This is a genomic window from Bradyrhizobium sp. 190 (genome assembly GCF_023073415.1).
Lineage (GTDB): Bacteria > Pseudomonadota > Alphaproteobacteria > Rhizobiales > Xanthobacteraceae > Bradyrhizobium.
This window is the reverse complement of record NZ_JADPJL010000048.1, coordinates 57,672-113,249: the sequence shown is the minus strand read 5'-3', so window position 1 is coordinate 113,249 and position 55,578 is coordinate 57,672. Positions and strand designations below refer to the sequence as shown.

Here is a 55,578-nt window from a genome sequence, read left to right as displayed (position 1 = left end):
GGCCAATAGCACCTACTTTGCTGAAAACGATGAAGCGTTCGCCGCGCCGCCCAACGGCTTCAACGCGGTGCTCAGCCGCAAGCGCTGGAAAGATGTCATCGACTTTGCCCACGCCGCCAGCGCAGAGATCATGACCTCGATGGCAACAGGCCCCGGTGTCCGGGACGTAGCAGGTCTGTGGCAGAGCGATCAGGCGCGTCGCCTCTTTGCCTACACCAGATCCGTCGGCGGCAGAATTGCCGCTGCCGAGTTCATGAACGAGCCGAATCTGGCCGCCATGGGCGGTGCACCAAAAGGCTACGACGCGGCAGCCTACGGGCGGGACTTCAAGGCCTTTGTTGCGTTCATCAGGGCGAGCGAACCGGATGCGATCGTTCTGGGGCCCGGTTCGATCGGCGAGACGGCCGAGTCGCAATCCAGCGCTGAATTCATCTCTACGCGGGATTTGCTTGTCGCATCCGGGCCCGGCATCGACGCGTTTTCCTATCATCACTACGGCGCCCTCTCGCAACGATGCTCCGGAATTCCGGGTCAAACCACACCAGAGGCCGCGCTTTCGGAAGCGTGGTTGGCGAGCACGGGCCAGACGCTCGCGTTTTACCGATCGCTCCGGGATGAGTTTGCGCCTGATAAGCCGATGTGGCTTACCGAAACCGCCGAGGCCGCTTGCGGCGGCAATCCCTGGGCTTCCACTTTCCTCGATACGTTCCGATATCTCGATCAACTCGGCCGACTTGCCAGGGCCGGCGTCCAGATGGTCGCGCACAACACGCTGGCTGCGAGCGATTACGGGCTGCTTGATGAGAAGACGTTGCGGCCGCGGCCAAGCTATTGGGCGGCGCTGCTTTGGCGCAGGCTGATGGGCACCATTGTTCTCGACGCCGGCGTGCACGATGGAATGCACCTCTACGCGCATTGCCGGCGAGACGTGCGTGGGGCCGTCACACTGCTGGCCATCAATACGGACAGGACGACCGCCGCAACCTTGCGATTGCCCGCGACCAGCGAGCGTTACACGCTGTCGGCGGATGATCTGCAAAGTGCCGAGGTAAAGCTGAATGGAACGGCTTTGGAGCTCGGTCCCAATGACGATCTTCCGCCGTTTGCCGCAGTGACGTCGCCACCAGGTCCGATTGAGATCGGACCGGCCACGATTACCTTCCTTAACGTCGGGGATGCCAAAAATCCGGCATGTCATTGAATCTTTTCCGGACGCCGGTCGTACGCGCATCGCTGCGCCTCTCCCGCGGCGCATTGACCAGGCTCACCAGCGTGTAGCTGATGATCAGCAGCAGGAACCAGGAGCCGAGCTTGCCGAACGAAACCATCGACCACCCCAGCCGCTGCGACGGATAGAGCCAGATTTTGGTGAAGGTGCCGATGTTTTCCGAGAACCAGATGAAGACCGACACCAGCGCGAGCCCGAGCAACAGCGGCATCGAGCGGCTGATATGCCAGACCCTGAAATAGACGCGGGTGCGAAAGAACAGCCAGCCGGCCCAAGCGAACAGAAACCAGCGCAGGTCGAACATATAGTGATGGCTGAAGAAGTTGAGATAGATCGCGACGCTGAGCGCGGCCAGGCCGAGGCGGCGCGGATGATCGGAGAACTCCAGATCGAACAGCCGCCACGCACGGCAGAGATAGCTGCCGATGCAGGCATACATGAAGCCGGAGAACAGCGGCACGCCGCCGATCCGGAAGAAATTCGGCTCCGGGTAGATCCAGGAGCCGACCTGCGTCTTGAAGATCTCCATCACCGTTCCGACGAAATGATAGATCAGGATCACCTTCGCCTCGTCCGATGTCTCCAGCCTGCCCGCGAGCAGCGCGATCTGAACCGTGATCATGCAGAGAAACAGGAAGTCGTAGCGCGGAAGCCATGCGGTCGCCGGATAGAACCACCAGGTGGCGATCATCAGGAAGACAGCGATCCCACCGAACAGGCAGGCCCATGCCTGCTTGACGCCGAAGCGGAGGAATTCGTAAAGCGCTGATGTCCAGCCGCGCCGGGCCATGAGGCGGCCGAGCCGATATTCGCCGGCGATGAAAGGCCGTAGCGGCGGCCAGATGCCGGCGGCGCTAGGGCCGGGAGGCGGAGAAATTGCAGGCTGGTTCGGGGCGTGATGCACGCCGCGGAACGTGGCGGGGCATCGCGGTCGAAGCTGGGCGGAGATTTGCAGATTTCGCTGAGTTTTGATGCGCGTGTCAGCAAGACAGGCGTCGCGCGGAACGGCAGGTCAAGCAGTCGCTATTCACGCCGCTGCCGATCAAGAGCATCAGCCGGCTCATACAATCCCGATAGCCACGACTGTCGTAATCACAGGCTCTCGGCTTGAACTATTCAAACCGCACGCCAACGCGGTAATCTCTTCGCCATACAACGCTGCAAAGAAGCTTCAATCGCTCGTCCGGCAGGATCAGCGTGAATTGATCGGGAATGAGAATTCGATCGGAGAACTCCAGCGCGGCGCCGGTGCTGGATATGTCGCGAACCACGCAGGGATACTTGTCGCCGCCATAATCGATTTTGGCGACCTTCATAACGCGAACCCGTGGAGCAATCCGAGTTTCGACCACCGCAGTATTCCTAATCGCGAAATACGTTCCAGGATAGCGACCGCGGGTTAAAGGTTACTAAGCGCGCGAAACTTTTGTTCGTAAGCTACGGGGGTCGGCAGCGCGGGATTAACCTGTTGTTAGTGCATTGAGGTTGTTGACCGGCGATGCTTGTCGTGGATTCACACCAGTGCATTCAACTACAAATTGCTCGGCGGAGCTGGGGTGCAGCGACAGTGGCCGTGCGCTCAATCGTCACTTCAAATTGACCGCAAGACACCGGTCATGCGCGTCCGAGTGGTGCAGCGGAGGGGTTTGGTTGACAGTGGCGCCCTGATCGACCACAAGCCGCCCATGGCGAAGAAACCTGGAACCAATCCCAAAGGCGAGTTCGCCTTTTTCAATGTCGTCTACGAAGACGATTCCCAGCGCTCCAATCGGCGCGTGCCGTCCGAGCTACTCGGCGGGCTCGACGGCGACGAGCCGGCACGCGGATACATCATGGAACAGGACCGCGAGATCGCCGAAAAATCCGGCCGCACGCCGCTGGCGATCAAGAGCATCAGCCGGGTTGGGGCGAAGAAGAAGTGAGGCGCTAGGCTCGCGCGCGGTCGCGTTGACTGAGACAAAGTAAAACGGCGGGCTGTTGCCCGCCGTTTGTTTTTTGGATGGATTGCCGGGTCAAGCCTGGCAATGACAGTAATCAATTATCCAGGAACGACCGCAGCTTCCGCGACCGCGACGGATGCTTCAGCTTGCGCAGCGCCTTCGCCTCGATCTGACGAATACGCTCGCGCGTCACTGAGAACTGCTGGCCGACTTCTTCCAGCGTATGATCCGTGTTCATGCCGATGCCGAAGCGCATGCGGAGCACGCGTTCTTCGCGCGGCGTCAGCGAGGCCAGCACCCGCGTGGTGGTTTCGCGCAGGTTGGACTGGATCGCCGCGTCAATGGGGAGGATCGCGTTCTTGTCCTCGATGAAATCGCCGAGGTGTGAATCTTCTTCATCACCGACGGGCGTTTCGAGCGACAGCGGTTCTTTCGCGATCTTGAGGACTTTTCGGACCTTCTCCAGCGGCATGCCGAGCTTTTCGGCGAGCTCTTCGGGCGTCGGCTCGCGGCCGATCTCGTTGAGCATCTGGCGGCTCGTGCGCACGATCTTGTTGATCGTTTCGATCATGTGCACGGGGATACGGATGGTGCGGGCCTGGTCGGCGATCGAGCGCGTGATCGCCTGCCGGATCCACCACGTGGCGTAGGTCGAGAACTTGTAGCCGCGGCGATACTCGAATTTATCAACCGCCTTCATCAGGCCGATGTTGCCTTCCTGGATCAGGTCGAGGAACTGCAGGCCGCGGTTGGTGTATTTCTTGGCGATCGAAATCACGAGACGCAGGTTGGCCTCGACCATTTCCTTCTTGGCCTGGCGCGCCTCGCGCTCGCCCTTCTGCACGCCGTGCACGATCTTGCGGAATTCGCCGATCTCGAGCCCGGTCAGCGCGGCCAGCGACTGGATCTCGTGACGCAGCTCCTTGATGCGGTCCTTCTCGTGATGGACGAAATTCTTCCAGCCTTTGGCGGAAAGTTTCGAGACACGGTTGAGCCAGCGCGGATCGAGCTCCGAGCCCTGGTAGTTGCGCAAAAAGTCTTCGCGCGCGACGCCGTGGCTGTCACCCAGACGAAGCAGGCGGCCTTCAAACGAGACCAGCTTCTTGTTGATGTCGTAGAGCTGCTCGACGAGCGAATCGATGCGCGCTTGATTGAGGCGCAGCGACTTCACCTCGACGATGATTTCGTCCTTCAGCTTCTTGTACTTGCGCTCCTGCGAGGGCGACAGCGACTCGCTCTGCAGCTGGTTCGCAATGTCCTGTTCCTGCAGGCGGCGCAGCTTCTTGTATTCGGAGGCGATCTTGTCGAACGTCTCGACCACCTTCGGCTTCAGCTCGGCCTCGATGGCGGCGAGCGACATCTGGTTTTCGAACTCGTCGTCGTCCATGTCGCCTTCGGCGGCGGCTTCGGCCGGATCCTTCTCCTCGGTCTCCGCACCGCCTGCGGGCGCGGCACGGAACGGCGTCGGAGACGGCGGAGCGGCGGGCGGGGCGACGTGCGCCGGCGCTGCCGCGCCATTGGCGTCGGCGGCGGGAGCTCCGTCAGCAACGGCACCAGTGATCAACGCCGGGTTCATGTTGTTCTTGGCGTCGGGGCCAGCGTAAGTGGCTTCGAGATCGATGATGTCGCGAAGGAAGATCTTTCCTTCGTTGAGTTCATCGCGCCAGATGATGATGGCCTGGAAGGTCAGCGGGCTTTCGCACAGACCCGCGATCATCGCCTCACGGCCGGCCTCGATGCGCTTGGCGATCGCGATTTCGCCTTCGCGCGACAGCAATTCCACCGTGCCCATCTCGCGCAGATACATGCGGACGGGATCGTCGGTGCGCTCGCCGGGCTCGGACTTCTTGACTTCGGTGACGGCCTTCTGCGTGACCTCGACAAGCTCGTTGTCGGTGTCGTCGTCGGCCTCTTCCTTTTCCTCGTCGGCGTCGGCCTCTTCGGCTTCCGAGACGTTGATGCCCATGTCAGAGAGCATCGACATGATGTCTTCGATCTGTTCGGGCGAGGTGGTGTCGGAAGGCAGCACTTCGTTGAGCTGATCGAAGGTCACGAAGCCGCGCTTCTTGGCCTGCTTGATCATCTTCTTGACCGCGGCATCGGAGAGGTCGAGCAACGGCGACGGCGCGTCGGCAGAATCCTTCTCAGGGGCGTCCGCTGCCTTGTCGTCTTTTTCCTTGTCTTTAACCTGCAGCGTCTTTGCCTTGGTGGCCATTCATCAAGCTCCCGAAACGCGCTCGTGCGGGATGGCGCGCAACGCCACCCGCCTCTGAATTACTGAAGTCGTCGGCAGGATGTCTTTTGTTTGAAAAGCCAACCCGCTAGATCCTTGCTCTTAGCGCGTGATCGTTTCGGAAAACCGGATATCCATCTTTCCGGATCACGCTCGTGCCCCTGAGTATTCCGCATGCTCACGACGCGCAAAGGGCGGCGCAGACTGTCGCCACCCCGTTAACCCGCCATCGCCGGTGTTATGCCAATAGCCCTTCAGCGCCGTTAAAGTAACCCTCGGACCATTAAGCTTCGCTTAACCCTGTTTTTGCCGCCAAACCATGGATTTGGCGAGTCTTTTTGCGGGCACGGCCGCCGCCGTCCGCATCATTTTTTTATCACACGCTCTTTCGGAACCGGCCCGAAAGCTCGCCAAAACCCTCGATCAAGGCCTCCGTGCCGTCCAGCGACTCCAGCCGGACGCTCACGTCCTTCAGCCATGCCAGATTGGACTCACTGGGCTCATCGCCCAACGCCAGTTCGGCATCTTTCTTCTCCCTAAGTAGGGCGTGCGTTTTCTGATGCAAGACAACGAGTTGCTGCCAGGTCGCCAAAACATCCTCCCGCGCCGCGCCGGGCTTGGTGCCCCACACCGCCGAGGTCGTGATCGCTCGTTCAACCCTTTGAAGAACCTCGTTTAATCCGCGCGCGTCGAGATCGGCCCGCATCTTCTCGGCCTGCTCCTCGACGTCAGGGGAATGGTGATGGTCGTTGGCGAAGGCTGCAATGATGCCGGCGCGGAGCTTGTTGGCCTCGGGATGGGCCAGTTCCAGGGCGGCCACTTCTTCCAGATGGTCGTGCAGGAGCCACGGGTGGTTAATCAAAGATTCCAGGATCAGCGCCTCGCGGCGGGACATGGCGCTGCGCTGGCCGCGCATGATCGGGCTGGTCGCGAGCTGGGGGCTGGCCGCCTGGTAGGGACCGGGCGAGATCACGGGGCTTGCGCCCGCCCCCGGTCCGCGCCCGCCGCGGGGCGCGAATCGGCTGGCCGGGCCCTGGCTGAAGCCGCTGCGGGGGGCAAAACGGCGGCCTGATTCGCCGCCCCCGGCCCCGCGAAAATTGCCCCTGCCGTAGCCGCCACGGCCGCCTTCCGGCGCAAAGGTGCGCTGCAGGCGCTCGGCGAGATCCTGGCGATAGTAACGCCGCACGACCTCGTCGCGAATGCCGTTACTGAGTTCGCCAATCCGCGCTTCCAGCGCCGCACGCCGCTCGGGCGTCGCAAAACTGCCGCCCTCGATCTCGCGCGACCAGAGCATGTCAGATAGCGAACGCGCGGCTGATATCACTTCCTCGATCGCGCCGCGCCCGCCGGAGCGCGCGAGATCGTCAGGGTCTTGCCCCTCGGGCAGCAGCGCAAAGCGCAGGCTCTTGCCGGGAAGGAGAGCAGGCAGCGCAAGGTCGGCGGCGCGATACGCCGCCTTCTGACCGGCGCGGTCGCCGTCGAAACAGAGGATCGGCTCATCCGCCATCTTCCAGAGCAGCGCGAGCTGGTTTTCGGTCAGCGCCGTGCCGAGCGGCGCCACCGCACCGCCAAAGCCCGCGGTGACCATGGCGATGACGTCGACATAGCCTTCGACCACGATCAACGGCGAGCCGTTATGCGTCGCCTGCCGCGCGGTCGAGAGGTTGTAGAGATTGTCGCCCTTGTGAAACAGCGGGGTTTCCGGCGAGTTCAGGTATTTTGCCGGAACGTCCTTTTCCAGCGCACGGCCGCCGAAGGCGATGACGCGACCTCTTGCATCCGTGATCGGAAACATCACGCGGTCACGGAAGCGGTCGTAAGGAACGGGGATGTCGTCGCCGCCGATCAGAAGCCCGGCTTCCACCATGTCCTCGGTCGAAATGCCCTGCGCGCCGAGATGCTCCTTCAACGCGAAACGATCCGGCGGCGCATAGCCCAAGCGAAACTGCAGCTGCGTCGCCAGCGAAATGCCGCGGTCGCCGAGATAGCCGCGTGCCTTGGCGCCGTTGCGTGAGGTCAGCGTGTCGGCAAAGAATTTTGCGGCGAGTTCCATCACGTCGTGGAGCGTCTTGCGGCGCTGCTCGTGCCGCGCGGCATCGGGGGTCGCCGCCGGCAGCGCCATGCCGGCCATGGAAGCCAGCCGCTCGACGGCTTCCGTGAAGCCGACGCCCTCGGTCTCCATCAGGAACGAGATGATGTCGCCGTGCTTGCCGGAGGAGAAGTCGTGGTAAAAGCCCTTCTGGTCGTTGACCGTGAACGAGGGCGACTTTTCCTGCTGGAACGGCGACAGCCCCTTAAACTCCCTCCCCGCCTTCTTCAACTTGACGCGCCGGCCCACGACTTCCGAGACCGGAAGCCGGGCGCGCAGTTCGTCGAGGAATTGGGGCGTGAAGCGCATGGGTTAGGTTTTTTGCCGAATCATAGGGCCGTGCCAACCGATCATGGATATAGGGACGGGCCGATAAAAGGCGAAAGCTGGCGGGTTTCTCGCCGCTATTCACAGGGCAGAAAGCGGCCGCAATCTCTCCCCTCGTCATGGCCGGGCTTGTCCCGGCCATCCACGTCTTTGGCTCCGCCAGCAAGAAAGACGTGGATGCCCGGGACAAGCCCGGGCATGACGGCGTACGCGGCGCCGACTACGCTTGAATCGCCCGCAGTTCCGCGCTTCCATACCCCCATGTTCACGGTTTTCCGGGGCGGCCATAGCGGAGCATGGCGGGTGACGCGGTTCGCGCCGGTCAGGGGCGCGTCGCTTTCGCCCACGCCGGCCCTATCGGTCGTGCATTCGCTGTCGATCGCGCTGCCGATGCTGCCCTCGGCAACCTCGTGGCGGCTGGCCGGCGTCGCCAGCCATCTGCGCTATACCGAACGCGACGAAAAGAAGCGGCTTGATGCCGATCGATCCGAGATCGGCCGCGTGGAGGCAACCTATGCCGCGCTGATCCCGATCAAGAAATCGGCGACGTGGTGGGAGCTGACACAGGAAGAGCGGCGGCAGATCTTTGAGGACAGATCGCACCACATTGCGGCGAGCCTGAAATATCTGCCGGTGGTCGCCCGGCAGCTCTATCACTGCCGCGATCTCGGCGAGCCCTTCGACTTCCTGACCTGGTTCGAATACGCGCCCGCCGATGCCGATACGTTCGAGGAACTGGTCCGCACGCTGCGCGCCACCGAGGAATGGCGCTATGTCGAGCGCGAGGTGGATATCCGCATGGAGCGTGAGCGGCTGGACGCGGGCTAACCAGAGCGCGGGCTCATCAGAGCGGAGCCAGAGCCCGCAACAAATCAATTTGATCCCATATTTCTACCGTGCCCACGATCTTGTCGAACGGTTGCATTTCGGCGACGTTGGCTCATTCAAGAAAAACTTCTGCCTGAGCAGCATTTCCCAGAGTACTGCCGCTCTGTCGTTGAGCATCGTCCCGCCTCACTTGGTCGCAGGGCGCGCAAGTACGACCGTGGCAAAATGTTGAACTGGAACCACACGGAATCGAGAATGCAGCACGATACGCCTCTCATCGCCACCATCGTCGCCGGCCTGGGACTGGCTTTCGTGTTCGGCGCAGTTGCGCAGCGCCTTCGAATTCCACCACTTGTTGGCTACCTCCTGGCAGGCGTCGCGGTCGGACCCTTTACGCCGGGCTACGTCGCAGATCAGGGACTGGCGACCGAGTTGGCCGAGATAGGCGTCATTCTATTGATGTTTGGCGTTGGACTTCACTTTTCGCTCAACGACCTTCTGTCTGTGCGCGCGATAGCGCTGCCCGGTGCCGTTGTCCAAATCGTTGTCGCCAGCCTGATGGGACTAGGTCTCGCGCTGTTCATGGGATGGACGATTGGCGCCGGTCTCGTCTTTGGACTTGCCTTGTCGGTCGCAAGCACCGTGGTGTTGCTCCGGGCCATGCAAGAGCGCCGGCTGATGGAGACGGAGCGGGGCCGCATCGCCGTCGGCTGGTTGATCGTGGAAGACCTCGCAATGGTGCTCACGCTCGTTTTGCTTCCGGCTTTGGCTGGCATGCTGGGCGCGAACAGCGGTGCGCTTGCTGCGGACCCGCTTGCATCCTGGCTCGGGATGGGGCTCGGCGGTGTGCTGTTGCTCACCGTTGCAAAGGTCGCGGTCTTTGTTGGCATCATGCTGGTTGTAGGACGGCGTGTTATTCCCTGGATACTTCACTACATCGCACACACCGGCTCGCGGGAGTTGTTCCGCCTCGCCGTTCTGGCAATCGCCCTCACGGTAGCGTTCGGATCGGCGAAGCTGTTCGGCGTTTCCCTTGCACTCGGCGCGTTTTTCGCGGGAATGATCCTCAGTGAAAGTGCACTAAGTCAACGAGCGGCCCAGGAAACATTGCCGTTGCGCGATGCCTTTGCCGTGTTGTTTTTTGTCTCCGTAGGCATGCTGTTCGATCCGGCGAGCGTGCTACGCGAGCCGTGGCCGTTGCTCGCCACGCTCTTCATCATCATCGTCGGCAAATCGATGGCCGCCTTCCTGATTGTGCTCGCTTTTCGTCATCCGGTCGGAACGGCATTAACAATCTCGGCCAGTCTCGCCCAGATAGGAGAGTTCTCGTTCATTCTGGCTGAACTTGGTGTAAAGCTGAACCTGTTGCCGACGGCAGGACGCGACCTCATTCTGGCGGGTGCAATCCTCTCCATCCTGCTCAATCCCCTGATCTTCGCCGCGGTCGATTGGTTGTCCCGACGCCTTGCGCTTTCGCCCAGCCGCGGCGGTGTTGATGTTTTCGGCTCCGGCGCAAAGACAGGACAGGTCGCCGCGCCCGCGAAATCATCTGCGGCACCCGAGGCTACGCGTTTGACAGGTCATACAATCCTTGTCGGCCATGGCCGCGTTGGCAGCATTGTTGCCGATGCCTTGAAGAAGAGCCCCCAGCCGTTCCTCATTATCGAGGATGCAGACAATGTCATTGCGAAGCTGCGCGAGAGCAACATCGAGACCATCGTTGGAAATGCTGCACGTTCCGACGTCCTGAAATCCGCCAATCTCGGCGGTGCGCGATATTTGCTGGTTGCGATACCGGAAGCATTCGAAGCAGGGCAGATCGTGCAACAAGCTCGCGCCGCCAATCCAGGCATCCAGATCATCGCACGCGCTCATTCAGACGCCGAAGTCGAGCATCTGAGGTCGCTGGGTGCCGATCTCATCATCATGGGAGAGCGGGAGATTGCACTCGGAATAATTCAAAACCTGTTTGAGTGGCAAGCGCGTAGTCCAGCGCCGCATTGTTAGTCGTTCCCAGCGTTCGTGATACTGCCTGTCGTGCGTCGAAATATCGCGAGGCTTGCTGCGGGTGGCGATACTCAAGCGAAATGCGCAGTGCTAAATTGGCGATGGGGGTCGGGGCGATAGATTGGGCGAGGAGGATGTCCAATGTTGCCGGCGAGAGCGCGTCAAACACCTCGCATTATCCAGACCTTTGACCTCATTACGCCTGACGGGCAAATTCACCAGTTTCCCAAACCAACGTGGTTACAGCGCGTTGGCATGTGGCTTCACTCTTTTGCCGAACCAGCGATACAGATGGCTGTTGTGCTGGGCCTTATTTACGCGGCAGGAGTGGTAGGGAGAGACTTTGGACACCTTGCGTCCGATCCCTGTCAGATTCGTTTCCTGCTGTGGGCTCGGCAGTTCGTCGCCTGAGGGCTGGCGTCAGCGCAACACTCTCGTGATGCTTCCAATCCCTCCGTCAGCGCGATGGCCGCGCCATCCATCCTTTGGAAGCAAGATGGATACGCGGGTCAAGCCCGCGCATGACGACCGAGAATGCCGAGGGAATACCGAGACGACGCTGGTAAACGCGCTAATTCTCCAGAAACTTGCCTGAGGCGATCTGCGGCAGGCCGGTGACCGGCCAGTTGTAGACATAGGTCCACGCCTCGCCGGCCGCGCCGTCCGCGTGCGTCACGGACAGCATGCGGCGGAGGTATTCGGTCGGTTCCGGAAAGCCGGCGCCGCAGGCTTCATACATGTCGAACTCGCCGAGCAGCGCATCACGGTCGCGCAGGCGATATAATTCGCCGTGCACGATGTCGGCGGGATCTTCGGAAAGCACCAGCCCCGGGTAATGCTTGATGAGGTAGAGCCGGCCGCGGCAGGTGGCTGCGCCCAGAAAATCCGCGCTGCGCGACAGAAGCAGCGCCATCGGATGGTCGAAGCCACGCATCAGCGTGCCGTAGACGAAGAGACGATCTGAAATCATGCGCGCAGTTATCCCGGCAATGCGCCCGGGATCAAGCCGGCACGACCTCGTCGCTGATGACCAAGAACTTCACCAGATCCATCCGCCCGAAGCTCGTGGTCAGCGCGACGTCGGCGGCGTCGCGGCCGGTGCCCATCAGGATGCGGCCGGCCCTGGGGACGTTGTGGCGTGCGTCGAAGGTATGCCACTGGCCGGAGAGATAGGCCTGGAACCAGCCCGAAAAGTCCATCGGCGCGGGATCGCGGGGCACGCCGATGTCGCCGAGATAGCCGGTGCAGTAGCGCGCCGGGATGTTCATGCAGCGGCAGAAGGTCAGCGCCAGATGCGCAAAGTCGCGGCAGACGCCGGCGCCCTGCTCGTAGACGTCGTGCGCCGATTTCATGTGGTGGGCGTGCTGGTAGCCGAAAGTGACGTGGTTGTGTACGAAGTCGACGATGGCCTGCACCCGCGCCCACCCGAGCGGCGAGCTTCCGAACAGCGACCATGCGACATCGGTGAGCTTGTCGGTCTCGCAATAGCGGCTCGGCATCAAATATTGCAGCAACTCGTCCGGCAATTGATCGATCGGCAATTGCTGCGCGGTCGGCACCACCGCATCAGGCAGGCCGGAATCGCGCACCAGCGCATCGCCCCGCAGCGTGACGCCGCCGGCGGGCGCCACCAGCCGTCCGCAGACATTGCCAAAGCTGTCGCGGTAGAAGCCGATCGGCACGTCAGGCCCGGCTGTGATCCGCTCGGTCCCGACGATGTCGGCAAAGCGCGACGGATGGATCGAGAGCATGATCACCATCGGCGTCGGCTGCACCGCCGCATACGAAATCTCGAAGCCGACCTTGATCTCCATGCTCAGACCTTTTCCGCCTGCGGCGCTGCGCGCGGCTCGTCGCCGACCGAAACGACCCTGATGTGGACCTCCATCCCCGCAAAGGCGTCGGGCGAACCCAGATAGGCGCCGTGCAGCGGGATCGCCTGGCGTGGATCGCGCGCCACCGCCACCCGAATGAGATCACGGGTGCCGATGATGCCGTTGGTCGGATCGAACTCGATCCAGCCGGCGCTTGGCAGATAGACCTGCACCCAGGCATGGGTCGAGCCGCCGCCGACATAGCCATGCGCACGGTCGCCGGGAATGAAGAGATAGCCGGAGACGAAACGCGCGGCGATGCCGAGCCGGCGCAGCGCCTCGATCATGAACAGCGCATAGTCGCGGCAGGTGCCGGAGCCGGTCTGCAGCGTGTCGAGCGGATGCTGGGTGCCCTGCTCGTGGCGCTTGCGATAGCGGAACGCCTCGCGGATGCCATGGGTCATGCCGCTCAGGATGTTGAAGGTCGGCGTCGGCCCGTCGGTGTCGAGAAATTGCCGCGCCCAGCCCGACAGTTCGCCATTGGGATCGCCATATTGCGGTGTGATGAATTGCTGGAGGTCGGGAAACTCCTCGTCGTCGTAGAGAAACGGATAGAAATAGGCGGGATCGTCCGCGGTCAGCGCGAACTCGTCCTCCGGATTGTGCTCCACCGTGACCGTCGAGGTGAACGACAAGGTGTCGGCGCGCTCGTCGAAGGTTGCGATCGCAACGCTGTTGCCGAACACATCGTGAATCCAGCGCAGCCGCATCGGCTCCGGCTCGATATCGAGGCTGCTGGACAGCACCCGCAGATCATGGCCGTCGCGCGGGCGCAGCATGATGCGGTGTTCGCCGAACGCGACCGGACGGCTGTAGTGATAAACGGTCTTGTGGTTGATGGTCAGGAGCGGCATCGTCAGACAATCATCGATTCTGGTACGTCTAATCTAGGCCGAATCCTGCTCAATTGTAGATCGGGGTGCCGCTTCGATAGGCACCGCTTTAAGGAAAACGCTTTGGACGCCGCCGCCAACACAACCCTACTCCTCAGCTCCGAAGATGTTCCTCCGGTCCGCGAATTCAACGCCGGCGGACGCTCGCCGTTCCTGTTGACCTGCGACCATTATGGTAGGCTGATCCCGCACATTCTCGGCGATCTCGGCCTGCCCGAGAGCGAACTGACGCGCCACATCGCCTGGGACATCGGCATTGCCGGCGTCGCGGAGGCACTCTCAAAACATCTCGACGCCCATCTGATCGTGCAGCGCTACTCGCGGCTCGTCATCGACTGCAACCGCCCGCCCCATGTCGCAAGCTCGATCCCGCGCATCAGCGAAGCCACGACGATCCCGGCCAATGAAGGCATTTCGCGCGAGGCCGCCGAGATGCGGCGCGCGCAGGTCTTCGATCCCTACCACCGGCGCATCGACGAGATCATCGACCAGCGCGGCAGCGCCGATATGCCGACGGTGCTGGTGTCGCTGCACAGTTTTACACCCGTCTATGCTGGAATCGCGCGGCCCTGGCACATCGGCACGCTCTATCACCGCGACACGCATTTGCCGCCGCTGCTACTGAAACTGCTGCGCGCCGAGGGCGATCTCGTGGTCGGCGACAACGAGCCCTATGCGGTCAGCGACGAGACCGACTATACGATTCCCGTGCATGCCGAAGCGCGCGGATTGATGAATACGGGAATCGAGATCCGCCAGGATTTGATCGGCGATCAGGCGGGTGAGCAGGCGTGGGCCGACCGGCTAGCGCGGGTTCTTGGCGAGATTGAAGTGACGTTGCGTGAGCGGCAGTTGATTTAGCTGCTATTGCTTTTGATTGTTTGTGCAGCGGCAGCAGTCCGTAGGGTGGGCAAAGCGAAGCGTGCCCACCATCATGAGCGGAATACTTGATGGTGGGCACGGCGCTAACGCGCCTTTGCCCACCCTACGAAGCTGACTGCCTCGCGCTCGTACATGGTCTGGAAAGTCGGTGATCTGATTGCGGATTTACTTCGCCCGCGTCAGCGCCAGCCAGATGCCGCCGCCGATCATGAAGCCGCCGGAGATGCGTGACACCAGCCGCGTCCGCTCCTTGGAGAAGAACAGCCGCGCGCGGCCGGCCAGCAGCGCGTAGACGGCGTCGGTCGAGGCGGCGATCACCATGAAGGTAGCGCCGAGCAGCGCCACCTGCGGGAAGTGATCCTTCTCCATGTCCATGAACTGCGGAATGAACGCACCGAAGAACACCAGCACTTTCGGATTTGAGAGCAGCACCAGAAAGCCCTGCAGGAAGAAGCCGCCGCGCGGCGGCGGTGGCGGCTCGTCGGCGCTGACGCCTTCGACCGGCTCCCAGATCAGCTTGATGCCGAGCCAGATCAGATAGGCGGCGCCGGCAAAGCGCACCCAGTCGAACCAGTAACCCATAGTCGCCATCAGCGAAGTCAGGCCGACCGCGACGATGCATATCACGATCGCAAGTCCCGCCTGCGCGCCAGCGCAATTGATCAGCGCCGCGCGGGTGCCGTGCCGCAGGCCGTTGGCGATCAGAAGCGTCACCACCGGACCCGGCAACAGCGCCAGCGCGATGCAGGCGGCGACAAAGGCGAGATAGGCTTGAAGGGACATGGGGAACTCCGGCGGAGAAACGTCATGGCCGGGCTTGTCCCGGCCATCCACGTTCTTATCGCAAAGCGCGCCCGATAAAAAGACGTGGATGCCCGGGACATCTAGCGCGAAGACGCGCTTCGCGCTTTTTCCCGGGCATGACCGAGATGTTTCACCGCCCTTCCATCGCAACCATCACCCAGCGCGTCATTTCGCGGGTCGCCAGAAAATCCAGCGCAGCGCGCTGCACCTCGGGCGCGTCACCCTTGCCGTGCGCGACCGCGACGAGGAGATCGCAGCGGCGCGAGACCGCCACTCCGACGGCGATGTGCCGCAAGCCGTCGGACATTTTGAGATCATAGGTCCTGATCCGCCCGGGCATATCGGCGATCCGGACGACATCGCCTGGCGCGAGCGGTGCAAAATGCTGGCTCATCAGGTCGAGATCGGCGACGCGATCGACCTCATCGTCGTCGGCGACGCCACGGTCGCAATTGCAGAAGCCCACCTTTGCCCGCACATAGACCTCGACGTCGGCGCCGCATGCGGCAACGCCGCAGCGAAAAGCCTTGCCCGCGGGCCAACCGTCGCGGGGAAACGGCCAGGCGATTTCCTGCCAGTCGCCCGCGCTCGGCACGGCATGCTCGTAGGCCGCGGCGCCCGACAGCGCACCGAGCACCACAATGGCTGACGCAATGACCGGCCAGCGACGCATCGCCGGCGTCCTCAACGAAGGCCGGCGACAGCGCGCGCCGGGCCGGTCAGTTCCAGAATGTGCAGGCCAGTATTGGCGCGGTCGACGATGTAGATGTAACCGCGCTCGTCGGTTTCGACATTGTTGGTCTGGATCGCGACCTTGCAGCGATCCTTGCCGTCGATCTTGACGCAACGCTTGTCGGTCGCCGCCGTGATCGCCGGAATGAAATAGCCGACCTCGGTGGGATGATAGGGATCGCGAATGTCGAGCGCGCGCACGCCCGCATTGAAGAAGGATATGAACGCCATCTTCTTGTAGAAGACCGGCGCCATGCTCTCGTTGGAGGAATGCGCGCCGAACCGCCCTCCCCGTTCGCAGAACGACCCGCTCGCCTCCGGCACCGTATAGCTCGAAATCATCATCGGCCGGTTCTCGACCGTGATATCGGCAAACCACACCATTTGTCGCGGCTCGTTGCATTCGTTCAAAATCGCCTCATCGACGATCATCACGATGTCGCGGGTCTTGCCGTCCTTGTCGCGCGCGAATTCCGCGATCGGCATCCCCAACATTGGAAACGTCGTGTGGGCGCCGTTGAATGCCGACATCGCCAATCGTGCAATTTCCGGCGAACGCAGATTGTCCGCGGTCGGCTCCCTGGGGCCATTGAGCAGTTTCTCGCGATCGACGATCTGCAAAACCCCGCCCTTGTTGGTGCCGTAGCCGAAATAGACCCGGTTGCCGGAAGGCCCTGTCGAGATCGGCCCGTGCAGTTCGGTCGGCACCGCACCGGTCGAGCCGGGCTCCTGGCCGGGAAGGCCGAAATCGCGGATCTTCTGCGGATGCGCGGGATCGGAGAGATCATAGACTTGCGTCATGCGGCGCGTGCGCCAGTCCGGCGCGCCCGATACCAGGAAGGCAATGCCGGTGTCGCACTCCCACCAGCTCTTATGCGTGTCCTTTAATCCCGCAATCCGCGTCACCAACACGGGATTGGCGGGGTCGGCGACGTTCCAGATTTCATGCGCCTCGCCGCCGAAGGTCCGCAGCATGTAGACCGCGTTGCGGTCGCCCTTCGCCAGCGCCTTGCCGTCACAGATCCGCACCATCTGCGCGCCGCCGCCTTCATACTTGCCTTCCTGGCCGGGAAGGTGGCGCAGATATTTGGGCTGCGAGGGATCGGTGACATCGACGATCGACGTGCCGTTCGACTCCGCCTTGCCGGTCTGCGGATTGACCGGCGCCGGGATATCGTCGCTGCCACCGTGATGGCCGATATAGGCGATCCAGCGGTCGCCCTGACGATGGATGGTCGGCTGATAGGCGCTGCGCGCCTGCAGGTCGCTGGTTCCAACCAGCTTCATGTTGTGAGCTTCGGGCGGCGCGCCGATCACCTGCTGCTGCGCGCAAGCGATGTCTGGGTCTGCGAGAAAAAGGATCGAGAACGAGGCTGCGAGTTTAAGGCGACCGCTCATGTTCCACCCGACTGTTCAAGGCCAGTCTGCGCTGGCTGAGCGCACGATAACACAGCGGTAGGTAGTGCCTAAAACACGCCCTTGACATGCAACCTTTTAGTTGCCTATTATCCCGCCCATGGATGAAGTCTTCAAGGCGCTTGCCGATGCGTCGCGGCGCTCGCTGCTGGACAGGCTTCACGCCAAGAACGGCCAGACGCTGAACGAACTCTGCGACGGCCTCGCCATGACGCGGCAGGCAGTCACAAAACACCTTGGGATTCTCGAAGCAGCCAACCTCGTCACCACGCTCAGGCACGGCCGCGAGAAGCTGCACTACATCAATCCGGTTCCGATCCATCAGATCGGCGAACGCTGGATCAGGAAATTCGAGCGCGGGAAACTTGCAGCTCTCAGCGAGTTGAAACGGCAGTTGGAGAAGCGTGATGAGTAAGCCGGAGAAATCGAATCTCGACCCCAGGAATTTCAAGCCCGCGATCGTCTACACGATCTACATCGCTTCCACGCCCGAAAAAGTGTGGGAGGCGCTAACCACGGCCGAGTTCAGCCGAAAGTATTTTTCCGGTCATGCGGTCGAGGTCGACCAGAGGATCGGCGGCGCTTTCATTATGCGAACGCCGGACGGCGCCTTGCATATTTCGGGTGAGGTGATCGAATGCGAACCGCCAAGGAAGCTCACCGTTACCTTCAACGTGAACTGGCCGGCGCTGGTTGAAAAGCTCGGCCCGACGCTCGTGACCTACGAGATCGAGCCGGCGGGCGACGCGGTGAAGCTGACGATGCTGCAGTCGCATGACCGCGACATCAGCGACGACATCCTGTCCGGTGGCCGCGCCGGTTGGCCCGCGATCCTCTCCAGTCTGAAGAGCCTGCTGGAGACGGGCCAAGCGCTGGCGATCGAGATGCAGCCGCCGGAACGGATGCTGGCCGCGCTGAAGGAAATGGGCATCGGGACGCCTTAGGCCGTCTCGCTCCCCGTCCTTCGGCAATTCAGAATACCGCAATCTCCCGCGTGCCTTCGCGGGCGATTCATGCTAGACTTGCTGTCATGGCGAAGAAGAACATTGCAAAAAGCGCGAAGACGGGCCGATTCGTGCTCGGCAGCGATCGTTTCGCGAAAATAAGTGAGGTCGAAGGTATCAGGCTCACGGCCGCCATGAAGAAGCGCGCCAGCGACGCACAAAGCAAGGGCCTCACAGCCGAAGAATATCGTCGCACGATTATCCGCAGCCACCGAAAGGGCTGATCGACCGCATGTATGATGCGATCGAGGATCCCTACACCTACAAGAATTCGACTGTGCTGGTGAACAAGCTCGACCTGCAGAGCCAGGCCGAGCTTGAGGCGTTCGAGGCCGAAATTTCGAGCGCGCGCGCGGAAGAGCCGCTACCGGACGGATTGCTGGATTTTGTTCACTACAGGGCTATCCATCATCATCTGTTTCAAGACGTGTATCACTGGGCGGGACAGGTTCGTACCGTCAGGATCGCGAAGGGCGGCAATCCGTTTTGCTTTCCCGAGAATATCGAGGGACAGGCGAACAAGCTGTTCGGCGATTTGCAATCGGCAGACCATCATCGAAATCTCGACGCGCAAACGTTCGCGGACAAGGCTGCGCATTTCCTGGCAGAGCTAAATGCCATCCATGCCTTCCGCGAAGGAAACGGCCGGTCGCAGCTCACCTTCTTCGCCCTGCTGGCCGACCATGCGGGCCACCCGCTCAAAATCGAGAAACTGAATCCTGACGAAATGCTGGCGGCCATGATCGCCAGCTTCGATGGCGACGAACGCCGGCTGGCCGATGTAATCCGTGGCCTGATTGAATGATTGTGCAGCGGGGGCGGGTCGTCCCTCCGTCCGCAGGGACGACGACGGGCCCGCGACTCCCCTGCCGCTTTTGGCGAGTGGACTTAGTCCTGCCTTGGGGATATTCCAGCACGAGTATTTCGAACACGACTGCCTCGCACGCAGATACCGAACGCTATTCGATCGCAACGAAATTCGTTGAATTGAGCGCGGAACGACGCACCGATGAGCCTGCGCACCCGGCTATTGATACTGGTTATCGCCGCGATGCTGGTGCCGGCCATCCTGGTGGGACTGCGCTTCGTCCAGAATCGCACGAGCGAGATCGACGCCGCGCTGGCCAACCTGTCGGCGACCGCCAACGATATCTTAAGCGATCTCGACGAGAAAATTCAGGGCACGGCCCAGCTTCACTATGGTCTCGCCCGCGCCCGCGATCTCGACACGCGCGACAAGGCGGCCTGTTCGGCTTTCCTGTCCGCCGTGCGCGAAGAGTACCCGCAGTTTACGGGCATACTGACCATCAATTCGGACGGCAGCCTGTTCTGCGACTCGCTGCGAACCAACCGGACCCTCGATCTCAGGGATCGCGCATACTTCAAGCAGGCCCTGGTTACGCACAGCGCCATCACGCTGGAGCCCGTGTTCGGCCGTCTGACGGGGACATCGGTGCTGCAGATCGCCTATCCGGTGCGCGCGGAATCAGGGGAGCTGAAATTCATCCTGCTCGCCTCGTTCAATCTCCAGAAATTCGCCGAGTATCACGTCAAGCGGCTTTCGAACGAAACCGAGATTCTGCTGGTTGACAAGAAGGGCACCATTCTTGTTGCGCCCCAGGGTAAAGCCTGGACCGAACCGGCCGGTGCATCGATCGCGAACTCGGAGCTGTTCCGCTTTGCGGCCTCTCAGAACCGCGAGCCATTCCGCGAACTGACGGATCGAGACGGGCGAAACCATGTCTGGGCCGTCACCCGCTCGCCTTCGGTCCGCGATGCCGGACTCTACATCATGGTCGGACGATCCAAGGATGGTCTGGTCGCCGCCGCCAACCGCCGGCTCTACGAGGATCTGGCGATGCTCGCGGTGGCCTCGCTGCTGCTGTTCGCAGGCGTGTGGATTTTGGCGACCGTGAGCGTCGGCCGCCAGGTCGGACGCCTGGCTGCGATGGCGACGAAACTGGGCCTCGGCGATCTCAGCGCGCGGATTGCGCCGCCCCATCCCCGCGGCGAACTCGGCGGGCTGATGACGCTGCTCAACGGCACCGCCGAGTCGCTCGAGCGCCAGCGCGCCGCCATCGATGAGCTCAACCAGAAACTCACCCAATCCCAGAAAATGGAGGCGATGGGTCAGCTCACCGGCGGCGTCGCGCATGATTTCAACAATCTGCTGACCGTCATCCTCGGCAATGCGGAGCACCTTGCCGAGAAGCTGGCGACACACAAGGAACTGCACGGCATCGCCGAGAGCATCGCTACCGCCGCCGAGCGCGGATCGGATCTCACGCGCAGCCTTCTCGCGTTCGCGCGCAAGCAGCCATTGATGCCGAGAGACATCGACATCGGCCAGAAGATCGTCGGCATGGAGCAATTGCTGCGCCGGACGCTGGGCGAACATATCGAGTGCAAATTCCAGCTTGATCAAAACCTGTGGCCGGCCAGTGTCGATCCCGGCCAACTGGCCTCTGCCCTGCTCAATCTGGTGCTCAACGCGCGCGACGCCATGCCCCAAGGCGGCAAGCTGACGGTCGAGGTGCAAAATACGTCGCTCGGTGAATCCGATGCGGACGTCAATGGCGAAGCCCGGCCCGGCGATTATGTCATGGTCGCCGTGACCGACACCGGCGCCGGAATGACGGCTGAGGTCGCCAGCCGCGCCTTCGAGCCGTTCTTCACCACCAAGGAGGTGGGCAAAGGCACCGGCCTCGGCCTGAGCATGGTCTACGGCTTCGCCCAGCAATCCGGCGGATCGATGCAGATCCGCTCCGAGCCGGGACAAGGCACCGTCGTCAAGCTGTTCTTCCCTCGCGTCGGAACGCTCCAGGCGAGCGCCGCGCCATCAGCCGGTCAGCAAGCCACAACCACCGGCAGCGAAACCATTCTCGTCGTCGAGGACGACGACATGGTGCGTGCGTATGTCGAAGGCGAACTGAAGGCGCTCGGCTATCGCGTCATCGTGACGTCAAGCGGACCCGCGGCACTCGCCATATTGCGCGGCCCCGAGAATATCCACCTTCTGTTCACGGATGTCGTGATGCCCGGCGGCGTGTTCGGAACCGAACTCGCGAAAGAGGCCGCCCGCCTGCGGCCACACTTAAAGATCCTCCTGACGTCAGGCCATACCGAGCATCCCGTCGACGCGGTCGACGGCGGCGGCCGCGAGGTGCGGATCCTCAATAAGCCCTATCGCCGGCACGATCTGGCGTCGATGCTGCGTTCGGTGTTGAAGGCGAACTGATAATCGAGCGTGATGGGGTGATACACTCTCTCACGGGTCGTCCCTGCGAACGCAGGGACCCATACCCCGCGGCCATAGTTATTGGAAAGAAAGCAATAGCTACCGGCGCGCAAACCAATTGCCGCCGGTGGTTATGGGTCCCTGCGTTCGCAGGGACGACGGTGAGAGTTGGGATTGCGGTGAGAAGCCCTACCCAAGCGCCCGCAACTCCCGTCGCAACACCTTCCCAGTCGCGGTCATCGGCAGCGTGTCGGCGAACTGCACGAAGCGCGGGTATTCGTGGGCGGCGAGTTGCACTTTCACGAACTCCTGAATCTCGCGCGCCAGTTCATCGCTCGCCGCAAAGCCCGGGCGCAGCACGATCCACGCCTTGATGGACTCGGTGCGGATCGGATCGGGAATGCCGACCACCGCCGACATCGCTACCGCCGGATGCTTCATCAGCGTGTGCTCGATCTCCGAGGGACCGACGCGATAGCCGGCCGTCGTGATGACGTCGTCCTCGCGGCTGACGTACCAGAAATAGCCGTCCTCATCCTGCACGCCGAGATCGCCGGTCAGGAGGAACTCGCCGGCGTATTTTTTCGCGGTCGCTTCCGGGTTCTTCCAATATTCGATCAAGGTGCACGGACAGGGCTGCCGCACGCCGATGATGCCGCGCTCACCGTTCGGCAATTCCTCGCCCCTGTCGTTGACGATGCGGACGTCGAAGCCCGGCGTCGCCTTGCCCATCGCGCCGGGCCGGATCGGAAACAGGTTCGAATTGCTGCCGATCACGAGGTTGCATTCGGTCTGGCCGAACACTTCGTGCGCATCGATGCCAAAGGTTTCGCGCACCCACCCCAACAGCTCGCCGCCGAGCGATTCACCGCCGGTAAAGATGCTGCGCAGTTTCACGCCAGGATTTTTCACGCCGGCCTGCCGCATCAGCTTCAGCGCGGTCGGCGGCAGGAACGTGTTGCGGATGGAAAGTTCGGCCATCATCGCCATCGCCGCCTGCGGTTCGAATTTGCGCGCGCGGTGGCCGACCAGGGGAATGCCGTGATACCAGAACGCGAACAGGGCATTGATCAGCCCGCCGATCCAGGCCCAGTCGGCGGGCGTCCACATCAGGTCGCCGGGGCGCGGCAGGAAGTTGTGGCACATCTCGACATTCGGCAGATGGCCGAGCACCACGCGGTGCGCGTGCAGCGCGCCCTTTGGATTTCCTGTGGTGCCCGAGGTGTAGATAATCAGGGCGGGATCGTCGGCCGAAGTATCGACGGTCGCAAAATCCGGCGATGCCGCCTTGAGGGAAGACCAGAACGGTTTTGTTCCGGCGGGCTCGCGATCGCCAATCACGTAGACGTTCGATAGCGCCGGAAGACGATCGCGGATTTTCTTGAGCTTCTCCCAGCCGCTCTCGTCGGTGACAACAGCCTTGGCCTCGGAATTCGACAGGCGGAATTCCAGCGCATCCTCGCCGAACAGCGCGAACAGCGGGATCGAGATCATACCGGAGCGGAACGCCGCGAGATGGGCGATCGGCAATTCCAGGGATTGCGACAGGAACACCGCGACGCGGTCGCCGCGTGAGAGGCCGTCGGCTTTCAACACGTTGGCGAAACGGCGCGAATGTTCTGCGACCTCGTCGAACGAGGTGCGCGTGGTCGCACCGTCCTCGTCGACATAGATCAGCGCCAGCCGCCTGGTGCCATCCGCGTGACGGTCGCAGCACGCAGTCGCCATGTTGAAGCGCGCAGGGATATCCCAGCGGAAATTGCGGTAGAGCTCGTCGTAGGTCGAGGCTTCGGTGAGCATGTGGCGGCTCGTCCCTAACGTTCGTCATGGCCGGGCTTGTCCCGGCCATCCACGTTCTTGTTGGCCTGCCGCGAGTTTAAAGACATGGATGCCCGGGACAAGCCCGGGCATGACGTGGAGAGGCGTTTTTGTCGCCCTGACTTAACGAGACTGCGCGTTCTCCATCGCAACCTCGGCTTCGAGGCTTGCGATGTCGCGATAGATCGAGGCGACGGCGAGCACGCGGCCGTTGCTCTTGTACTGGAGCAGGCAATCCTTGCCGGCGATATCGCCGTCCACGGTTATTTCGTCCCATTTCTCGGCATGGCCGACATAATTGATCGGCACATCGTAGTGCTGGCTCCAGAAGAACGGCACGGCATCGAACGGCTCGTGCTGCCCGAGCATGTTTCGCGCGGCGGTCTGGCCCTGACGCTCGGCCACCACCCAATGTTCGACGCGAATGTTTTCACGGGAATGCGGATCGGGCCAGCGCGCAATATCACCGGCGGCATAGATGCCGGGGACGCTGGTTTCGAGATAGGCATCGACAGTGACGCCGCGATCGATCGCGAGCCCCGCTTTCTCGGCCAATTCGAGGCGGGGGCGCACGCCGACGCCGACCACCACGATATCGGCCTCGATCGCGGTGCCGCTCTTCAGCATCGCGCGTTTGCCGTCGATCGCGGTTACGGTGTCGCCGAGGTGAAAGATGACGCCGTGCTCTTCATGCAGGGCGCGGACGAAGTCGCCCATCTCGGCCCCCAGCACGCGCTCCATCGGCCGCGGCTCCAGCCCGACGACGTGGGCCTCGATATTTCTGGAGCGCAACGACGCCGCGGCTTCGAGCCCGATAAAGCTCGCGCCGATCACCACCGCCCGCCGCGCGCCATCGGCCAACCCAATGATCGCGCGGGAATCGGCCAGCGAGCGCAGCACGTGCACATGGGGCTGGTCCGCGCCCGGGATCGGCAGACGCACCGGCTCGGCGCCGGTCGCCAGCAGCAAGCGGTCGTAGCGGATGGTCTCGCCGCCTGATGTGACGACATGGCGTGCGCTGGTATCGATCGACGTCACCTCGGCGTTGAGCCGCAGATCGATTTTCGCCTCGGTGTAGAAATCATCCGGCCGCAGCGGCAGCCAGTCCTCCGGCGCGCTACCGGCGAGATAGTCTTTTGAAAGGTTCGGCCGGTCTACCGGCGCAGCCGCTTCGCTGCTCAGCATCACGATGCTGCCGCGATAATCCTGCCGCCGCAGCATCTCGGCTGCGGCAAAGCCCGCCGCGCCTCCACCGACGATCACGATTTGGCCGGGCGCGTCGGTCGCGCCCTTCACCTGCGGCTTGGGCTGGTCACGTTTTTCGCGAACGAAGATGCGACCTTCTTGCTGCTCAACCTTCCAGACCGCAACCGGGCTGAGGGCCGGCGCGCGGGTGGCTTCGCCGGTGCGCAGGTCGAAACAGGCATGATGCCAGGGACAACGGATGCCCTCGCCGGTCACGAGACCCTCGGCGAGCGGTCCGTGATAATGGCTGCAATGGGCGCCGATCGCGAAGATCTCCGATCCTGAACGCACCAGCACCACTTCATCGTCGCCGACATGGCCCAGCAAGATCTCGCCGGCGAATTCGGACAGGAGTATGCCGTTTGACAAATCGGGACCGGCGGGAGGCGCTTGCTGATCGGCCATATCTTCCTCCGCTGTGTCTTCCTCCGCTCTCGTCTATGTCGCCATTCCCAAAAATTCCTGACGGGTCAGCGCGTTGTCGCGAAAGCAGCCGAGCATGCGGCTGGTCACGAGGTCGGTGTCCGGCTTGTGCACGCCGCGCGTCGTCATGCAGTGATGCGACGCCTTGATAATGACGCCTACGCCCTGCGGTTCCAGGACGTCATTGATGGTGTTGGCAATCTGCGCGGTCATCTTTTCCTGAATCTGCAGACGCTTGGCATAGACGTCGACGACGCGCGCCAGCTTGCTGATGCCGACCACGCGGCCGTTGGGAATGTAGGCCACCCAGGCCTGACCGATGATCGGCGCCATGTGATGCTCGCAATGGCTCTCGAAACGGATGCCGCGCAGCACGATCATCTCGTCGTACCCCTCGATCTCCTCGAAGGTCTTTTTCAGGATATCGACCGAATCCTGGGCATAGCCCGCGAAGAATTCCTCGAACGCGCGCGTTACCCGCGCCGGCGTCTCGCGCAGGCCGTCCCTATCAGGATCTTCGCCTGTCCACCGGATGATGGTGCGCACAGCCGCCTCGACCTCGGCTCTATCGGGCCTTTGGATCTTGGACAGCGACGCTCTTGCGCGATCCAGTGCATGTACGTTCGGACTCATTGAGATGCCTTTCCACGACGTTGCCAACGGAGCTCGAACCCGTTGGATGTTGCGCCGTGCGAAAGGTTCCCGAGAAAAAGCTATCCCGTCAGCGCCGCTTTCACCATGCCGCTGGCCCTGCCGAAATCATCTGGCCTGCGAATTTCGCGCACAGCACGATGTTTGGCAGCAATAGGCCCCTCTGATGTCGTCTGTTCATCAGGGCAGACCGCGAGTACCGGCCGATGGTCAAGTGACCGGAACCGACCTTGCATCGCATCGACGAGGGTTCAGTCCATGATTGATCCAGATCGTTCATCGGAGCAATAATGACCGGATATCGGAGGCTCCGATGGCCGATTTCGCTCTGCCGGAGACGCGGTACGCGCTCAGCGGCGACATAAACATCGCCTATCAGATGACGGGGCTTGGTCCGCTCGACATCGTCATCGTGCCGGGCGCGATTTCCCATGTCGAATTCCACCACGAACTGCCCGGATTAACGGCGTTTTTGCACCATCTATCAAGATTTGCGCGCGTTGTGACCTTCGACAAGAGAGGGCAAGGCCTGTCGGATCGCGTGTCCGGCGTGCCGTCGCTGGAAGAACGCATGGACGATGTTCGCGCCATCATGGATGCGGTCGGCTCGCAGCGGGCTGTCCTGCTTGGGTTCTCCGAGGGCTGTCCCATGAGCGTGTTATTCGCGGCGACGTATCCTGAACGCGTATCACATCTCGTTCTCGTCGGCGGCTTTGTCCGCGCGGGGCGTTCCGTATCCGACGAGGCGTTCGAAGCCTTCGTTGCGGCGACAGTAAAAGCATGGGGCACTGGCCTATCGATGAAGCGCGTGATCGGGACCCACGACGGAAACGAGCGCGAGATTGCGCTATTGGGCAAGTTGGAACGTCTGTCGTGCAGTCCCGGCGCTTTCAAAACACTCATGTTGATGAACCGTCGGATCGACGTAACGTCGGTCCTGCCCAGCGTGCGGGTTCCCGCACTGGTCCTACACAGTCGCGCCGACGCAGTCGTCCCGATCGCTGAAGGTCGAAAGCTCGCTGCCGCTATCCCCGGCGCAAAATACATCGAATACGGCAATCTTCCCCATGGCGCGTGCTTTGCTGGAGCGTGCGAGGGGCTGATCGGCGACATTGAGGAATTCATCACTGGACATCGCGACGCCTCTTTTCCCGAAACGGATCGAGTCCTGGCGACCGTCCTCTTCACCGACATCGTCGACTCGACGCGTATGGCGGTGGAAGTCGGAGACCAGCGCTGGCACGAACTGCTCGATCGTCACGATCGTCTGGCGAAACAGACGGTCGAGAAGCATCGCGGAACTTTCGTGAAAAGCACAGGCGACGGCATTCTCGCAACCTTTGACGGACCGGGGCGCGCGGTGCGTTGTGCGCTCGCCTTCGGCGCAGCTGCGCAGCAAATGGGTCTCCCTCTGCGCGCCGGCCTGCACACCGGCGAAATCGAGGTGCGAGGCCAGGATGTCGGCGGGATCGCGGTGCACGCCGCCGCACGCGTGATGGCGCAATGCGGCGCGAACGAGGTTTTGGTGTCGCGCGTTGTAACCGATCTTGTCGCCGGTGCTGGTCTCAAGTTTACGGAACGCGGAACGTTCGATCTCAAAGGCATTCCCGGCCATTGGGAATTGTTCGCTGCGCAATAGGAGCCCGCGAGAAGATCTGAGGGCTCGTGCTGCAAAAGACTCAGCCGGTCAGCGCCGCCTTCACCATGCCGCTGGCCTTGCCGAAATCCATCTGGCCGGCAAACTTTGCGCGCAGCACGCCGATCACCTTGCCCATGTCCTTCATGCCGGCGGCGCCGGTCTCGGCGATCGCGGCCGTGATTGCGGCCTTCATCTCGTCGTCCGACATCTGCTTGGGCAGGTAGGCCGAGATGATCGCGATCTCCTCGCGCTCCTGCGCGGCGAGTTCGGCGCGGCCGCCCTTGTCGTAGAGCTCGACCGATTCCTGGCGCTGTTTTATCATTTTCTGAAACACGCCAAGCAGGTCGGCGTCTGACAGCGGCGGCTTGCCCTCCCCGCGTGCGGCGATGTCGGCGTTCTTGATGGTCGAATTGACCATGCGCAGCGTGGAGAGCTTTCGCTCGTCCTTGGCCTTCATCGCGTCCTTGACCGCGTTGTTGATGTCGTCGCGCAGCATGGTTGCCTCACTAAAAATGGTGGCGCCGGAAGGCCTTGGTCCATCGGAAGATTCCGCGTCTATATAGGGACTGCGCGCGCCATGCCACTGGCAGGCATCACGGGGGTGATCTGCAGGTGGGCGGGCGAGGTCGGAAATGGGGGCATCCCCCTCGGGATTGATTAAGCCGAGCCGCCCGATTCGGGCCGATTTGGCCAAAAAACGCTGACGCGGCGGAACCGGCTGGCAAATATGCGGCAAACGCATGTGAATCCACGTCTTCCGGCTTTGACGGGCAGGGGCGCTTGCGACTATGAAGTGCGCTCATGACAACATCTGAAAACGTTTCAGCCTGGCCGGACCACAAACCGACCGCGCTCCTCGTGCTTGCCGACGGTACCGTGCTGGAGGGTTTTGGCCTCGGCGCGGAAGGCCACGCCGTCGGCGAGGTCTGCTTCAACACCGCGATGACCGGCTATGAGGAGATCCTCACCGATCCATCCTATGCCGGGCAGCTCATCACCTTCACCTTCCCGCATATCGGCAATGTCGGCACTAACGACGAAGATATCGAGACGGTGAACATGGCCGCCACGCCCGGCGCGCGCGGCGTGATCCTGCGCACGGCCATTACCGATCCCTCGAACTACCGCGCCACGAAACATCTCGACCAGTGGCTGCGCGCCCGCGGCATCATCGGCCTCTCCGGCATCGACACCCGCGCGCTGACGGCGCTGATCCGCACCAAGGGCATGCCTAACGCGGTCATCGCGCACGCCAAAAATGGCGAGTTCGACCTGCACGGGATGAAGGAAGAAGCCCGCGAATGGCCGGGCCTCGAAGGCATGGACCTGGTGCCGATGGTGACATCAGGCCAGCGCTTCACCTGGGACGAGACGCCATGGGCCTGGGAAAAGGGTTTTGGCCGGCAGAGCGAGCCGGAGTTCAACGTGGTCGCGATCGACTACGGCATCAAGCGCAACATTCTGCGGCTGCTCGCCGGTGAAGGCTGCAAGGTCACGGTGGTGCCGGCGACGACCTCGGCCGAAGACATTCTGGCGATGAAGCCGGACGGCGTGTTCCTCTCGAACGGCCCGGGCGACCCGGCCGCGACAGGCAAATACGCGGTACCGGTGATCCAGCAGGTGATTGCGTCGGGCACGCCGACCTTCGGCATCTGCCTCGGCCACCAGATGCTGGGCCTGGCGGTCGGCGCCAAGACCATGAAGATGCACCAGGGCCATCACGGCGCCAATCACCCGGTCAAGGATGAGACCACTGGCAAGGTGGAGATCACCTCCATGAACCACGGCTTTGCCGTGGATCAGGCGACGCTGCCCGAGGGCGCGACGCAGACGCACATCTCGCTGTTCGACGGCTCCAATTGCGGCATCGAGCTCAAGGGCAAACCGGTATTCTCGGTGCAGTACCACCCCGAGGCCTCGCCGGGGCCGCGCGACTCGCACTATCTGTTCAAGCGGTTCGCCGACCTGATGCGGGCGAACAAGCGGGCGTAAGGTCGCCGCGGGTGTGCCCCGGATGCTGCGCAGCGCGCCGCAACTTTGCGGCGTGATGCGCTGCTGGTCCGGGGTCCATCGTGTCCATGGGTCCCGGCTCTGCGGAGCAGCGTTGCACGCTGCACCGCGTCCGGGACACGAGAGTTGCGAGCATCGGTGCGTTTAGTGTGATGCTTATCATCATAACCCGGACCCCATTCTCATGCACGACAAGCCCGCCCCCGAGGTCGAATACGGCGTGACGCCCACCCATGTGATGGCGTCGATGTCGGGCCTCGATTTCGTCCGCGCGATCTTTGACGGCAGATTGCCGGCGCCGCCGATCATGCAGAACGTGGAGCCGTTCGATTCCACCGCCGAGACGGGCCATGTCGTGTTTCACAGCGTGCCGGGCTTCCGTCACTACAATCCGATCGGCTCGGTGCATGGCGGCTATGCCGCGATCCTGCTGGATTCCGCGATGGGGCTCGCGGTTCACACCGCGCTTCCCACCGGCACCGGCTACACCACGCTCGAATTCAAGATTTCCTTCATCAAGGGCATGACGGAGGATACCGGCCCTGTCCGCACCGAGGGCAAGACGCTCAGCGTCGGCCGCCGCGCCGCCACCGCAGAAGCGCGCATCACCGACGCAAAGGGCCGGCTGCTCGCGCATGCGACGACGACGTGTTTGGTTTTCGAAATACCGAAGGGAACGTGACGCGCTGGCGACGGTTGATCTTGTAGGGTGGGCAAAGCGAAAGCGTGCCCACCATTGCTTGCGGAGTGCTTGATGGTGGGCACGCTTCGCTTTGCCCACCCTACGATTTCGGAGACAACCATGTCCGTCGTCAGCGCCGATATCGAGCCCCTCACCTTCGTCTTCGAAGACGACGGCCTCGTGCCCAACAATCCCCTGCCGTTCCTGGTCTACAAGGGCGCGGTCGATGTCGCCAACGATCATCCGGAGAAGACCATCGAGGGGCTGTTCGGCGCCAATGGCTGGGGCGCGATGTGGCGTAACGGCGTCTACGATTATCTGCACTATCATTCGACCGTGCATGAAGCACTCGGCGTTGCCCGTGGAAGTGCGCGCGTGCAGTTCGGTGGCGACGCCGGCCAAGCGCTGGAAATTTCCGCCGGCGACGTCGCAATCCTGCCTGCGGGCACCGGCCACCAGTTGATCTCGGCCAGCGCGGATTTTTGCGTGGTCGGCGCCTATCCGCCGGGACCGCCGATGCAGATCACGCGGCCGACGCCGGAGAACCATGCGAAGGCATTGAAGACGATTCCGGAAGTGAAGCTGCCGAAGACCGATCCGGTACGCGGCGAAGATGGCCCGCTGGTCCGGCTGTGGAAGCGGAGCCGAGCTTAGGCGGACCGGCGCTCACCTGGGCGGCCGTAATTCACCGTTCGTCCAGCCCACGGCGTCGGACCGGAGCGGATCGGAGGCCAGCGTAGTGGTTTCGGTGTGGCCGCATTTTGCACATTTGAACGTGCGTTGCTCCAGGCCTTCCGGTCCATCCGAAACGGCGGACGTGATCATCAGTGCCTGGCAATCGGGACAACGCGGACGGCTTATTGGCGAGAGCTCTGGAGGCGGTCTTTCCGTGCCGAACATGACATTCACCCGGTGTTGGGGTCGAACCTGTCGGCGGGTCGCCAATGTGTACGCCGACAGCCATTCACGAGGCCGGAATTGCGGGCTTTCGATCGCCCCCTTCCGGCACTTTCAATCAGAGTTACAAACGCATTCCCCCACAAATATATCCGCCAAACTGTCTGGTACCCGACATCACCCAGAATTAATTAGCTATTGCCGGTACTTGCGCCCATAATGGGCCCTATCGCCGATCTGTTCCAAGGCATCGGCGACAGAGAGAGAGAGAGTTGAAGTTCCCGCCTAACTCGCGCTGGTGCTCCTCGTGGCCGCTGAAAATCATCTCTTAAATTTAGTGGATGCTTCGGCGCTGGCCCTGCTGAAACCGCACATGCGGACGATTTCGATCGAACATGGCGAGCTGCTCCACAGCTCGACGTCTGACATCGAGTTCGCGTATTTCCCGCGCTCCTGCATCATCTCCGTGCTCGCCAGCACCGAGCAGGGCGCGACCGCCGAGACATCGATCGTCGGCCGCGAGGGCATGATCGGATCGTCGGCCATTCACGGCATCATGACGACGTTTGCGGATTCGGTCGTGCAGGTCGCGGGCGAAGCCATACGCATCCCTGCCGCGGAAGTTCATCGTGTCGGGCGTGAGAACGAAAGCTTTCGCAAGACCGTCGCGCTGTTCGATCTCTCCTTGCTCGCGCAATCGCAGCAATCGACCGCCTGCCAGGCGCTACACCAGGTGGAGAACCGCGCCGCGCGCTGGCTCCTGCAGTGCCGGAAGCGGCTGGGCAGCAACGACATCCGCCTCACCCAGGAATTCTTCGGGCAAATGCTCGGGGTGCAGCGCACGACGATCAATCTGGTCGAGCGCACCCTGCAGACTGCCGGTCTCATTCAGATCGGCCGAGGCCGCATCTCCATCCTCGACGCCAAAGGATTGCAGGACGTCTCATGCGACTGTTACGAGCGCATCGAGCGGCGGTATGAGGAGCTATTGGGCCCTCTCGCCTAAATTTCTTCCTGCTTCCGGAACGAACGGGCCAAGACTGTGTTGGCGTCTCGCGGTAGTGTCGGAGTCCCGACACTTGAAGGCACTTGCCCTGCCCAACCAAGACGTCGGTCCTGATGCAGCCAAGCGCTAGCAAGCGGCCTGTCGTGCTCATTGTCGAGGACGAATTTCTGGTCCGGATTGGTACCAGAGCCGCCGTCGAGATGGCGGGATTTGATGTCCTGGAGGCCGGCGATGCGGACGAAGCCATCGCTATTCTTGCGGCCCGCAACGATATTCGTCTCATCTTTACCGACGTTCACATGCCGGGTTCGATGGACGGGCTTAAGCTCGCCCATTTCGTCAGAGACCGCTGGCCGCCGGTCAAGATCGTGGCAACGTCAGGGCGTATCCGGATCACCGATGGCGACCTGCCCGAGGGCGGGCGCTTTTTGCCCAAGCCTTACTCCGCTGGGGAGATCACCGCGACGCTTCGCGAATTAATCCAAGGCTAGATGCGCCAGCATCGCTGCCGTCATCCTTGGCTGGCGATCGGCAAGTTCGAGTTAACTATAACAGCCGGCGCCTGCTCGCCGGACGACAGCCGCATCGCGGCGACCCGGGCGACAAAAAGCCCGATGACGAGATTTGCCCGTTCGGTCTCCAGTCTGTCGCGGATCGGCCCGATCGGCTCGGTCGCGCACATGGTCTTGATGCAATCGAGGGTGCGGGACAATGAATCGACCACCGCCAGTATCGGTTCGATGGATGGCGGTGCCGCCGCCAGCGGCTCCGATACGGCTTCAGACTTCGGGCCCCGAAATTCAATTACTTTCTGCATCATTCGATCCCAAACCAGAACAGCCGGTAACGCACGGCCCGATAGCACCCGCGTCATCCTGCACGGGCTCATCGGGCGGTTTTCATCATAGCGACGCCTCGCGCAGGCTCGCTTAAATTGATTATCGGAATCTTGCAGTACCATCTAAAGACGCGCGCTTTTTTCGCACATCTTTGCCCGCGGCTAGAGATACGCCGTATAGGAACTGATCCACACCAGGATCGAGGCGAGCAAACCGATCACGCCCGCTTTGTCGGAAAAGGCGGTGGCGCTGCCGGACATCCCCAGACGAAGGGAATCGCGGCTCATCCCGTCAGGTATCGAAATCACCGCCGGGAAGACAGTCGCGCCGCCGAGCGCGGTGGTGCGCGCCAGCGTCCCGGACACGGCGACCTGCCCCTGACCGATGCGCTTCGGAATTGTCGTGATCCTGGCGTGATAGATGCGGCCCGGAACGTTTGTTTGTGCTAACGTAATGCTCGTGGAGGTGGTCGAAGACGCCCTTCAAATGATAGCTCTATAGCATCTCTTTCCAGCATCTGTTTTTTGAAATCTGCAGACGCCATGTGCGTTTGTGCAGTCGACGTAGCACATTGCATTGCATACGCGATTTCTTGCTCTTGCACACGCGGCCTCTCTCGCTCCGGCGCTAGAGTGCTTTCACGCCGTTCCGTCGCATTTTGTAAAAGGAATGGATGTCCATGCGCATTGCCAAATTGATTCAGATTTTCGGAATGCTCGCCGCAACCGCGACGTTGTGCGGGGCCGAAGCAGCGATTGCTCAGCAAGCGGCAGCACCGTCCTCCATGAAAACAATCGGCGCGCCATCTGCTTCAGCCGCCGAACGCAACCTTGATTTGAAGCAAGCAAGCTGAACGGAGCCACGCAAACACTGACATCCTGACATCAAAGGGAGCGACAATATGAAACAATCTACCGCGTTGTTAGTCGCAGCGCTTTTCTGCGCGATACCCGCTCTGCCTCAGACGGCCGCGGCTCAAGCTCCTGCAATCCCGCCGATACTCGTCACCCCGGACACCGTCGACACGCGCATCGGCAAACTCGAATTCAAGGATGGTGCGCCGAGCGTGGCAACTGCCGAGAAGGTCTACGATACGCTGGACTTTACCCGGGGCCTTGACGCGTTTCTCAACAGTTATGGCGGTGCGTCCGCCTACGCGATCCGTAAAGGCCTTCTCAGCATTGGCGCGGAGGACAATACGGTCACCATCTACCCCGAACTGATGGACGCGAAGTCGCTGTTTCTCACGGCCAATGCCGACACAATCTATTACTTCAGCATCGTGGACCTCACGAAAGGCCCCATGGTGGTCGAACAGCCGACGAAGGGGCTTGGGACCATCAACGACATGTGGTTTGCGTGGATCATCGACGTTGGCTTCCCCGGCCCCGACCGTGGCGAAGGCGGAAAGTACCTGCTGTTGCCGCCTGGCTACGACGGACCGGTCCCGGAAGGTGGCTTTTACATAGCGCGATCGAAGACAACCCGGGTGATCTATGCCGCGCGCGCGTTTCTCACGGACAACGATCCGAAACCGGCCGTCGAGAACATCAAGAAGACGATCAAGATTTATCGGTACACTCCGGGCGGCGTTGGCACGAGTATCGCGACAGCGCTCGAAGGCAAGGTCAGGCTCGAAGGCAATCCACAAGTTCCGCCAACCAAGTTCGTGGAAGCCAGCGGGAAAGCGTTCAATACGATTCCCCCAAGCGACTATTCGTTCTTCGAGATGATCGACGCCAACATCCAGCAAGAGCCGGCAGACTCGTACAATACCGAGCTTGCCGGACAATTGGCGGCCATCGGGATCGTAAAGGGAAAGCCGTTCAACCCGGACGCCCGTATGCGCAAGATTCTCACCGACGCGGCTGCGGTCGGGAATGCTGCCGGACGTGCACTCAACTGGCGCTTCAGTGCGGCTCACCCTGATTGGGCGTACTACCCCGGATCGATGTGGGGCAACATGTTGTGGCAGGGTGGCGCAAATTTCGAGACGCCGCCGCCGCTGATCACCAAGGAGGGTTTCTTCAAACCCTTCCCGGCGACCGGTGCGCGAACCCTCGACTCGAAAACCGCGTTCTACTACGCCTACACCCTCGACTCCCCTGGCATGATCATGCGTGTTCCGCGTGTAGGCTCGCAATATCTGATGGGCTTCCTGGACGCCGACAAGAATGACCTCGACGGCGGCAAAACGTACAAGGTGACGCTGCCGAAAGGCATTCCCGCAGCCGCCTTCTGGTCGTTCACACTTTACGACAATCAGTCGCGCTCGATGCTCGACACCCCGCAACGCTATCCGCGCGCCGGCAGCCAGAGCTATCCGTCGCCCGCCGCCGAAGCGGGCGACGACGGCTCGACGACCGTTTATTTCGGTCCGACCCAGCCGGCGGGCGTGAAGCGGGGCAACTGGATTCAGACCATGCCCGGCAAGGGATGGTTCACGCTGCTTCGTCTCTACAGCCCGATTGAACCCTTCTTCACAAAGGAATGGCGGCTGAGCGAGATCGAATTGGTGAAGTGAGGGTCACGCGCCTCTGTTGACCGAAGACTGAAGCGCCGTCGATCCTGCCCGCAGGCGATGACACATGGAAGCCACCGGCGATCGTGGCGGCAACTGCGTTCATTCCATCCTGGCAACTAACGGCGAAATCACGCCGGGCATCACCTGGCCCACTGTCCCATCTGTAGGCACGTCAGCAGACTAACGTAACTTGGCGTGCCACCGATGCTCTCTTGCGAGATGCAACTTACCCGGCCAGGCGCGGGGAATTTCGACCACTGGCCCGCGAGCTGCTTCCGCGCTCTTTGTTCATCGTTCATGCAGCTCTTCATCGACTGATCAACGGAGAGACCGGCGGTGGCGGCAAGGTCGAGCTTGCAACTCCGGGCAATGTCGAATTTCGGCACGCCATCTGCGACCGCAACGATCAACTGCGAGTTCAAGACGATCATCGAGAAGGAGATTGGCATTGCACGCCTCCCGCTAACCTCGCGCGTCAGCATCGTAGCGGAACCCGCCCGGGAAGCTACCCTTTAATTTGGAATTTGGGCATTGCACGTCGATGCGAAGATCGACCGGAGACGGCGAGAACATCCGATCGGGCGGCGCTTCGCGCCACCCGTTGACGACCCCACCCTCCCGCAAGGGAGACGGTGAATCACGCCGCGTTGGCGCCTTCCTGGCGGCTGGCTTCGAACAGGAACCAGGTGCGGCGCTCGGTCTCGTCGATGAAGACTTCGAGCAGGCTTGCGCTGCCGGAATCCTCATGATCCTCGCAAAGCTTGTGCGCTTTGCGCATCGCCGCCGCCATGTGCTTGTTGTCTTCCATCAGTTCGCGCAGCATTTCGCGCGGCGGCACATAGGCCTCGTTGTTGTCCTGAATGGTCTGCAGCTTGGCAATCTGCCCGATCGAGCGCAGCGTAGTGCCGCCGAGCTTGCGTACCCGTTCGGCGAGCTGGTCGGTGGTGGCGAAAATCGCCTCCGACTGCTGGTCCAGCATCAGATGATAGTCGTTGAAATGCCGGCCGCTGACGTGCCAGTGGAAGTTCTTGGTCTTCAGGTAAAGCGCAAAGGCATCCGCCAGCAGCGTGTTGAGGGATGTCGAAATCTTCTCGACGGCGGCCGCCGGCAGATCGGTCGGCGTGTCGAGTTCGGGCGATACCTTGCCGGATTTGTTGTTGGTTTTGCTCACGTTGCACCTTCCTGTTAGGAACCGGACTCTGGCGGCGGTGGACATTGGCCGTCGGACGACCTAACGCATCACCTTCAGGCTGGTTCCGGTGCCGGAACCTGCTGCTTTACCGGACGCGCGCGCATGGATGAATGGATCGACTATTACGATTCCACGCATACGATTTATGCGAGCAAGCTGCATCGCGACCTGCATTTCCAGATCATCGCGCGCGACATCATCGGCTACATCTCCTCGCCCGACTCCGTCGTGCTGGACTACGCCTGCGGCGAGGCGCTGTCCGCCGCCAGGGTGGCCGACGCCTGCGCCAAGCTCTATCTGGCCGAGCCCGCCCCCGGTGTCCGCGGCCGGCTGATCGCGCGCTTTGCGCCGAACACCAAGATCCGTGTCCGCTCGCTCGAGGATCTCGCGCGAATGGCAGAAAGCTCGGTCGATCTCGTCGTGATGAATTCAGTCGCGCAATACATGACGCCGCAGGAACTGGATTCCGCTTTTGCCGTCATCCGCCGGCTATTGAAGCCCGCCGGACGCCTGGTGCTGGGCGACATCCTGCGGCCGGACGTCGGCATGGCCAGAGACGTGCTGGCGCTCCTGAAATTCGCAAGGACCCACGGCTTCCTGAGAGACGCTCTCTACGGCCTCGCTAGCACCGCGCTGTCGGATTACCGGCAGCTTCGCACTCGCGTCGGGCTGCAGCGCTACGGCGAGAACGAGATGATCGAGAAGCTCGCCCGGGCCGGCTTCTCCACCTCGCGCGCGCATCAGAACATCGGCCACAATCCCTGGCGGACGACCTTCGTGGCCCGGCACGCTCTAAAGCTCAATTAAGTCCTGCCGCGCCCTAAGGTTGTTAACCCTAAAGCGCAGTAGGGTATGGATCACCGCGCCGTGATGAGCAATTATTGCCGCGGCCCGGTGGCGGAAGCGACGACGCGGGAGCAGTGCAATGCTCTTTATCCTGGTTCAAATCCAGGCCGGGCCTCCACGCTTCGCCCTGACGGGCTACGCGTGGCGCAGCCACGCGGAGACCGTCAGGTCGGAGCGTGTCCGGCGTAGCTTGAGCGTAGCGAAAGCGTAGACGGACCGGGGCCGCCCCAAAGCTCGTAGACCGAGCGGCAAATCCCTGAATTTCCCCGTTGATGGCCCGTCTTTGGGGGTTTCGCGGGTGCGGAATCTGGTCTAAAGACCACCGGCGCGCGAGGGTGACCCGCGCTCTTGGCTTAGGGGACGCGCAGCATGCGCGCCCTTTTTTTGTGCCTAAAATCCAGTCTGAGAGCTGATGCCCAAAAGAACAGATATCTCCACCATCCTGATCATCGGCGCCGGTCCCATCGTGATCGGCCAGGCCTGCGAATTCGACTATTCCGGCACCCAGGCGGTGAAGACGCTGAAGGAAGAGGGCTACCGCATCGTCCTCGTCAATTCCAATCCGGCCACCATCATGACCGACCCGGAACTGGCTGACGCGACCTATATCGAGCCGATCACACCCGAAATCGTCGCCAAGATCATCGAGAAGGAACGCCACGTCATCCCGGGCGGCTTTGCGCTGTTGCCGACCATGGGAGGCCAGACCGCGCTGAACTGCGCGCTGTCGCTGCGCCGCCAGGGCACGCTCGACAAGTTCGACGTCGAGATGATCGGCGCCACCGCCGACGCCATCGACAAGGCCGAAGACCGCCAGCTGTTCCGCAACGCCATGGAGAAGATCGGCCTGCAGACGCCGAAATCGCGGCTCGCCAACGCCTCAGGCCTGAAGAAGTCCTACCGCGACAAATACCTGGCCGAACGCGAGAAGCTGTCCGGCGCCGCGCTGGAAGAGTGCGAGCGGCAATGGACGCTCGGCGAGAACGAGCGCCGCAAGCGCTACCAGGAGCACGCGCTCGGCGAAGCGCTGATGGCGCTGTCCGAGATCGGGCTGCCCGCGATCATCCGCCCCTCCTTCACCATGGGCGGTACCGGCGGCGGCATCGCCTACAACAAGGAAGAGTTTCTCGACATCATCGAACGCGGCCTCGACGCCTCCCCGACCAACGAAGTGCTGATCGAGGAATCCGTGCTCGGCTGGAAAGAGTTCGAGATGGAGGTGGTGCGCGACAAGAAGGACAATTGCATCATCGTCTGCTCGATCGAGAACCTCGATCCGATGGGCGTGCACACCGGCGATTCCATCACGGTAGCGCCGGCGCTGACGCTGACCGACAAGGAATACCAGATCATGCGCGACGCCTCGCTGGCGGTGCTGCGCGAGATCGGGGTGGAGACCGGCGGGTCCAACGTGCAGTTCGGCGTCAATCCCGACGACGGCCGCATGGTGGTGATCGAGATGAACCCGCGGGTGTCGCGCTCCTCGGCGCTCGCTTCCAAGGCCACCGGCTTTCCGATCGCAAAGGTCGCCGCCAAGCTCGCGGTCGGCTACACGCTCGATGAGATCGCCAACGACATCACCGGCGGCGCCACGCCCGCCTCGTTCGAGCCGACGATCGATTACGTGGTGACCAAGGTTCCGCGCTTTGCGTTCGAGAAATTTCCCGGCGCCTCCACCACGCTGACGACCTCGATGAAGTCGGTCGGCGAAGTCATGGCGATCGGCCGCACCTTCCAGGAGAGCCTGCAGAAGGCGTTGCGCGGGCTCGAGACCGGCCTGACCGGGCTCGACGAGATCGAGATCGAGGGGCTCGGCCGCGGCGACGACAAGAATGCGATCCGCGCAGCCCTGGGCACGCCGACGCCGAACCGCCTCCTGCAGGTGGCTCAGGCGATGCGGCTCGGCTGGTCGAACGAGGAGATCTTCAATTCCTGCAAGATCGATCCGTGGTTCCTCAGCGAGATGCGCGGCATCGTCGACATGGAAGCAAAGGTCAAGGCGAACGGCCTGCCGCCGAACGGCTACGGCATGCGCATGCTGAAGGCGATGGGTTTTTCGGACGCGCGGCTGGCCGTGCTGTCCGAGTCCACCGAGGCCGAGATCACCGCAAAACGTCACGCGCTCGGCGTTCGCCCCGTTTTCAAGCGCATCGACACCTGCGCCGCGGAGTTCGCCTCCCCCACCGCCTACATGTATTCGACCTATGAGGCACCGTTCGCGGGTTCGCTCGCGGATGAGAGCGCGCCGTCGGACAAGAAGAAGGTCGTCATCCTCGGCGGCGGCCCGAACCGGATCGGCCAGGGCATCGAATTCGACTATTGCTGCTGCCACGCCTGCTTCGCGCTCGCCGATGCCGGCTATGAGACCATCATGGTCAACTGCAATCCGGAGACGGTGTCGACCGACTACGACACCGCCGACCGGCTCTATTTCGAGCCGCTCACCGCCGAGGACGTGCTGGAGATCATCGCGACCGAACGCCAGAACGGCACGCTGCACGGCGTGATCGTGCAGTTCGGCGGCCAGACCCCACTCAAGCTGGCGCGGGCGCTGGAAGCGGCCGACGTGCCGATCCTCGGCACCTCGCCCGACGCCATCGACCTCGCCGAAGACCGCGACCGCTTCAAGCGCGTGCTCGACAAGCTGCGGCTGAAACAGCCCAAGAACGGCATCGCCTATTCGGTCGAGCAGGCGCGGCTGGTGTCGGCCGATCTCGGCCTGCCGCTGGTGGTGCGCCCGTCCTATGTGCTGGGCGGCCGCGCGATGCAGATCATCCGCGAGGAAAACCAGCTCAACGATTATCTGCTCGGCACCCTGCCCGAACTGGTGCCCGGCGACGTCAAGGCGCGCTACCCGAACGACAAGACCGGCCAGATCAATACCGTGCTCGGCACCAATCCGCTGCTGTTCGACCGTTATCTCTCCGACGCCACCGAGATCGACGTCGACTGCCTGTGCGACGGCCAGGACACCTTCATCGTCGGCATCATGGAGCATATCGAGGAAGCCGGCATTCATTCCGGCGATTCCGCCTGCTCGCTGCCGCCGCATTCGCTGGATGCGAAGATGATCGAGGAGCTCGAGCGCCAGACCCGCGAACTGGCTCTCGGCCTCGACGTCGTCGGCCTGATGAACGTGCAATATGCAATCAAGGACGGCGAGATCTACGTGCTCGAGGTCAATCCGCGGGCCTCGCGCACCGTGCCGTTCGTCGCCAAGGTGGTCGGCACGCCGGTGGCGAAGATCGCCGCACGGATCATGGCCGGCGAGAAGCTTGCGGATTTCAAACTGAAGAAGAAGCAGCTCGGCCATGTCGGCGTGAAAGAGTCCGTCTTCCCGTTCGCGCGTTTCCCCGGCGTCGACACCGTGCTCGGTCCGGAGATGCGCTCGACCGGCGAGGTCATGGGCATCGACCGTTCGTTCGAGGTGGCGTTCGCAAAAAGCCAGCTCGGCGGCGGCACCCGCGTGCCACGCAAGGGGACCGTGTTCGTCTCGGTACGCGAGAGCGACAAGAACCGCATCGCGGAGGCGGTACGCTTGCTGCACTCGCTCGGCTTCAAGGTGATGGGCACATCAGGTACCCAGCGCTTCCTTACCGACAACGGCATTCCGACCGAGAAGGTTAACAAGGTGCTGGAGGGACGGCCGCACATCGTCGACGCCATCACCAATGGCGACATCCAGCTCGTTTTCAACACCACCGAGGGGCCGCAGGCGCTGGCGGACAGCCGTTCGCTGCGGCGGGCTGCCCTCTTGCATAAAGTGCCGTATTACACCACTCTTTCAGGAGCTGTGGCGGCCGCCCAGGGCATTCGCGCCTATCTGGGCGGGGACCTTGAGGTCCGCACCCTGCAGAGTTACTTTTCCGAAAACTGATCGTTAGAGGGGCAAAATGCCCGCTAAACGATTGGCAATAAAGCCGTATGGCAGGAACTCACCGCTCGTTTGGATGTTGAATCGGCCCTTGAACGGGCCGAAATTAGTAGGCTGGCAGGGCTCATATGGGGCCATGAAAGCCCGAATCGAAATCTAAAAAATGCCTCGTGCGCGCAACGCCCTGGGCGGCGCGCACGATGGAAGGACGGAAGAGATGATGGAAAAGGTACCGATGACCGCTGGCGGCTATGCCGCCCTCGAGATCGAGTTGAAGAAGCGCCAGTCGGAGGATCGTCCGCGCATCATCGAGCATATCGCCGAGGCGCGCTCGCACGGGGATCTATCTGAGAACGCGGAGTATCACGCCGCCAAGGAAGAGCAGTCGCACAACGAAGGCCGCATCGCCGAGCTCGAAGACAAGCTCGCGCGCGCTGACGTGATCGACATCTCGAAGCTCTCGGGCGACACCGTGAAGTTCGGCGCCACCGTCACGCTGGTCGACGAAGACACCGAGAAGAAAACGGTGTGGCAGATCGTGGGCGAGCCGGAAGCCGACGCCAAGAAGGGCCGTATCTCGATCACCTCGCCGATGGCCCGCGCCCTGATCGGCAAGAAAAAAGGCTCGACCGTGGAAGTCGTGGCGCCGGGCGGCGCCAAGGCCTACGAGATCACCAAGGTCGAGTGGCGATAGTCACCTGTGAGTTACTGTTGCGACAAAGCCGCGTTTCGACGCGGCTTTTTTATTGGCTCCGTCCTGACAGGATTGTGAGTGGCGATGCGGCGGGATTGCAGCGTACTGATTTCGACAATGGTTATATACTATAAGCAATCGGAAAAGGTCGCCCGGGTGGGATTATGCTGAAAGCTCTCTTGCTGCGCTGCAATCGCAGCAAGACCGTCAGGCGGTGACACGCAACGGGAATGATTCAGGTTCACAGGTGTTGTGTCGGCATCACACGCAATCGGCCAACACCGTGTAATGTTGTGACGCTAAGTTCTAGCATATCAAACAAGGGGGACGACATGGACCAAATCGACAGGATGCTCGCGAAATGGCAGCCGACGGCGCTGAGCCTGTTTCGCTTCATCACCGGACTGCTGCTGTTTCAATTCGGCGTCGCGAAGATTCTGAAGTTTCCGGTAATTCCGGAGGGCAACGCTTACGCCTTCCTCAACAAGGTGCAACTGATGTCGCTATCGGGAGCCGCCGGTGCGATCGAGTTGGTTCTGGGCGGGCTTTTGCTGGTCGGACTGTTCACACGGCCCGTCGCCTTCATTCTTGCCGGCGAGATGGCCTTTGCTTATTTCATCGGTCATGCGCCGAGGAATTTTTTTCCGCTCATCAACGGCGGCACGCTCGCGATCCTGTTCTGCTTCGCCTGCCTCTATCTCTCGACTGCAGGCGGCGGACCGTACAGCGTCGACGCGATGCGGAAGAAGTAAGTCGAGACTCGTGGACTCGTAGCGGACTCGTAGGGTGGGCAAAGACGCGGCTTCGCGTCGTGCCCACCATCACGACATTGCTCTGAATGGTGGGCACGCTTCGCTTTGCCCACCCTACGAAAATTTTGAGCCCTCAGCCCGCCACCTTCACATCGAGCGGCACCGCCGCCTCATATTTCGAATTGTGCAGCACCAGCGACGTCCGGACGTTGCGCACGTGCGGTGCTGCGGTCAGGTGCGTGACGAAATCCTGGAACGTCGCCATGTCGGGCGCGACGCATTTGAGGATGAAATCCACCTCGCCCGACAGCATCCAACATTCCCTCACCAGGGGCTCGGCGCGGACGAAATCCTCGAAGGCGCGCAAATCCGCATCCGCCTGGCTGGACAGATGGACGGACGCAAACACGGTGACGTCGAAGCCGAGCCGGCGCGGATCCAACAGGCCCCGATAGCCCTGGATGTAGCCCTCTTCCTCCAGCGTGCGGACCCGGCGCAGGCAGGGTGGCGGCGAAATGCCGACGCGCTTGGCCAGTTCCACGTTGGTGATTCGGCCGTCCGCCTGGATCTCGGCGAGGATTCTGAGGTCGATTTCGTCAAGATTCTTCGACACGCGCGTCGGGTTCCTTAATTTTGGCTGCGCTGGCAGGCCCTACTGGCAACTCTCTTAGCGCACGGCGCGTCGTTTGCGCAATTTTATTGCGCGTGCAACGCCACATTTCGCGATTGTTACTTCAGTTCCGAGGAAAATTCGCTGGGATGAATTGCAATTCTTGCATAGCTACCCAGATATCTTAGACTTGGATTTGACACTTTCAGCGCCCGCGACCTCCTCCGGGCGCTTTCTGCACAGTCATAAACAAACCCCCGAATAAGAGAGGGATCCGCCGATGCCCGCGCCTATCCATGCCAAGGTCGTCATTATCGGTTCCGGCCCCGCCGGTTACACCGCGGCGATCTACGCGGCGCGCGCGATGCTGGAGCCGGTGCTGATCCAGGGCATCCAGCCAGGCGGACAACTCACCATCACCACCGACGTGGAAAATTATCCAGGCTTCGCCGACGTGATCCAGGGTCCCTGGCTGATGGAGCAGATGGAGAAGCAGGCGGCGCATGTCGGCACCAAGATCGTCACCGACCTCGTCAACAAGCTCGAACTGGCGCAGCGGCCGTTTCGGCTGACCTGCGACAGCGGCGAGGTCTATCTGGCGGAAACCGTGATCCTCGCCACCGGCGCGCAAGCGCGCTGGCTCGGCATCGCTTCCGAAGAAAAGTTTAAGGGCTTTGGCGTCTCGGCCTGCGCGACCTGCGACGGCTTCTTCTACCGCGGCAAGGAAGTCATGGTCGTCGGCGGCGGTAACACCGCGGTCGAGGAAGCGTTGTTCCTCACCAATTTCGCCTCGCAGGTGACGATCGTTCATCGCCGCGATCATTTCCGCGCCGAGCGCATCCTGCAGGATCGCCTGTTCAAGAACTCCAAGATCAAGGTGGTCTGGGACTCCGCGATCGACGAAATCTGCGGCACCGAAAATCCTGGCAAGGTCACCCATGTGCGCCTGAAGAACGTCAGGACCGGCACGCTGACCGATGTGCCGGCCGACGGCGTCTTCATCGCCATCGGCCACGCGCCCGCAACCGACCTCGTCAAAGGCCAGATCAAGCTGAAATCCTCCGGCTATGTCGAGGTGGCGCCGAACTCGACCGCCACGTCGATTCCCGGCCTGTTCGCCGCCGGCGACGTCGCTGACGAAACCTACCGGCAGGCGGTCACGGCCGCCGGCCTCGGCTGCATGGCGGCCCTTGAGGCCGAGCGTTTCCTGGCTTTGCGCGCGAGCGATCGCGCGGCGGCAGAATAATCATGCCTAGAACACGGGACGGATCATCGGACATGGATTGGGACAAGCTGAAAGTCTTTCACGCGGCTGCAGAGGCGGGAAGCTTTACCCACGCCGGCGAACAGCTCGGGCTTTCGCAATCGGCGGTGTCGCGGCAGGTCAGCGCGCTGGAGCAGGAGCTCGCGGTGTCGCTGTTTCACCGCCATGCGCGCGGGCTCATCCTGACCGAACAGGGCGACTTGCTGTTCCGCACCGCGCATGACGTGTTTATGCAGCTGCAGGCGGCGCGCGCCAAGCTCACCGACAGCCGCGAGCGGCCGAGCGGCGACCTCAAGATCACGACACCGCCTGCGCTCGGCATCAACTGGCTGATCCCGCGGCTCGACGAGTTCACCGCGCTCTATCCTGATATACGCATCTCGCTGATCGTCACCGACGAGGATCTCGATCTGTCGATGCGCGAAGCTGACGTGGCGATCCGGACCCGCAAGCCGACCCAGCCGGACCTGATCCAGCGAAAGCTGTTCTCGATCGGCTTCCACGCCTATTGCTCGCCCGAATACATCAAGCGCTTCGGCACGCCGCGCACCCTCGACGATCTCGACTCGCACCGCATCATCATGCTGGGCGACGCGCAGGTTCCGCCGCATCTGCAGAACCGGAGCTGGCTGATCGACGCCGGCCGCAACGGCTCGGGCCCGCGCGAAGCCTATTTCAAAGTCAACAACATCTTGGGGCTGGTCCGCGCCTGCCAGCAGGGGCTCGGCATCGCCGCGCTGCCCGACTACCTGGTCGAGGAAAACAACCGCCTGGTGCAGCTGTTCGGTGAAACCGACTCGATCGCGATCGACACCTACTTCGTCTATCCCGAAGAGTTGAAGACGGTCGCACGCGTGCAGGTGTTCCGCGACTTCGTGGTGAGCAAGGCGCAGCGCTGGCCCTCCTAGAGCATGATCCCCGGACAAACGCTTCGCGTTTGTCCCGAGGGGAAAGTGTTTTCCGAGAAGATTATGCTCCATAAGAAGCTTGGCGCGGGTGACGTTTCGTCATGCCGCTTTTGCGGATTAGCTTATTTTATAGAGGGCCCGCTCACCGCATGACTGACATGCGGCTCGGACGGTTGCCGCACAGCACTGATGAGGATCATAGTACTCGAACGCTGAGCGGTCGCGTCGCGCATATGTCCCCCTCCTCCAGTGGCGCGGCGGTTCAGTAATCCCTCTTGGAAGGTGATTGTGTCGGCCTCACGTGGCCAATACCTCAAGCCGGGCTCTCTGGGCCCGGCTTTTTTTTGCGCACGCGTCATGGCGCTGCGCGGATTGACATTGAGGTCCTCTGCCACCATCATCCGCACATGATCACGAGTTCGTGCGCAGCTTTGTCGTCGAAAAAAGGTCCCCACCTGGGGACCCGAGATCGACGCGCGCGCTAGACTGCCGCAACCCGCGATCCCGAAAGCCCCGCCGTCTGGACGGGGTTTTTTTATTGGTCCCGTCTCCGGCTCACCCCATGAGGAGATGGAACGATGACTACCCCTTCGACTGACGATCTGGCGAGCCGCCTGCAGGGCCTGTGGCTGCCGCTCATTACACCGTTTCGCGACGGCGAACTCGACGAGGCGTCGCTACGCCGGCTCGTCAGGCACTATGCGGCCGGCCCGGTCGACGGCTTCATTCTCGCGGCGACGTCGGGCGAAGGCATGTCGCTCCGCACGGGCGAGCTCGAGCGGCTGGTGACGGTGACGCGCAGCGAGCTGTCCGGCAGCGGTCGCCACCTGCCGATCCTGCTGGGCCTGTCCGGCGCCTCTACCGCGAAGCTCCTGGATGCGCTGGATGACACGGCGACCTGGCCGATCGACGGTTATCTGATCGCGAGCCCCTATTACATCCGTCCATCGCAGCGCGGCCTGTTGCAGCACTTCACCGCGCTCGCCGATCACGCCTCGTGGCCGATCGTGCTCTACAACATCCCCTACCGGACCGGCGTCAGCCTCACCAACGAGACGCTGCTGCAGCTCGCCTTGCATCCGAACATCGCGGGCATGAAGGATTGCGGCGCCGACCGCGCGCAGTCGATCGACTTCCTGAGCCGGCGACCACCCAACTTTGGCGTGCTGACCGGCGAGGACGCGCTGTATCACGAAGCACTCGCCGACGGCGCCGACGGGGCAATCCTGCTGTCGGCGCACCTGGAGACCGACGCCTTCGCATCGGTGCGGACACTGTTGAAGAAGGGCGATCGCGACGGCGCGCTGGCGTGCTGGAAGGCAATATCCGGGTTGACCCGGCTGCTGTTCGCCGAACCGAGCCCGGCGCCCGCCAAGTATTGGCTGGCACGCGGCGGGCTGATCGACAGCGCCGAGGTTCGCCTGCCGATGGTGGAGGTGAGCGCGGAGCTCGCGGCGTTGCTGGACGAGGAAATCGAGCGACGTAGGCCACCGCTGTTGCGTCGGGCCTGAACGTCGCGCCAGGAGAGATGGCCGGCACCGCTCGCCTTGGATGGCGAGCGGAAGCAATGCGCTTTAGCTGATCAGCAGGCGATAGGTCAGCACTGGCGCGAAGCCGAGCACCATTGCCCAGATGGCGAACGACGACACCAGGAGAACGTCATGCGCGCGCTGGGCGTATTCGCTGACCGGATATTTCTTGTTATGCGTGATCATTGTCATTCCCCCCGTGATGTTTCCTTGGGAGAAATACCTACAGATAAAATTTTAATGTCGCGGTCGGGCCTTCGCTCGAAGTTGCAGCTTCGCACTCACCAGCCATTAACCAGGATACCGCGGTGGTTAATCGGCGGTAGCAGGCGCGGTCAAATGCAAGCAAAATCGCAACCGGGTTTTTAAAGCTGCTCGCCTATCAAGATGACAGGAGCAACAAAAACGCGGGGGCGCGTCGTGCATTTCGAAAACAACAACACCATCTCTCAACAGGGCTTTTCCACCGAGGACATTCTGTGGGCCGTCGGCATCTGGTCGGTGATCCTGACGCTGTCGCCGGTCGTCGTGTTCTACGTGCTGATGGTGGCGTAAGCCGCGGCGCAAAAGAAAAACGCGCGGATCGCCGCGCGTCTTTGTCAGTCCAGAAAAATCAATCCAGAAAAGAAAGCGGCGTTGTTACGCCGCCTGCTTGTGCATGGCGCCCGATGCCGACGCCGTTCCGCGGATCGCCTTGATCGAACGTTCGATCGCGCCCCACAGCCTGGTGATCTCGGCCGCAGCGCGGCCTTCGGCGTAATATTCGCGGGCGCCTTCGCCCTGGCTCAGCGCCATGATCAGATCGGCGCGATTGGTGATCTGGCCGCTCCACACCGGCGCGCGGAATTTCGCCAGCGCTTCGCGCGCGATGGTGACGATGCGGCTCTCGGCGCCGTCGCGTTCGGCGGGTGCGCCGTTGACCACGACCGCGTAGGGCTTGCGCGCCGAACGGCAGGTCTGAATCGTTTCCTGCACCGCGTTGACGTCGAACACGCCGGGCCGCGCCGGAATGATCACCATCGTGGCGTTACGGATCGCGTCGTCGACGACGGCCGACAGATTCGGCGGCGTGTCGATGAACACCCATTCGATGCCGTCGCGCTTGGCGGCAGCGACGATGCCGCTGACGGAATTCACCGCAGACTTGATCGGCGGTTCGTTGGTGCCGCGCAATTTGTGCCAGAGCGTAAGCGATCCCTGCGGGTCGGCATCGACCAGAAGGATGGGCTTCGTTGCCTTGTGAACATGGGCAGCGAGGTGAGCAGCCAGGGTACTCTTTCCCGAGCCCCCCTTACGTGATGCAAATACTATTACGTTCATAACTTGGCCTCCAGTTGACCCCAGAAGCCGAAAATGAATCAGCGGGCTGATTCGCGAAAGAAAAATTTATTGGATGCCGCGATGAAGCCACGCAATTGCCAACAAGGCTGGTTTTTGAGTCACACGTGTGAGCACCGTCACAACCGAAAACGGAATCGGTTGAATGCCTTGCAGAGTGCCTTGATCGGCTCATTGCGCGGTTTTTGCGCGCTCGCGTTCGAGCTTTGCGCGCTGGCGCTCGAGCCATTTGCGCTCGATCCATCCGAGCCCCTGCGCCATCGGCTTCTGCAGCGGCGGCACGTCCTGCGCGAACAAAAGGAGTCCGAGCGGCAGCATCCAGAGTCCGAGCACCGGCAGGAAGCTGAGAAAGCCGCCAGCGACCAGCAGTATCGCGAGCGGAATCCGCGCGTAGATCGACGATGGCTTGCGTACCCAGCCGACGAACTTCGCTGGCCCCGGCGGCAGCTTCTTCTGAAACCAGGCGAAGTGCCGGTCGAGTTCCTTTTGGTGCTTGCTCAATAGACCCTCTCCTCTTGGCCTAAGGAGATGTTCATTTCAGATGGCGCAAACAAGGCGTCAGTCTGGCGCGCCAGGGAATCTTAAAATGATGTAATGCCGTCAGGTCGCCCGTTTCGCCGGCTTTTTGGCCTTGCGCGGCTTGGTGCTCACGGCCTTGCGCGGCGTTGCGGGCCGGATCACGGTCGGTCGGCCGGCCGGCCTCGCCGCGGCTTCGCTCGGGTCAGGCCTGAACTGCGCCCGGCAGGCCGGCGAGAGCTGGGACTTTTTGGCGACCATGCAGGCGGTCACGCGGCTGACATCAGGGATTTCGGAGCTGCAGAGCCGGAACGCGTCGCCCGTGCAGGCCTGCTCGTGTTCGGGGGTATAGGTTTGACCGGCGGCGGGCCCGATCGAAACCGACAGCGCTACGGCCAACAGGCATCCAAGCCAGAAATTCCCTGCTCGAAAAATCGTCATCAATCCCCCAGCGCAAAGTTTGGCGGAATTGTGGGTGAACCGATCAGGATTCGCAAGCACGGGTGGACAACCCGCCACAGCACAAGTGTCGCGGCACGTCGAAGCCTCCGGGAAAGCAGAGCTCATACGTGCAGACAAGAAGCAGTGAAAAGCATCCTGAGGCAGCCAAAAAAGGGACCCTCTCCATTAAGCATTATAATACCTCTATGGAGGCGGCGGCGCAGATGGTGACAAATTGAAGTCGATTTCGACGTCTGCAAAGCGCTAACCCTCGGCCGCGCGACCGAGAGCACGACAACCTCGATGAACTCGCTTGATTGTTGCCCGGGCATAAAGATGACCATGGGAGAGAGCGTAAGAGGCTGCTAACCGCGGCCAAGGCACCGCTTCCTTCTTCAACAGTGTGCAAGCATCCATTCCGGGCGCCGGGCTAATTCAATCATCTCGCTATTGCGGCGATGACGCCCCCCCTCGACACTTGGATGATTCATCCGAGCGCAGCCCCAGACCATTCTCGGAACTCGTCCGCGCCCTAATTGCCTCAGCGCCGCACCCGGTCGATAATGCCGGGCCTCCGATAGTGGGACTTTCATGAACGTTTCCGCGCGCAACAATGTCAGGATCAATGGGTCCGGGGAAAGGGCGATGGTCTTCGCCCATGGCTTTGGCTGCGATCAAAACATGTGGCGATTTGTCGAGCCCGTCTTCCGAAGCACTTTCCGAACGGTTCTGTTCGACCATGTCGGCGCAGGTAACTCTGATTTATCGAAGTACGATCCTGTAAAATACGGCAGCCTATCCGGCTACGCCGACGACCTCGTGGAGATCGGGGAAGAGCTGGACTTGGAGGGCGCCGTGTTCGTCGGTCACTCCGTGAGTGCGATGATTGGCATCCTGGCCTCGCTCAAAGCGCCAGGTCTGTTTTCAAGCCTCGTACTCGTCGGCCCATCTGCCCGGTATATTGATGACGGTGATTACAAGGGCGGGTTCAGCGCAAAGCAAGTCGAGGAACTGCTCGAATTCCTCGAGGCAAATCATATGGGATGGTCGGCTCAGATGGCCCCGGCCATCATGGGCAATGCTGACCGGCCGGAGCTGGGCGAAGAATTGACCAACAGCTTCTGTCGAACCGATCCCGATATTGCAAAGCACTTTGCTCGCGTCACATTCACATCTGACAATCGCGATGACCTCGCAAAAGTGACGACGCCAACACTCGTTCTACAATGCTCTGAAGACATCATTGCCTCGACGGAAGTCGGCGAGTACGTCCAGCGTCACATCCCAGGAAGCAAGCTCGTCATTTTGAATGCGACGGGCCACTGCCCAAACCTCAGTGCGCCGGATGAAGTCATCGCGGCGATGCGCGCCTTTGTCTGAACTCACACCATCGATACCGGCTTCATCCATCATAGAGGATCTTGAGGACCTTTATGAAAACGCTCCTTGCGGCTATCTCTCGCTCGAACCGGGCGGACGCATCTTCAAAGTAAACAAGACGCTGTGCAATTGGACAGGCTACCGCCCTGAGGAGTTGCTGGGCCAGCGACTCCATCACCTTCTGAACATCGCTGGCCGCATGTTCTATGAAACCCACATTGCGCCGCTTCTGCGGATGCAAGGTTTCTTTCATGAAGTCGCACTCGATCTCGTCACCGCAAAAGGCGACCTTCTGCCCATGATCGTGAACGCTGCCGAGCGGCGCGATAGCGAGGGTAGGCCGATCTCAACGCGGATCACTTTTCTCAAGGCGACCGAGCGTCGTCGATATGAGCGCGAACTTCTCGACGCTCGCGATCAAAGTCGAAGCCAGGAGGCTGCCGCTCGTGCGAGCCTGACAAGTGAGCGTGAGACCTCGGAACTGCGGGAGCAGTTCATCGCCGTGCTCGGCCATGACCTTAGAAATCCGCTCGCTTCTATCAGCGCAGGCGCTCGCATACTGCTTCGCAAGCCCAAGGACGAAACCGAGACCAAAGTCTTGCAGATGATGGAGACGACCGTCCTGCGCATGGCCGGCCTGATCGATAACGTCCTGGATTTCGCGCGAGGCAGGCTTGGCGGCGGCATTACGCTGAGCAGGAATGCGAACACATCGATAGAGCCTGTTCTGCAGCAAGTGGTCGATGAGTTGCGGACAGCGATGCCGGACCGGCGCATCGAGACCGATTTTCGGATAACACAGCCGATCAACTGCGATCGAAGCCGTCTCGGCCAACTGGTTTCAAATCTGCTTGGAAATGCGCTAACCCACGGCGCGCCTGGCAAGCCGGTACTCATTCGGGCTCTCACCGACAACGGCATGTTCGAGCTTTCGGTCTCCAACGCGGGCGAGCCGATTTCGGCGGAAGCGATGGAGCATCTGTTTCAGCCCTTCTTTCGCGGCCGCGTAAGGGCAAGTCTTCAAGGCCTGGGTCTCGGCCTGCATATCGCGTCCGAGATCGCCAAGGCGCACGAGGGCACATTGACCGTGAAATCGGACAGTGAGGAAACCCGGTTTACTTTTCTCATGCCGTTGCGGACCTGATCGCAGAAGCTGGATAAAAGGTGGGGACGCAAGCACGGGTGGACGACACGCCACAGCGCAATTGTCGCGACAGATTCGCGTGGGAATTCAGCGAGGTGAGGATTGGTACAGTTGGGTGGGCTCGAACCACCGACCTCCTGTTCCACAGACATAGCATGGGCTCCGCCGATGCTACGCCATTCCCGCCTTTCGTACGAAAATCGTAGTATTATCAACAAATAAGCTCGCCGCCTTCCGCCTTACCTGCGCTGCAATTAGCGCTATGGTGGTAGCTACGTGGTAGCTACAGAGGTTGATCGATGGCGGTTTCGAGCATCACGATCCGGGCAGTGCAAGCACTCAAGCCGGGCGAGACAATTTGGGACGCAGACCACCGCGAAGCGGTGCGGGGCTTCGGCGTTCGGCGTCAACGTGACCAAGCAACCTACGTCCTCAAGTACCGAGTGTTCGGTCGGCAGCGCTTTGTCACGATCGGCCCTCACGGCGCCCCTTGGACACCAGAGCTTGCACGGAGGGAGGCCAAGCGGCTTCTGGGCGTGGTTGCAAATGGCAAAGACCCGGCAGACGAGAAAGCCAAGGCGCGCCTGCAGGCGGCCGACACCCTCCGAGCAATCGCGGATCAATATCTTCGAGACGCCAAACAAAGGCTGAAGCCCCGGACCTACTCGGAGATCGAACGCTACTTATTGACCAGTTGGAAACCCCTGCATTCGATCTCGGTCTTCCAGATCGCCCGCCGTCATATTTCAGCTCGTATCGCGGACATCGCATCAGCTCATGGAGCGGTCTCAGCCGCCCGCGCCCGTACCGCCCTGTCCTCAATGTTCAACTGGGCAATACGCGAGGGCCTCGACATTGCCGCGAACCCGGTTCTCGGCACTAACCGACCTGCACAGCCGGGAGGCCGCGAGCGGGTCCTCACGGAGACGGAGCTATCAGCCATCTGGCAGGCCAGTGGCGACGACGATTATGGACGCATTGTGCGTTTGCTGCTGCTCACAGCCCAGCGTCGTGATGAGGTCGGCAGCATGCAATGGGCCGAACTTGATACCTTGTCGGGGCTCTGGACGCTGCCAAGCGCCCGCACCAAGAACCATCGCGAGCATTCGCTACCATTGGTTCCCGTCGCCCTATCCCTACTTCCGTACCGCCAAAAGGGCCGGGACTTCCTTTTTGGTGACGGGCCCCGGCGCAGCGGTGATCCCCATCGTGGTTTCTCCGGCTGGTCCAAGTCGAAGGCGGCGCTTGATGCACGGATCGCGGAAACCCTGGGGGCCCCCCTACCCCATTGGACAGTGCACGATCTGCGGAGATCGGCGTCCACGGTGATGGCCGACCGGCTTGGCGTGTTGCCGCACATAGTGGAGGCGATCCTGAACCATGTCAGCGGTCACCGAGCGGGCGTTGCCGGGGTGTATAACCGCGCTCGGTATGCGACCGAGATGCGCGAGGCGCTTCAGCACTGGGAACAGCACGTTACGGCCCTGCCAGCCCAAAAGGCGGGGCGTGTTGGCGCCGGCTCTCGTCCGGATTTCTTCCATGAGGCAGCCGGGTTCCATTCCTAGTTCAAGCTAGCCCGTTAGGGCACGACTGGCTACCCGCTAAGTGAAAATTGATGAGCAGGAGTTCGGCACCATTCCGAGTGTTGGCGAGCACGTCGAGGCGCACAGTTGGCGGTTCGAAATTGTCGATCTCGATGGACGACGCATCGATAAGGTGCTGGCAACCAGAATAGACACCATCAAGAACTGAAGGACTTTGGTTGCCGACTTTACGCACTGCCCAGTGCAACGGATCTCAGGTCGCCCAGCCCGTCATCTGCCGGCCGCCGATCGCCGTTATGGCGAGCGCGGCGGCGATCTCAAGCATCCGCACCACGCCATGTCGCCACCGCGGACTGAAAGCCAACGCGACGGGCAACGCCCTCGTCCGCAATACAACGGCCAGCAACGGAAATGCCGCGACTGTTACGATCATGCCGGCCGCGAACATTCCGCTCAAGACGAGGCCGGCGCCCACCGCCCCATGCACGATCGCGTATGTCATAATGAATGTCGTCAACGGACACGGGATCACGCCAGTCACGAATGCGAGGGCGAAGCCTGACTTCTCGCTGTCATGCGTATGAGGTCGAAGTGCCCGGAAGAGAAGCCACAGGCCGGTAAGCAGGATGAGAACGTGACTGGCGTGTTCCAGCCCGGGTGTCCGCCCGGCGCCGCCGATCGTCCGCCGCAGTAGGGCGAAGCCTGTCATCACCAACACGACGGCGGAGCCGACATGCGTGACGATGAGGATCGTGCTGGAGGCAAGCGCCCCCCGCCAGCGGCCGTCGCCGGCGTAGTAGGCCGTGAGCACCGATTTTCCGTGACCGGGCAGCAGGGCATGGAGCATCCCGAAGCAGAACGCGGCCGCCACCAACGATGGCAGGCCGGCCAAGCCAGTCGTCTGAAGCGCGTTCAATTCGCCTATCGCATTCGCATAGAGCCAGCGCTGAAGCTCGAAAGCGGCTTCCATCGATCTGTCACCATCTTCGAATGCTGTTCGGTCGATCCGAGCACCCGCGGACGAACATACCGCAATTCGGGCCGTTCGGCCGCCGATCCAGCAATAATACCCACTTGTGCGTGTGAAGACGCCGTTGTGCGGACCCGGGACGGCCTTGTAAGCACGATCAACTCCGATTATTTATGCGGTATGCAACGTCTGCTGCATCTTCCCCTCCGCCGGTTCGCCAGAACGATCATGTTCGTGGCGATTTCGGCGTTTATGCTGCAGGGGGTTCTGATTTCGATCTCCCAGGCCGCGGCCGCAGCAGGCACGATGTTGGAACCTGCCGTCACCTTGAGCGGTTCCGTGCATTTCCATGATCGTCTGGCGGGCCATGTGCACGACCACGGCGACAACGTTGCCGAGGGTCACGTGCATGATGGATTCGACTCCGATCATGAGGATGCCGCCGGCGGTACGCAGTTGTCCTGGACGATCTTCGGCACCTCGATCGCTATTCCGACGGTCGTCGCCTTGATTCCTTCATCCGACTTGCTTGGCCGCGTCGAACTGCCGGCGGGCCGAACAGCGGACGGAGTCGAACCCGCTGCTCTGATCCGACCACCAAGTACCTTCAGCCTCGCGTAGCTTGGCGACCTTTCCGGTCGCCGCCATTCCGCGTGACTGAAGAGGTTTCAATGTTCCCGATACAATGCTGCCTGAAAAGGCAGATCGCGAGGCTTGGCGCGGCCGGCCTCGGTTGCCTGTCTCTCCTCATCCTGAGCTTTGCCGCTTCCGTGGCTCATGAGGGGCACGATCACGGCGACGAGAAGATTTCTCCCGTGGTGTCCTCGGCCTTTCCCAGGGTCGCTGCGCGATCGGAGCTTTATGAGATCGTCGGCATCGTGAAGGGCAACCGGCTTTCGATCTTCGTCGACGATGCCGTCACCAACGAGCCCATTCCCGATGCGACGGTGCAGGTGACCATCGGGGAAGCAGCGGCGGTCGAGGCGACGAAAGAACCCGACGGTTCATATGCCGCTGCGCTGCCGGAGCCCAGGCCTACGGGTTCGGTAGAAGTCATCTTCGCGATTGCCGCAAAGAAGGGCGACGACCTGCTGGTCGACTCTTTCACCTTGTCTCAAAACGCCGTCGCGCTTGCTCGGGACGAACGCCGCTGGGTCTCGGCCGGCCCAGTGGGGGCTGCGCTCGTCCTTGCTGCTTTGAGCTTGGGCTTGGCATTCCGCTTTCTGAAACGCCGACGCCGCACGGTAGCGGCCACATCGGCGGCCGTGGCGGCGAGCGCGTGCGTCGTCCTCGCTGCGGTTTCATTCGGCGAATGGCGCAGCACGGCTGCCGATGCGGGCAAGCCGC

At 61.9% G+C, this 55,578-nt stretch carries 55 protein-coding genes, 1 tRNA gene and 1 pseudogene (2 of these 57 running past the window's edge); 33 read left to right on the top strand and 24 right to left on the bottom strand.

Annotated features, from left to right (window positions below; translation table 11 throughout):
* Positions 1-1,201 carry the 3' portion of a hypothetical protein gene (locus IVB22_RS26645; RefSeq protein ID WP_247520218.1) on the top strand. 380 nt of this gene lie to the left of the window's left edge, so only the last 1,201 of its 1,581 coding nucleotides appear in the window; its start codon lies beyond the left edge, outside the window; its stop codon occupies positions 1,199-1,201.
* On the opposite strand, the gene IVB22_RS26640 is transcribed toward IVB22_RS26645, so the two are convergent.
* Positions 1,164-2,018, bottom strand: coding sequence for a DUF817 domain-containing protein (locus IVB22_RS26640; protein ID WP_247520217.1), 855 nt, complete (start codon positions 2,016-2,018; stop codon positions 1,164-1,166). The genes IVB22_RS26645 and IVB22_RS26640 overlap by 38 nt on opposite strands.
* Positions 2,019-2,340: 322 nt before the next feature.
* On the bottom strand, positions 2,341-2,580 hold the full coding sequence (locus IVB22_RS26635; RefSeq protein ID WP_308200458.1) for a PilZ domain-containing protein: 240 nt from the start codon (positions 2,578-2,580) through the stop codon (positions 2,341-2,343).
* A gap of 333 nt (positions 2,581-2,913) precedes the next feature.
* Here IVB22_RS26635 and IVB22_RS26630 point away from each other — a divergent pair, with 333 nt between their 5' ends.
* Positions 2,914-3,150, top strand: coding sequence for a hypothetical protein (locus tag IVB22_RS26630; RefSeq protein WP_057849867.1), 237 nt, complete (start codon positions 2,914-2,916; stop codon positions 3,148-3,150).
* A 112-nt stretch (positions 3,151-3,262) separates the two neighbouring features.
* Here the strand turns inward: IVB22_RS26630 and rpoD are convergent, their stop codons facing one another.
* Both rpoD and dnaG read right to left on the bottom strand, forming a co-directional pair.
* Positions 3,263-5,383: an RNA polymerase sigma factor RpoD gene (rpoD, locus tag IVB22_RS26625; RefSeq protein ID WP_247520215.1), complete on the bottom strand. Its 2,121-nt coding sequence runs from the start codon at positions 5,381-5,383 to the stop codon at positions 3,263-3,265.
* Between the two features lie 394 nt (positions 5,384-5,777).
* Positions 5,778-7,799 (bottom strand): DNA primase, encoded by a 2,022-nt coding sequence (dnaG, locus tag IVB22_RS26620; protein WP_247520214.1) that lies wholly within the window; start codon positions 7,797-7,799, stop codon positions 5,778-5,780.
* A 279-nt stretch (positions 7,800-8,078) separates the two neighbouring features.
* Here dnaG and IVB22_RS26615 point away from each other — a divergent pair, with 279 nt between their 5' ends.
* Both IVB22_RS26615 and ybaL read left to right on the top strand, forming a co-directional pair.
* Positions 8,079-8,645, top strand: a complete 567-nt coding sequence (locus IVB22_RS26615; RefSeq protein WP_247520233.1) for a chlorite dismutase family protein — start codon at positions 8,079-8,081, stop codon at positions 8,643-8,645.
* A 255-nt stretch (positions 8,646-8,900) separates the two neighbouring features.
* A complete protein-coding gene (gene ybaL, locus IVB22_RS26610) occupies positions 8,901-10,652 on the top strand; it encodes a YbaL family putative K(+) efflux transporter (RefSeq protein WP_247520213.1) in 1,752 nt (583 codons plus the stop codon).
* A 571-nt stretch (positions 10,653-11,223) separates the two neighbouring features.
* Here the strand turns inward: ybaL and IVB22_RS26605 are convergent.
* The 3 genes from IVB22_RS26605 to IVB22_RS26595 are packed head-to-tail and all read right to left on the bottom strand — an operon-like array spanning position 11,224 to position 13,380.
* Entirely contained in the window at positions 11,224-11,622 is a 399-nt protein-coding gene (locus IVB22_RS26605; protein WP_247520212.1) for a gamma-glutamylcyclotransferase, read from the bottom strand.
* Positions 11,623-11,653: 31 nt separating this feature from the next.
* Entirely contained in the window at positions 11,654-12,466 is an 813-nt protein-coding gene (locus tag IVB22_RS26600; protein ID WP_247520211.1) for a transglutaminase family protein, read from the bottom strand.
* A 2-nt stretch (positions 12,467-12,468) separates the two neighbouring features.
* Positions 12,469-13,380 carry a transglutaminase family protein gene (locus IVB22_RS26595; RefSeq protein WP_247520210.1) on the bottom strand — a complete coding sequence of 304 codons (912 nt, stop codon included), beginning with the start codon at positions 13,378-13,380 and terminating at the stop codon, positions 12,469-12,471.
* Between the two features lie 102 nt (positions 13,381-13,482).
* On the opposite strand from IVB22_RS26595, the gene IVB22_RS26590 reads away from it, so the two are divergent.
* Complete coding sequence (locus IVB22_RS26590) at positions 13,483-14,280, top strand: N-formylglutamate amidohydrolase (protein ID WP_247520209.1); 798 nt, start codon at positions 13,483-13,485, stop codon at positions 14,278-14,280.
* Between the two features lie 186 nt (positions 14,281-14,466).
* Here the strand turns inward: IVB22_RS26590 and IVB22_RS26585 are convergent, their stop codons facing one another.
* The 3 genes from IVB22_RS26585 to IVB22_RS26575 form a co-directional block, all read right to left on the bottom strand.
* The gene (locus IVB22_RS26585; protein ID WP_247520208.1) at positions 14,467-15,084 is read right to left on the bottom strand and encodes a LysE family translocator; all 618 of its coding nucleotides are present in this window, start codon (positions 15,082-15,084) and stop codon (positions 14,467-14,469) included.
* A 151-nt stretch (positions 15,085-15,235) separates the two neighbouring features.
* Positions 15,236-15,778 (bottom strand): hypothetical protein, encoded by a 543-nt coding sequence (locus tag IVB22_RS26580; protein ID WP_247520207.1) that lies wholly within the window; start codon positions 15,776-15,778, stop codon positions 15,236-15,238.
* Positions 15,779-15,789: 11 nt separating this feature from the next.
* Entirely contained in the window at positions 15,790-17,235 is a 1,446-nt protein-coding gene (locus tag IVB22_RS26575; protein ID WP_247520206.1) for an LVIVD repeat-containing protein, read from the bottom strand.
* Positions 17,236-17,353: 118 nt separating this feature from the next.
* Between IVB22_RS26575 and IVB22_RS26570 the strand changes: the two genes are divergently transcribed.
* The 5 genes from IVB22_RS26570 (at position 17,354) to IVB22_RS26550 (ending at position 21,495) form a co-directional block, all read left to right on the top strand.
* Positions 17,354-17,668 carry a helix-turn-helix transcriptional regulator gene (locus tag IVB22_RS26570; protein ID WP_247520232.1) on the top strand — a complete coding sequence of 105 codons (315 nt, stop codon included), beginning with the start codon at positions 17,354-17,356 and terminating at the stop codon, positions 17,666-17,668.
* Complete coding sequence (locus IVB22_RS26565; RefSeq protein WP_247520205.1) at positions 17,661-18,197, top strand: SRPBCC family protein; 537 nt, start codon at positions 17,661-17,663, stop codon at positions 18,195-18,197. Before IVB22_RS26570 ends, IVB22_RS26565 begins: the two co-directional genes overlap by 8 nt.
* An 86-nt stretch (positions 18,198-18,283) precedes the next feature.
* Positions 18,284-18,481, top strand: coding sequence for a hypothetical protein (locus tag IVB22_RS26560; protein WP_247520204.1), 198 nt, complete (start codon positions 18,284-18,286; stop codon positions 18,479-18,481).
* An 8-nt stretch (positions 18,482-18,489) separates the two neighbouring features.
* The gene (locus tag IVB22_RS26555) at positions 18,490-19,062 is read left to right on the top strand and encodes a Fic family protein (RefSeq protein ID WP_247520203.1); all 573 of its coding nucleotides are present in this window, start codon (positions 18,490-18,492) and stop codon (positions 19,060-19,062) included.
* Between the two features lie 204 nt (positions 19,063-19,266).
* Positions 19,267-21,495 (top strand): ATP-binding protein, encoded by a 2,229-nt coding sequence (locus tag IVB22_RS26550; RefSeq protein ID WP_247520202.1) that lies wholly within the window; start codon positions 19,267-19,269, stop codon positions 21,493-21,495.
* A 189-nt stretch (positions 21,496-21,684) separates the two neighbouring features.
* On the opposite strand, the gene IVB22_RS26545 is transcribed toward IVB22_RS26550, so the two are convergent.
* From IVB22_RS26545 to folE, 3 genes are all read right to left on the bottom strand, one after another.
* The gene (locus tag IVB22_RS26545) at positions 21,685-23,295 is read right to left on the bottom strand and encodes an acyl-CoA synthetase (RefSeq protein ID WP_247520201.1); all 1,611 of its coding nucleotides are present in this window, start codon (positions 23,293-23,295) and stop codon (positions 21,685-21,687) included.
* A gap of 141 nt (positions 23,296-23,436) precedes the next feature.
* Positions 23,437-24,963 carry an FAD-dependent oxidoreductase gene (locus IVB22_RS26540; protein ID WP_247520200.1) on the bottom strand — a complete coding sequence of 509 codons (1,527 nt, stop codon included), beginning with the start codon at positions 24,961-24,963 and terminating at the stop codon, positions 23,437-23,439.
* Between the two features lie 33 nt (positions 24,964-24,996).
* Positions 24,997-25,614, bottom strand: a complete 618-nt coding sequence (gene folE, locus IVB22_RS26535; RefSeq protein ID WP_247520199.1) for a GTP cyclohydrolase I FolE — start codon at positions 25,612-25,614, stop codon at positions 24,997-24,999.
* Between the two features lie 331 nt (positions 25,615-25,945).
* Here folE and IVB22_RS26530 point away from each other — a divergent pair, with 331 nt between their 5' ends.
* The gene (locus tag IVB22_RS26530) at positions 25,946-27,271 is read left to right on the top strand and encodes an adenylate/guanylate cyclase domain-containing protein (RefSeq protein ID WP_247520198.1); all 1,326 of its coding nucleotides are present in this window, start codon (positions 25,946-25,948) and stop codon (positions 27,269-27,271) included.
* A 40-nt stretch (positions 27,272-27,311) separates the two neighbouring features.
* On the opposite strand, the gene IVB22_RS26525 is transcribed toward IVB22_RS26530, so the two are convergent.
* Positions 27,312-27,767, bottom strand: a complete 456-nt coding sequence (locus IVB22_RS26525) for a GatB/YqeY domain-containing protein (protein WP_247520197.1) — start codon at positions 27,765-27,767, stop codon at positions 27,312-27,314.
* 305 nt (positions 27,768-28,072) lie between these two features.
* On the opposite strand from IVB22_RS26525, the gene carA reads away from it, so the two are divergent.
* From carA to IVB22_RS26500, 5 genes are all read left to right on the top strand, one after another.
* Positions 28,073-29,263, top strand: a complete 1,191-nt coding sequence (gene carA / locus IVB22_RS26520) for a glutamine-hydrolyzing carbamoyl-phosphate synthase small subunit (RefSeq protein ID WP_247520196.1) — start codon at positions 28,073-28,075, stop codon at positions 29,261-29,263.
* Between the two features lie 202 nt (positions 29,264-29,465).
* Complete coding sequence (locus tag IVB22_RS26515) at positions 29,466-29,963, top strand: PaaI family thioesterase (protein ID WP_247520195.1); 498 nt, start codon at positions 29,466-29,468, stop codon at positions 29,961-29,963.
* A 120-nt stretch (positions 29,964-30,083) separates the two neighbouring features.
* Positions 30,084-30,617: a cupin domain-containing protein gene (locus IVB22_RS26510; protein WP_247520194.1), complete on the top strand. Its 534-nt coding sequence runs from the start codon at positions 30,084-30,086 to the stop codon at positions 30,615-30,617.
* Between the two features lie 616 nt (positions 30,618-31,233).
* The gene (locus tag IVB22_RS26505; RefSeq protein WP_247520193.1) at positions 31,234-31,866 is read left to right on the top strand and encodes a Crp/Fnr family transcriptional regulator; all 633 of its coding nucleotides are present in this window, start codon (positions 31,234-31,236) and stop codon (positions 31,864-31,866) included.
* A gap of 113 nt (positions 31,867-31,979) precedes the next feature.
* On the top strand, positions 31,980-32,357 hold the full coding sequence (locus IVB22_RS26500) for a response regulator (RefSeq protein WP_247520192.1): 378 nt from the start codon (positions 31,980-31,982) through the stop codon (positions 32,355-32,357).
* A 20-nt stretch (positions 32,358-32,377) separates the two neighbouring features.
* Here the strand turns inward: IVB22_RS26500 and IVB22_RS26495 are convergent, their stop codons facing one another.
* Positions 32,378-32,683, bottom strand: coding sequence for a hypothetical protein (locus tag IVB22_RS26495; protein WP_247520191.1), 306 nt, complete (start codon positions 32,681-32,683; stop codon positions 32,378-32,380).
* 183 nt (positions 32,684-32,866) lie between these two features.
* On the bottom strand, positions 32,867-33,070 hold the full coding sequence (locus IVB22_RS26490) for a hypothetical protein (protein WP_247520190.1): 204 nt from the start codon (positions 33,068-33,070) through the stop codon (positions 32,867-32,869).
* Between the two features lie 314 nt (positions 33,071-33,384).
* On the opposite strand from IVB22_RS26490, the gene IVB22_RS26485 reads away from it, so the two are divergent.
* Both IVB22_RS26485 and IVB22_RS26480 read left to right on the top strand, forming a co-directional pair.
* Positions 33,385-33,558, top strand: coding sequence for a hypothetical protein (locus IVB22_RS26485; RefSeq protein WP_247520189.1), 174 nt, complete (start codon positions 33,385-33,387; stop codon positions 33,556-33,558).
* A gap of 48 nt (positions 33,559-33,606) precedes the next feature.
* Positions 33,607-35,229 (top strand): DUF1254 domain-containing protein, encoded by a 1,623-nt coding sequence (locus IVB22_RS26480; protein WP_247520188.1) that lies wholly within the window; start codon positions 33,607-33,609, stop codon positions 35,227-35,229.
* A gap of 140 nt (positions 35,230-35,369) precedes the next feature.
* Here IVB22_RS26480 and IVB22_RS26475 read toward each other — a convergent pair whose 3' ends face one another.
* Together IVB22_RS26475 and IVB22_RS26470 are read right to left on the bottom strand one after the other, a co-directional pair.
* Positions 35,370-35,678, bottom strand: a complete 309-nt coding sequence (locus tag IVB22_RS26475) for a hypothetical protein (RefSeq protein WP_247520187.1) — start codon at positions 35,676-35,678, stop codon at positions 35,370-35,372.
* A 188-nt stretch (positions 35,679-35,866) separates the two neighbouring features.
* On the bottom strand, positions 35,867-36,400 hold the full coding sequence (locus IVB22_RS26470; RefSeq protein WP_247520186.1) for a Dps family protein: 534 nt from the start codon (positions 36,398-36,400) through the stop codon (positions 35,867-35,869).
* 123 nt (positions 36,401-36,523) lie between these two features.
* Between IVB22_RS26470 and IVB22_RS26465 the strand changes: the two genes are divergently transcribed.
* The 5 genes from IVB22_RS26465 to IVB22_RS26445 all read left to right on the top strand — a co-directional run bounded on the left by IVB22_RS26465 (position 36,524) and on the right by IVB22_RS26445 (position 42,587).
* A complete protein-coding gene (locus IVB22_RS26465; protein WP_247520185.1) occupies positions 36,524-37,228 on the top strand; it encodes a class I SAM-dependent methyltransferase in 705 nt (234 codons plus the stop codon).
* 81 nt (positions 37,229-37,309) lie between these two features.
* Positions 37,310-37,385: transfer RNA gene (locus tag IVB22_RS26460), tRNA-OTHER, on the top strand.
* 294 nt (positions 37,386-37,679) lie between these two features.
* A complete protein-coding gene (gene carB, locus IVB22_RS26455) occupies positions 37,680-41,144 on the top strand; it encodes a carbamoyl-phosphate synthase large subunit (RefSeq protein ID WP_247520184.1) in 3,465 nt (1,154 codons plus the stop codon).
* A gap of 217 nt (positions 41,145-41,361) precedes the next feature.
* Positions 41,362-41,835 (top strand): transcription elongation factor GreA, encoded by a 474-nt coding sequence (greA, locus tag IVB22_RS26450; RefSeq protein ID WP_247520183.1) that lies wholly within the window; start codon positions 41,362-41,364, stop codon positions 41,833-41,835.
* Between the two features lie 341 nt (positions 41,836-42,176).
* A complete protein-coding gene (locus IVB22_RS26445; RefSeq protein ID WP_247520231.1) occupies positions 42,177-42,587 on the top strand; it encodes a DoxX family protein in 411 nt (136 codons plus the stop codon).
* A 133-nt stretch (positions 42,588-42,720) separates the two neighbouring features.
* Here the strand turns inward: IVB22_RS26445 and IVB22_RS26440 are convergent, their stop codons facing one another.
* A complete protein-coding gene (locus IVB22_RS26440) occupies positions 42,721-43,200 on the bottom strand; it encodes an Lrp/AsnC family transcriptional regulator (protein WP_028350193.1) in 480 nt (159 codons plus the stop codon).
* 277 nt (positions 43,201-43,477) lie between these two features.
* Here IVB22_RS26440 and trxB point away from each other — a divergent pair, with 277 nt between their 5' ends.
* From trxB to IVB22_RS26425, 3 genes are all read left to right on the top strand, one after another.
* Positions 43,478-44,443, top strand: a complete 966-nt coding sequence (gene trxB / locus IVB22_RS26435; protein ID WP_247520182.1) for a thioredoxin-disulfide reductase — start codon at positions 43,478-43,480, stop codon at positions 44,441-44,443.
* A gap of 2 nt (positions 44,444-44,445) precedes the next feature.
* Positions 44,446-45,369, top strand: coding sequence for a LysR family transcriptional regulator (locus IVB22_RS26430; RefSeq protein WP_247520181.1), 924 nt, complete (start codon positions 44,446-44,448; stop codon positions 45,367-45,369).
* 578 nt (positions 45,370-45,947) lie between these two features.
* Positions 45,948-46,880: a 4-hydroxy-tetrahydrodipicolinate synthase gene (locus IVB22_RS26425; RefSeq protein WP_247520180.1), complete on the top strand. Its 933-nt coding sequence runs from the start codon at positions 45,948-45,950 to the stop codon at positions 46,878-46,880.
* A 63-nt stretch (positions 46,881-46,943) separates the two neighbouring features.
* Here the strand turns inward: IVB22_RS26425 and IVB22_RS26420 are convergent, their stop codons facing one another.
* Complete coding sequence (locus IVB22_RS26420) at positions 46,944-47,084, bottom strand: hypothetical protein (RefSeq protein ID WP_247520179.1); 141 nt, start codon at positions 47,082-47,084, stop codon at positions 46,944-46,946.
* 234 nt (positions 47,085-47,318) lie between these two features.
* Between IVB22_RS26420 and IVB22_RS41420 the strand changes: the two genes are divergently transcribed.
* Positions 47,319-47,453, top strand: a complete 135-nt coding sequence (locus IVB22_RS41420) for a hypothetical protein (protein WP_256467457.1) — start codon at positions 47,319-47,321, stop codon at positions 47,451-47,453.
* Between the two features lie 84 nt (positions 47,454-47,537).
* Here the strand turns inward: IVB22_RS41420 and IVB22_RS26415 are convergent, their stop codons facing one another.
* The 3 genes from IVB22_RS26415 to IVB22_RS26405 form a co-directional block, all read right to left on the bottom strand.
* Positions 47,538-48,218, bottom strand: a complete 681-nt coding sequence (locus IVB22_RS26415; protein ID WP_247520178.1) for a ParA family protein — start codon at positions 48,216-48,218, stop codon at positions 47,538-47,540.
* Between the two features lie 189 nt (positions 48,219-48,407).
* A complete protein-coding gene (locus tag IVB22_RS26410) occupies positions 48,408-48,737 on the bottom strand; it encodes a hypothetical protein (protein WP_247520177.1) in 330 nt (109 codons plus the stop codon).
* 99 nt (positions 48,738-48,836) lie between these two features.
* Complete coding sequence (locus IVB22_RS26405) at positions 48,837-49,193, bottom strand: hypothetical protein (protein WP_247520176.1); 357 nt, start codon at positions 49,191-49,193, stop codon at positions 48,837-48,839.
* Positions 49,194-49,784: 591 nt separating this feature from the next.
* On the opposite strand from IVB22_RS26405, the gene IVB22_RS26400 reads away from it, so the two are divergent.
* The 4 genes and pseudogenes from IVB22_RS26400 to IVB22_RS41180 all read left to right on the top strand — a co-directional run.
* Positions 49,785-50,573, top strand: coding sequence for an alpha/beta fold hydrolase (locus IVB22_RS26400; protein ID WP_247520175.1), 789 nt, complete (start codon positions 49,785-49,787; stop codon positions 50,571-50,573).
* The gene (locus tag IVB22_RS26395; RefSeq protein ID WP_247520230.1) at positions 50,539-51,717 is read left to right on the top strand and encodes a PAS domain-containing sensor histidine kinase; all 1,179 of its coding nucleotides are present in this window, start codon (positions 50,539-50,541) and stop codon (positions 51,715-51,717) included. Before IVB22_RS26400 ends, IVB22_RS26395 begins: the two co-directional genes overlap by 35 nt.
* A gap of 299 nt (positions 51,718-52,016) precedes the next feature.
* On the top strand, positions 52,017-53,282 hold the full coding sequence (locus tag IVB22_RS26390; RefSeq protein ID WP_247520174.1) for a site-specific integrase: 1,266 nt from the start codon (positions 52,017-52,019) through the stop codon (positions 53,280-53,282).
* 55 nt (positions 53,283-53,337) lie between these two features.
* A pseudogene (locus tag IVB22_RS41180) lies at positions 53,338-53,469 on the top strand (transporter associated domain-containing protein); the annotation flags it as partial.
* Between the two features lie 45 nt (positions 53,470-53,514).
* Here IVB22_RS41180 and IVB22_RS26380 read toward each other — a convergent pair.
* Positions 53,515-54,108: a sulfite exporter TauE/SafE family protein gene (locus IVB22_RS26380; RefSeq protein ID WP_247520172.1), complete on the bottom strand. Its 594-nt coding sequence runs from the start codon at positions 54,106-54,108 to the stop codon at positions 53,515-53,517.
* Between IVB22_RS26380 and IVB22_RS26375 the strand changes: the two genes are divergently transcribed.
* Both IVB22_RS26375 and IVB22_RS26370 read left to right on the top strand, forming a co-directional pair.
* Positions 54,082-54,852 (top strand): hypothetical protein, encoded by a 771-nt coding sequence (locus IVB22_RS26375; RefSeq protein WP_247520234.1) that lies wholly within the window; start codon positions 54,082-54,084, stop codon positions 54,850-54,852. The genes IVB22_RS26380 and IVB22_RS26375 overlap by 27 nt on opposite strands.
* Positions 54,853-55,109: 257 nt before the next feature.
* Positions 55,110-55,578, top strand: partial view of an efflux RND transporter periplasmic adaptor subunit gene (locus tag IVB22_RS26370; protein WP_247520171.1) — the 5' end (the start) only. Its footprint extends 1,022 nt past the window's final position; only the first 469 of its 1,491 coding nucleotides appear in the window; it begins with the start codon at positions 55,110-55,112; the stop codon falls past the right edge of the window.

What these genes read in the sequence shown, in the direction of transcription:
- IVB22_RS26405 (WP_247520176.1), bottom strand. Translation starts at nt 49,193, where the DNA reads ATGACGATTTTTCGAGCAGGGAATTTCTGGCTTGGATGCCTGTTGGCC.
- IVB22_RS26575 (WP_247520206.1), bottom strand. Translation starts at nt 17,235, where the DNA reads ATGAGCGGTCGCCTTAAACTCGCAGCCTCGTTCTCGATCCTTTTTCTC.
- IVB22_RS26465 (WP_247520185.1), top strand. Translation starts at nt 36,524, where the DNA reads ATGGATGAATGGATCGACTATTACGATTCCACGCATACGATTTATGCG.
- carB (WP_247520184.1), top strand. Translation starts at nt 37,680, where the DNA reads ATGCCCAAAAGAACAGATATCTCCACCATCCTGATCATCGGCGCCGGT.
- greA (WP_247520183.1), top strand. Translation starts at nt 41,362, where the DNA reads ATGGAAAAGGTACCGATGACCGCTGGCGGCTATGCCGCCCTCGAGATC.
- IVB22_RS26425 (WP_247520180.1), top strand. Translation starts at nt 45,948, where the DNA reads ATGACTACCCCTTCGACTGACGATCTGGCGAGCCGCCTGCAGGGCCTG.
- IVB22_RS26550 (WP_247520202.1), top strand. Translation starts at nt 19,267, where the DNA reads ATGAGCCTGCGCACCCGGCTATTGATACTGGTTATCGCCGCGATGCTG.
- IVB22_RS26415 (WP_247520178.1), bottom strand. Translation starts at nt 48,218, where the DNA reads ATGAACGTAATAGTATTTGCATCACGTAAGGGGGGCTCGGGAAAGAGT.
- IVB22_RS26585 (WP_247520208.1), bottom strand. Translation starts at nt 15,084, where the DNA reads ATGTCCCTTCAAGCCTATCTCGCCTTTGTCGCCGCCTGCATCGCGCTG.
- IVB22_RS26545 (WP_247520201.1), bottom strand. Translation starts at nt 23,295, where the DNA reads ATGCTCACCGAAGCCTCGACCTACGACGAGCTCTACCGCAATTTCCGC.
- IVB22_RS26380 (WP_247520172.1), bottom strand. Translation starts at nt 54,108, where the DNA reads ATGCTCCATGCCCTGCTGCCCGGTCACGGAAAATCGGTGCTCACGGCC.
- IVB22_RS26515 (WP_247520195.1), top strand. Translation starts at nt 29,466, where the DNA reads ATGCACGACAAGCCCGCCCCCGAGGTCGAATACGGCGTGACGCCCACC.
- IVB22_RS26530 (WP_247520198.1), top strand. Translation starts at nt 25,946, where the DNA reads ATGGCCGATTTCGCTCTGCCGGAGACGCGGTACGCGCTCAGCGGCGAC.
- dnaG (WP_247520214.1), bottom strand. Translation starts at nt 7,799, where the DNA reads ATGCGCTTCACGCCCCAATTCCTCGACGAACTGCGCGCCCGGCTTCCG.
- IVB22_RS26615 (WP_247520233.1), top strand. Translation starts at nt 8,079, where the DNA reads ATGTTCACGGTTTTCCGGGGCGGCCATAGCGGAGCATGGCGGGTGACG.
- IVB22_RS26480 (WP_247520188.1), top strand. Translation starts at nt 33,607, where the DNA reads ATGAAACAATCTACCGCGTTGTTAGTCGCAGCGCTTTTCTGCGCGATA.
- IVB22_RS26570 (WP_247520232.1), top strand. Translation starts at nt 17,354, where the DNA reads ATGGATGAAGTCTTCAAGGCGCTTGCCGATGCGTCGCGGCGCTCGCTG.
- ybaL (WP_247520213.1), top strand. Translation starts at nt 8,901, where the DNA reads ATGCAGCACGATACGCCTCTCATCGCCACCATCGTCGCCGGCCTGGGA.
- IVB22_RS26580 (WP_247520207.1), bottom strand. Translation starts at nt 15,778, where the DNA reads ATGCGTCGCTGGCCGGTCATTGCGTCAGCCATTGTGGTGCTCGGTGCG.
- IVB22_RS26600 (WP_247520211.1), bottom strand. Translation starts at nt 12,466, where the DNA reads ATGGAGATCAAGGTCGGCTTCGAGATTTCGTATGCGGCGGTGCAGCCG.
- IVB22_RS26505 (WP_247520193.1), top strand. Translation starts at nt 31,234, where the DNA reads ATGCGGACGATTTCGATCGAACATGGCGAGCTGCTCCACAGCTCGACG.
- IVB22_RS26495 (WP_247520191.1), bottom strand. Translation starts at nt 32,683, where the DNA reads ATGCAGAAAGTAATTGAATTTCGGGGCCCGAAGTCTGAAGCCGTATCG.
- IVB22_RS26540 (WP_247520200.1), bottom strand. Translation starts at nt 24,963, where the DNA reads ATGGCCGATCAGCAAGCGCCTCCCGCCGGTCCCGATTTGTCAAACGGC.
- IVB22_RS26510 (WP_247520194.1), top strand. Translation starts at nt 30,084, where the DNA reads ATGTCCGTCGTCAGCGCCGATATCGAGCCCCTCACCTTCGTCTTCGAA.
- IVB22_RS26420 (WP_247520179.1), bottom strand. Translation starts at nt 47,084, where the DNA reads ATGATCACGCATAACAAGAAATATCCGGTCAGCGAATACGCCCAGCGC.
- IVB22_RS26500 (WP_247520192.1), top strand. Translation starts at nt 31,980, where the DNA reads ATGCAGCCAAGCGCTAGCAAGCGGCCTGTCGTGCTCATTGTCGAGGAC.
- IVB22_RS26395 (WP_247520230.1), top strand. Translation starts at nt 50,539, where the DNA reads ATGAAGTCATCGCGGCGATGCGCGCCTTTGTCTGAACTCACACCATCG.
- IVB22_RS26640 (WP_247520217.1), bottom strand. Translation starts at nt 2,018, where the DNA reads ATGGCCCGGCGCGGCTGGACATCAGCGCTTTACGAATTCCTCCGCTTC.
- carA (WP_247520196.1), top strand. Translation starts at nt 28,073, where the DNA reads ATGACAACATCTGAAAACGTTTCAGCCTGGCCGGACCACAAACCGACC.
- IVB22_RS26605 (WP_247520212.1), bottom strand. Translation starts at nt 11,622, where the DNA reads ATGATTTCAGATCGTCTCTTCGTCTACGGCACGCTGATGCGTGGCTTC.
- IVB22_RS26400 (WP_247520175.1), top strand. Translation starts at nt 49,785, where the DNA reads ATGAACGTTTCCGCGCGCAACAATGTCAGGATCAATGGGTCCGGGGAA.
- IVB22_RS26595 (WP_247520210.1), bottom strand. Translation starts at nt 13,380, where the DNA reads ATGCCGCTCCTGACCATCAACCACAAGACCGTTTATCACTACAGCCGT.
- IVB22_RS26630 (WP_057849867.1), top strand. Translation starts at nt 2,914, where the DNA reads ATGGCGAAGAAACCTGGAACCAATCCCAAAGGCGAGTTCGCCTTTTTC.
- IVB22_RS26560 (WP_247520204.1), top strand. Translation starts at nt 18,284, where the DNA reads ATGGCGAAGAAGAACATTGCAAAAAGCGCGAAGACGGGCCGATTCGTG.
- IVB22_RS26485 (WP_247520189.1), top strand. Translation starts at nt 33,385, where the DNA reads ATGCGCATTGCCAAATTGATTCAGATTTTCGGAATGCTCGCCGCAACC.
- folE (WP_247520199.1), bottom strand. Translation starts at nt 25,614, where the DNA reads ATGAGTCCGAACGTACATGCACTGGATCGCGCAAGAGCGTCGCTGTCC.
- IVB22_RS26525 (WP_247520197.1), bottom strand. Translation starts at nt 27,767, where the DNA reads ATGCTGCGCGACGACATCAACAACGCGGTCAAGGACGCGATGAAGGCC.
- IVB22_RS26430 (WP_247520181.1), top strand. Translation starts at nt 44,446, where the DNA reads ATGCCTAGAACACGGGACGGATCATCGGACATGGATTGGGACAAGCTG.
- trxB (WP_247520182.1), top strand. Translation starts at nt 43,478, where the DNA reads ATGCCCGCGCCTATCCATGCCAAGGTCGTCATTATCGGTTCCGGCCCC.
- IVB22_RS26565 (WP_247520205.1), top strand. Translation starts at nt 17,661, where the DNA reads ATGAGTAAGCCGGAGAAATCGAATCTCGACCCCAGGAATTTCAAGCCC.
- IVB22_RS26390 (WP_247520174.1), top strand. Translation starts at nt 52,017, where the DNA reads ATGGCGGTTTCGAGCATCACGATCCGGGCAGTGCAAGCACTCAAGCCG.
- rpoD (WP_247520215.1), bottom strand. Translation starts at nt 5,383, where the DNA reads ATGGCCACCAAGGCAAAGACGCTGCAGGTTAAAGACAAGGAAAAAGAC.
- IVB22_RS26475 (WP_247520187.1), bottom strand. Translation starts at nt 35,678, where the DNA reads ATGCCAATCTCCTTCTCGATGATCGTCTTGAACTCGCAGTTGATCGTT.
- IVB22_RS26555 (WP_247520203.1), top strand. Translation starts at nt 18,490, where the DNA reads ATGTATGATGCGATCGAGGATCCCTACACCTACAAGAATTCGACTGTG.